This window comes from Ralstonia mojiangensis (assembly GCF_023955645.1).
Taxonomy (GTDB): domain Bacteria; phylum Pseudomonadota; class Gammaproteobacteria; order Burkholderiales; family Burkholderiaceae; genus Ralstonia; species Ralstonia mojiangensis.
In genome coordinates, this window is record NZ_JAMXHU010000005.1 from 401,771 (window position 1) to 458,499 (window position 56,729).

Annotated in this window: 56 protein-coding genes (2 of these 56 running past the window's edge); 22 read left to right on the forward strand and 34 right to left on the reverse strand. The window is 64.4% G+C overall.

Annotated elements, in window-relative coordinates; all coding sequences use genetic code 11:
- The 20 genes from cheY to NG898_RS22345 all read right to left on the reverse strand — a co-directional run.
- Positions 1-274, reverse strand: the 5' portion of a protein-coding gene (gene cheY / locus NG898_RS22250) for a chemotaxis response regulator CheY (RefSeq protein WP_004627759.1). 128 nt of this gene lie to the left of the window's left edge; only the first 274 of its 402 coding nucleotides appear in the window; its start codon is at positions 272-274; its stop codon lies off the left edge, out of view.
- Positions 275-423: 149 nt separating this feature from the next.
- Positions 424-1,551, reverse strand: a complete 1,128-nt coding sequence (locus NG898_RS22255) for a protein-glutamate methylesterase/protein-glutamine glutaminase (RefSeq protein ID WP_252694467.1) — start codon at positions 1,549-1,551, stop codon at positions 424-426.
- A gap of 24 nt (positions 1,552-1,575) precedes the next feature.
- The gene (gene cheD, locus NG898_RS22260) at positions 1,576-2,193 is read right to left on the reverse strand and encodes a chemoreceptor glutamine deamidase CheD (RefSeq protein ID WP_175537135.1); all 618 of its coding nucleotides are present in this window, start codon (positions 2,191-2,193) and stop codon (positions 1,576-1,578) included.
- Positions 2,194-2,282: 89 nt separating this feature from the next.
- Positions 2,283-3,164: a CheR family methyltransferase gene (locus NG898_RS22265; RefSeq protein WP_024978415.1), complete on the reverse strand. Its 882-nt coding sequence runs from the start codon at positions 3,162-3,164 to the stop codon at positions 2,283-2,285.
- 103 nt (positions 3,165-3,267) lie between these two features.
- Entirely contained in the window at positions 3,268-5,166 is a 1,899-nt protein-coding gene (locus NG898_RS22270) for a methyl-accepting chemotaxis protein (protein WP_252694468.1), read from the reverse strand.
- Positions 5,167-5,392: 226 nt separating this feature from the next.
- The gene (locus NG898_RS22275; RefSeq protein WP_252694469.1) at positions 5,393-7,237 is read right to left on the reverse strand and encodes a methyl-accepting chemotaxis protein; all 1,845 of its coding nucleotides are present in this window, start codon (positions 7,235-7,237) and stop codon (positions 5,393-5,395) included.
- Between the two features lie 124 nt (positions 7,238-7,361).
- Positions 7,362-7,853, reverse strand: coding sequence for a chemotaxis protein CheW (locus NG898_RS22280; protein WP_092972203.1), 492 nt, complete (start codon positions 7,851-7,853; stop codon positions 7,362-7,364).
- A 79-nt stretch (positions 7,854-7,932) separates the two neighbouring features.
- Positions 7,933-10,107, reverse strand: coding sequence for a chemotaxis protein CheA (gene cheA, locus NG898_RS22285; protein WP_252694470.1), 2,175 nt, complete (start codon positions 10,105-10,107; stop codon positions 7,933-7,935).
- 18 nt (positions 10,108-10,125) lie between these two features.
- A complete protein-coding gene (locus tag NG898_RS22290) occupies positions 10,126-10,539 on the reverse strand; it encodes a response regulator (RefSeq protein WP_092972205.1) in 414 nt (137 codons plus the stop codon).
- A gap of 25 nt (positions 10,540-10,564) precedes the next feature.
- Positions 10,565-11,512, reverse strand: coding sequence for a flagellar motor protein MotB (gene motB, locus NG898_RS22295; protein WP_252694471.1), 948 nt, complete (start codon positions 11,510-11,512; stop codon positions 10,565-10,567).
- Positions 11,513-11,709: 197 nt separating this feature from the next.
- Complete coding sequence (motA, locus tag NG898_RS22300) at positions 11,710-12,570, reverse strand: flagellar motor stator protein MotA (RefSeq protein WP_021192846.1); 861 nt, start codon at positions 12,568-12,570, stop codon at positions 11,710-11,712.
- 528 nt (positions 12,571-13,098) lie between these two features.
- The gene (gene flhC / locus NG898_RS22305) at positions 13,099-13,659 is read right to left on the reverse strand and encodes a flagellar transcriptional regulator FlhC (protein ID WP_092972206.1); all 561 of its coding nucleotides are present in this window, start codon (positions 13,657-13,659) and stop codon (positions 13,099-13,101) included.
- A gap of 76 nt (positions 13,660-13,735) precedes the next feature.
- Positions 13,736-14,053: a flagellar transcriptional regulator FlhD gene (gene flhD / locus NG898_RS22310; RefSeq protein ID WP_004627783.1), complete on the reverse strand. Its 318-nt coding sequence runs from the start codon at positions 14,051-14,053 to the stop codon at positions 13,736-13,738.
- 849 nt (positions 14,054-14,902) lie between these two features.
- Positions 14,903-15,799 (reverse strand): SMP-30/gluconolactonase/LRE family protein, encoded by an 897-nt coding sequence (locus NG898_RS22315; protein ID WP_252694472.1) that lies wholly within the window; start codon positions 15,797-15,799, stop codon positions 14,903-14,905.
- Positions 15,796-16,650, reverse strand: coding sequence for a citryl-CoA lyase (locus tag NG898_RS22320; RefSeq protein ID WP_252694473.1), 855 nt, complete (start codon positions 16,648-16,650; stop codon positions 15,796-15,798). Before NG898_RS22320 ends, NG898_RS22315 begins: the two co-directional genes overlap by 4 nt.
- 2 nt (positions 16,651-16,652) lie before the next feature.
- Positions 16,653-17,840: a CaiB/BaiF CoA transferase family protein gene (locus NG898_RS22325; RefSeq protein ID WP_252694474.1), complete on the reverse strand. Its 1,188-nt coding sequence runs from the start codon at positions 17,838-17,840 to the stop codon at positions 16,653-16,655.
- Between the two features lie 71 nt (positions 17,841-17,911).
- Positions 17,912-18,703, reverse strand: coding sequence for an IclR family transcriptional regulator (locus NG898_RS22330; protein WP_282562328.1), 792 nt, complete (start codon positions 18,701-18,703; stop codon positions 17,912-17,914).
- 20 nt (positions 18,704-18,723) lie between these two features.
- Positions 18,724-19,728: an ABC transporter substrate-binding protein gene (locus tag NG898_RS22335; RefSeq protein WP_252694476.1), complete on the reverse strand. Its 1,005-nt coding sequence runs from the start codon at positions 19,726-19,728 to the stop codon at positions 18,724-18,726.
- Positions 19,729-19,753: 25 nt separating this feature from the next.
- Entirely contained in the window at positions 19,754-20,584 is an 831-nt protein-coding gene (locus tag NG898_RS22340; protein ID WP_252694477.1) for an ABC transporter permease, read from the reverse strand.
- Positions 20,568-21,389 (reverse strand): ABC transporter ATP-binding protein, encoded by an 822-nt coding sequence (locus NG898_RS22345; RefSeq protein ID WP_252694478.1) that lies wholly within the window; start codon positions 21,387-21,389, stop codon positions 20,568-20,570. The genes NG898_RS22340 and NG898_RS22345 overlap by 17 nt, the downstream gene beginning before the upstream one ends.
- Positions 21,390-21,649: 260 nt before the next feature.
- Between NG898_RS22345 and NG898_RS22350 the strand changes: the two genes are divergently transcribed.
- Together NG898_RS22350 and NG898_RS22355 are read left to right on the forward strand one after the other, a co-directional pair.
- A complete protein-coding gene (locus NG898_RS22350) occupies positions 21,650-22,162 on the forward strand; it encodes a FlxA-like family protein (RefSeq protein ID WP_313903627.1) in 513 nt (170 codons plus the stop codon).
- Between the two features lie 157 nt (positions 22,163-22,319).
- A complete protein-coding gene (locus NG898_RS22355; protein WP_252694480.1) occupies positions 22,320-23,933 on the forward strand; it encodes a COG3904 family protein in 1,614 nt (537 codons plus the stop codon).
- Between the two features lie 21 nt (positions 23,934-23,954).
- Here NG898_RS22355 and NG898_RS22360 read toward each other — a convergent pair whose 3' ends face one another.
- Positions 23,955-24,662 (reverse strand): GNAT family N-acetyltransferase, encoded by a 708-nt coding sequence (locus NG898_RS22360; RefSeq protein WP_252694481.1) that lies wholly within the window; start codon positions 24,660-24,662, stop codon positions 23,955-23,957.
- 396 nt (positions 24,663-25,058) lie between these two features.
- Here NG898_RS22360 and NG898_RS22365 point away from each other — a divergent pair, with 396 nt between their 5' ends.
- Entirely contained in the window at positions 25,059-25,634 is a 576-nt protein-coding gene (locus tag NG898_RS22365) for a hypothetical protein (RefSeq protein WP_252694482.1), read from the forward strand.
- Between the two features lie 418 nt (positions 25,635-26,052).
- Here NG898_RS22365 and NG898_RS22370 read toward each other — a convergent pair whose 3' ends face one another.
- The gene (locus tag NG898_RS22370; RefSeq protein ID WP_252694483.1) at positions 26,053-26,607 is read right to left on the reverse strand and encodes an NADPH-dependent FMN reductase; all 555 of its coding nucleotides are present in this window, start codon (positions 26,605-26,607) and stop codon (positions 26,053-26,055) included.
- Positions 26,608-26,649: 42 nt separating this feature from the next.
- A complete protein-coding gene (locus NG898_RS22375; RefSeq protein WP_081785357.1) occupies positions 26,650-27,867 on the reverse strand; it encodes a cation:proton antiporter domain-containing protein in 1,218 nt (405 codons plus the stop codon).
- A 244-nt stretch (positions 27,868-28,111) separates the two neighbouring features.
- Here NG898_RS22375 and NG898_RS22380 point away from each other — a divergent pair, with 244 nt between their 5' ends.
- From NG898_RS22380 to NG898_RS22430, 11 genes are all read left to right on the forward strand, one after another.
- The gene (locus NG898_RS22380; protein WP_252694484.1) at positions 28,112-28,873 is read left to right on the forward strand and encodes a CoA transferase subunit A; all 762 of its coding nucleotides are present in this window, start codon (positions 28,112-28,114) and stop codon (positions 28,871-28,873) included.
- 28 nt (positions 28,874-28,901) lie between these two features.
- Positions 28,902-29,576 carry a 3-oxoacid CoA-transferase subunit B gene (locus NG898_RS22385; RefSeq protein WP_252694485.1) on the forward strand — a complete coding sequence of 225 codons (675 nt, stop codon included), beginning with the start codon at positions 28,902-28,904 and terminating at the stop codon, positions 29,574-29,576.
- A 9-nt stretch (positions 29,577-29,585) separates the two neighbouring features.
- Positions 29,586-30,221 carry a 2-hydroxychromene-2-carboxylate isomerase gene (locus NG898_RS22390; protein ID WP_252694486.1) on the forward strand — a complete coding sequence of 212 codons (636 nt, stop codon included), beginning with the start codon at positions 29,586-29,588 and terminating at the stop codon, positions 30,219-30,221.
- The gene (locus NG898_RS22395) at positions 30,214-30,918 is read left to right on the forward strand and encodes a Crp/Fnr family transcriptional regulator (protein WP_252694487.1); all 705 of its coding nucleotides are present in this window, start codon (positions 30,214-30,216) and stop codon (positions 30,916-30,918) included. Before NG898_RS22390 ends, NG898_RS22395 begins: the two co-directional genes overlap by 8 nt.
- A gap of 147 nt (positions 30,919-31,065) precedes the next feature.
- The gene (locus NG898_RS22400) at positions 31,066-32,064 is read left to right on the forward strand and encodes a 3-oxoacyl-[acyl-carrier-protein] synthase III C-terminal domain-containing protein (protein ID WP_315862503.1); all 999 of its coding nucleotides are present in this window, start codon (positions 31,066-31,068) and stop codon (positions 32,062-32,064) included.
- On the forward strand, positions 32,061-33,074 hold the full coding sequence (locus NG898_RS22405; RefSeq protein WP_252694488.1) for an NAD-dependent epimerase/dehydratase family protein: 1,014 nt from the start codon (positions 32,061-32,063) through the stop codon (positions 33,072-33,074). The genes NG898_RS22400 and NG898_RS22405 overlap by 4 nt, the downstream gene beginning before the upstream one ends.
- Positions 33,052-33,858, forward strand: a complete 807-nt coding sequence (locus tag NG898_RS22410) for an MBL fold metallo-hydrolase (protein ID WP_252694489.1) — start codon at positions 33,052-33,054, stop codon at positions 33,856-33,858. Before NG898_RS22405 ends, NG898_RS22410 begins: the two co-directional genes overlap by 23 nt.
- Positions 33,855-35,165 carry a F390 synthetase-related protein gene (locus tag NG898_RS22415; RefSeq protein WP_252694490.1) on the forward strand — a complete coding sequence of 437 codons (1,311 nt, stop codon included), beginning with the start codon at positions 33,855-33,857 and terminating at the stop codon, positions 35,163-35,165. The genes NG898_RS22410 and NG898_RS22415 overlap by 4 nt, the downstream gene beginning before the upstream one ends.
- Positions 35,162-35,785 carry a phosphatase PAP2 family protein gene (locus NG898_RS22420; RefSeq protein WP_252694491.1) on the forward strand — a complete coding sequence of 208 codons (624 nt, stop codon included), beginning with the start codon at positions 35,162-35,164 and terminating at the stop codon, positions 35,783-35,785. The genes NG898_RS22415 and NG898_RS22420 overlap by 4 nt, the downstream gene beginning before the upstream one ends.
- Positions 35,782-36,912, forward strand: a complete 1,131-nt coding sequence (locus NG898_RS22425) for a sterol desaturase family protein (RefSeq protein ID WP_252694492.1) — start codon at positions 35,782-35,784, stop codon at positions 36,910-36,912. Before NG898_RS22420 ends, NG898_RS22425 begins: the two co-directional genes overlap by 4 nt.
- Complete coding sequence (locus tag NG898_RS22430) at positions 36,896-37,987, forward strand: acyl-CoA desaturase (RefSeq protein WP_252694493.1); 1,092 nt, start codon at positions 36,896-36,898, stop codon at positions 37,985-37,987. The genes NG898_RS22425 and NG898_RS22430 overlap by 17 nt, the downstream gene beginning before the upstream one ends.
- 22 nt (positions 37,988-38,009) lie before the next feature.
- On the opposite strand, the gene NG898_RS22435 is transcribed toward NG898_RS22430, so the two are convergent.
- Both NG898_RS22435 and NG898_RS22440 read right to left on the reverse strand, forming a co-directional pair.
- On the reverse strand, positions 38,010-38,792 hold the full coding sequence (locus NG898_RS22435) for an alpha/beta fold hydrolase (protein WP_420803714.1): 783 nt from the start codon (positions 38,790-38,792) through the stop codon (positions 38,010-38,012).
- A 60-nt stretch (positions 38,793-38,852) separates the two neighbouring features.
- Positions 38,853-39,104 (reverse strand): hydroxyquinol 1,2-dioxygenase, encoded by a 252-nt coding sequence (locus tag NG898_RS22440; protein WP_252694494.1) that lies wholly within the window; start codon positions 39,102-39,104, stop codon positions 38,853-38,855.
- A gap of 329 nt (positions 39,105-39,433) precedes the next feature.
- Between NG898_RS22440 and NG898_RS22445 the strand changes: the two genes are divergently transcribed.
- Both NG898_RS22445 and NG898_RS22450 read left to right on the forward strand, forming a co-directional pair.
- A complete protein-coding gene (locus tag NG898_RS22445) occupies positions 39,434-39,832 on the forward strand; it encodes a cupin domain-containing protein (protein ID WP_252694495.1) in 399 nt (132 codons plus the stop codon).
- 35 nt (positions 39,833-39,867) lie between these two features.
- Entirely contained in the window at positions 39,868-40,914 is a 1,047-nt protein-coding gene (locus tag NG898_RS22450) for an alpha/beta fold hydrolase (protein ID WP_252694496.1), read from the forward strand.
- Between the two features lie 27 nt (positions 40,915-40,941).
- Here the strand turns inward: NG898_RS22450 and NG898_RS22455 are convergent, their stop codons facing one another.
- From NG898_RS22455 to NG898_RS22480, 6 genes are all read right to left on the reverse strand, one after another.
- Entirely contained in the window at positions 40,942-41,895 is a 954-nt protein-coding gene (locus NG898_RS22455) for an AEC family transporter (protein ID WP_252694497.1), read from the reverse strand.
- Between the two features lie 146 nt (positions 41,896-42,041).
- Positions 42,042-42,926: a LysR family transcriptional regulator gene (locus NG898_RS22460; RefSeq protein WP_232039964.1), complete on the reverse strand. Its 885-nt coding sequence runs from the start codon at positions 42,924-42,926 to the stop codon at positions 42,042-42,044.
- Between the two features lie 87 nt (positions 42,927-43,013).
- Positions 43,014-43,751, reverse strand: a complete 738-nt coding sequence (locus tag NG898_RS22465) for an aspartate/glutamate racemase family protein (protein ID WP_092972234.1) — start codon at positions 43,749-43,751, stop codon at positions 43,014-43,016.
- 30 nt (positions 43,752-43,781) lie between these two features.
- Positions 43,782-45,197: a dihydropyrimidinase gene (gene hydA, locus NG898_RS22470; protein ID WP_252694498.1), complete on the reverse strand. Its 1,416-nt coding sequence runs from the start codon at positions 45,195-45,197 to the stop codon at positions 43,782-43,784.
- A 21-nt stretch (positions 45,198-45,218) separates the two neighbouring features.
- Positions 45,219-45,947, reverse strand: coding sequence for a maleate cis-trans isomerase family protein (locus tag NG898_RS22475; protein WP_024978375.1), 729 nt, complete (start codon positions 45,945-45,947; stop codon positions 45,219-45,221).
- Positions 45,948-46,110: 163 nt separating this feature from the next.
- A complete protein-coding gene (locus NG898_RS22480; RefSeq protein WP_252694499.1) occupies positions 46,111-47,418 on the reverse strand; it encodes an MFS transporter in 1,308 nt (435 codons plus the stop codon).
- A 217-nt stretch (positions 47,419-47,635) separates the two neighbouring features.
- Here NG898_RS22480 and NG898_RS22485 point away from each other — a divergent pair, with 217 nt between their 5' ends.
- Both NG898_RS22485 and NG898_RS22490 read left to right on the forward strand, forming a co-directional pair.
- A complete protein-coding gene (locus NG898_RS22485; RefSeq protein WP_252694500.1) occupies positions 47,636-48,418 on the forward strand; it encodes a GntR family transcriptional regulator in 783 nt (260 codons plus the stop codon).
- Positions 48,415-49,263: a fumarylacetoacetate hydrolase family protein gene (locus tag NG898_RS22490; RefSeq protein ID WP_252694501.1), complete on the forward strand. Its 849-nt coding sequence runs from the start codon at positions 48,415-48,417 to the stop codon at positions 49,261-49,263. Before NG898_RS22485 ends, NG898_RS22490 begins: the two co-directional genes overlap by 4 nt.
- A gap of 22 nt (positions 49,264-49,285) precedes the next feature.
- Here NG898_RS22490 and NG898_RS22495 read toward each other — a convergent pair whose 3' ends face one another.
- Genes NG898_RS22495 through nirK form a run of 3 tightly spaced genes read right to left on the reverse strand, consistent with a single transcriptional unit; the run spans position 49,286 to position 52,174 of the window.
- Positions 49,286-49,870, reverse strand: coding sequence for an SCO family protein (locus NG898_RS22495; protein ID WP_252694502.1), 585 nt, complete (start codon positions 49,868-49,870; stop codon positions 49,286-49,288).
- Complete coding sequence (locus NG898_RS22500) at positions 49,867-50,658, reverse strand: formylglycine-generating enzyme family protein (protein WP_392397943.1); 792 nt, start codon at positions 50,656-50,658, stop codon at positions 49,867-49,869. Before NG898_RS22500 ends, NG898_RS22495 begins: the two co-directional genes overlap by 4 nt.
- Before the next feature lie 16 nt (positions 50,659-50,674).
- Complete coding sequence (gene nirK / locus NG898_RS22505) at positions 50,675-52,174, reverse strand: copper-containing nitrite reductase (RefSeq protein WP_252694503.1); 1,500 nt, start codon at positions 52,172-52,174, stop codon at positions 50,675-50,677.
- Positions 52,175-52,446: 272 nt separating this feature from the next.
- On the opposite strand from nirK, the gene NG898_RS22510 reads away from it, so the two are divergent.
- The 4 genes from NG898_RS22510 to NG898_RS22525 form a co-directional block, all read left to right on the forward strand.
- Positions 52,447-52,737, forward strand: coding sequence for a DUF2249 domain-containing protein (locus NG898_RS22510; RefSeq protein WP_004627827.1), 291 nt, complete (start codon positions 52,447-52,449; stop codon positions 52,735-52,737).
- A gap of 32 nt (positions 52,738-52,769) precedes the next feature.
- Positions 52,770-55,046 carry a nitric-oxide reductase large subunit gene (locus NG898_RS22515; protein WP_252694504.1) on the forward strand — a complete coding sequence of 759 codons (2,277 nt, stop codon included), beginning with the start codon at positions 52,770-52,772 and terminating at the stop codon, positions 55,044-55,046.
- 146 nt (positions 55,047-55,192) lie between these two features.
- Entirely contained in the window at positions 55,193-55,915 is a 723-nt protein-coding gene (locus tag NG898_RS22520; protein WP_024978366.1) for a GntR family transcriptional regulator, read from the forward strand.
- Positions 55,916-55,967: 52 nt separating this feature from the next.
- Positions 55,968-56,729: the 5' portion of an ABC transporter ATP-binding protein gene (locus NG898_RS22525; protein WP_232039974.1), read on the forward strand. It continues 33 nt past the right edge of the window; the window shows 762 of its 795 coding nt (coding positions 1-762); the start codon lies at positions 55,968-55,970; the stop codon falls past the right edge of the window.

Sequence of the window (56,729 nt, forward strand, 5' to 3'; positions counted from 1 at the left end):
CCTCGGCCGTCACCATCAGCACCGGCAGCTTGCTGATGGCGGTGTTGGCGTCAGCACGGATGCTCTGCAGCATCTGCAGGCCATCCATGTTCGGCATGTTCCAGTCCGAGATCACGAAATCGAACCGGCCTTCCTTGACCTTGGCCAGGCCGGCGGCGCCGTCTTCGGCCTCGTCGACGTTGGCAAAACCGAGTTCCTTGAGCAGGTTACGCACGATCCGGCGCATCGTCGGGAAATCGTCGACGACGAGGAATCGGTACTGGCTCTTGTCCATGGACACAATCTCCGCAAACTAACTGAATTGGGGGGTTTCGGGCTTCCTTGGCAATCTTATCGGCGCCTGGGGCCGATTCTTGAGCGCTGGAATAGTTTGGGGCGCCTGACTGCTGCGCCCCGCAACCAATGTACCCGCAAAGTGCAGCGTTAAACCCGCGTCACGCGGCCATGGGCCGACAGCTTGGCCAGCACATGCGGGCCGATCTGCGACAGCGGCAGGACTTCATGCACGCCGCCGTGGGCCACGGCTTCCTTGGGCATGCCGTAGACCACGCACGACGCCTCGTCCTGGGCGACGTTGTAGGCACCCGCGTTGCGCATTTCCAGCATGCCGACCGCGCCATCCTTGCCCATGCCGGTGAGGATGACGCCCAGGGCGTTGGCCCCGGCGTTGCGCGCGGCGGAGCGGAACAGCACATCCACCGCAGGGCGATGTCGGTTGACCGGCGGGCCCTGATCCAGCTCAGTGACATAGTTGGCGCCGCTGCGGCCCAGCGACAGGTGCATGTCGCCCGGGGCAATGTAGGCGTGGCCGGGCAGCACACGCTCGCCGTGCGCGGCTTCTTTCACGCGGATGCGGCACAGGCCGTCCAGCCGCTTGGCGAACGACGTGGTGAAACCCGCCGGCATGTGCTGCACGATCAGGATGCCGGGGCAATCGGGTGGCATTTCCAGCAGGAAATCCTTGATGGCCTCGGTGCCGCCGGTGGAAGCGCCCACGATGATGAGCTTTTCCGTCGACGAGAAATGGGTACGCGCAGGCGCCGGGGTTGCCGGTGCGTGCTCCGCGCGAACGTGTGCGCCGGGTGCCGGTGCGGTTGCCGAGCCCGCCACCGCAACCGGAGCGGCAGCGCGCGGACGCAGCTTTGCCCGGGCCGCCGCGCGGATCTTGTCGGCAATCTGATCGGCGTATTCGTTCATGCCGTCGCGCATGCCCAGCTTGGGCTTGGCGACAAAATCCACCGCGCCCAGCTCCAGTGCGCGCAGCGTAGCTTCAGAACCGCGCTCGGTCAGCGAAGAGATCATGACCACCGGCGTCGGGCGCAGGCGCATGAGCTTTTCCAGGAAGTCGAGGCCGTCCATCTTCGGCATTTCGACGTCCAGCGTGAGCACGTCCGGATTGGTCTGCTTGATGAGGTCGCGCGCGATGATCGGATCGGGCGCCACACCCACCACTTCCATGTCCGGCTGGCTGTTGATGATCTCCTTCAGGATGCTGCGGATCAGTGCGGAATCGTCGATGCACAGCACCTGAATCTTGCGTTTGTCGTTCATGTTCGGGGAGCAAGTTTTCAGGGATTAGGTGAAGAGTTGCAGGCGCGAGGCTGGCTTCGTCGTGATGGACTTCGACAGCTTGCTGGCGTATTGCGCCTCGCTGTCCAGCTCGGCCGCCGAGTTCTGGGAGCGCAGCTTGCGCACCATGATCTGGCCGGTGGACGGTACGAAATACACCTTGCGCGGGTGCACGTCAAAGAGATCTTTGGCGGCCACCGTCAGGCCTTCGTTGCGCAGGAATTCGAGGACGAACTTGCCGTTGCGCTCGCCCACGTCAAGCGTGCTCATGCCGGCCAGCACGGCCGCGCCGCCAAATACCTTGATCTCAAGGCGCTCGCGCTTGGCGCCTGCCTTGTAGAGCTGGTTGAGCAGCACTTCCATGGCGTGCGTGCCGTAGCGCATGGAGGGCGAGAGGATCGATTCCCCCTCGTTGCGCGAAGGCAGCATGAAGTGGTTCATGCCGCCAATGCCGAGGGTCTTGTCGCGCACGCAAGCGGAGACGCACGAGCCGAGCACCGTGACCAGCATCAGGTCTTCGGTGGTGACGGAATACTCGCCGGGCAGCACTTTCATGGCGCGGCGGCCGAAGGTGGTGTCGTAGTACGCGTGGGTGCTGGCGGCCGATTGCGCGAGCGTGGCCATGGCGCCAGCGCTCATGCCGCTGTTCATGCCGCTATCGCTTCGCACGGTGTCCGTGGCCGATTGCGGCGTCGCGCGTTTGCCGAATTCGATCATCGTGCCCCCATCTTGGCCCGCAGTTCGGGCGCGATTTCGTACACGGTCTTGCCGCGCAGCGACCACGCCTTGGTGACCTGCAGAAAGCTCTCCGAATGGCCGGCAAACAGCAGGCCATCGGGTTTCATCACGTCGATGAAGTGCTCAAGAATCTTGGCCTGCGTGGGCTTGTCGAAGTAGATCATCACGTTGCGGCAGAAGATCACGTCGAATTTCTGCTGCAGCGGCCAATCGCGGTCGAGCAGGTTGATCTGGCGGAAGTCGATCATGGCCTGCAGCTCGGGCCGCACGCGGGCGTAGCCCTCCTGCTTGCCGGTGCCGCGCAGAAAATACTTCTTCAGGCGCTCGGGCGACAGGGCCGCGACCCGCTCCATCGGATAAATGCCGGCACGCGCACGGGCCAGCGCGTTGGTATCCACATCAGAGGCAACCACGCTCACCTGGCTGGGCGACATCGAACCAAAGGCTTCGGCCAGCGTGATGGCGATCGAGTATGGCTCTTCGCCCGTCGACGATGCCGAGCACCACACGGTGAACGGCGTGCGCTTGGCCTTGGCGTGCTCGTGCAGGATGGGGAAGTGATGCTGCTCGCGGAAGAACGCGGTCAGGTTGGTGGTCAGGGCGTTGGTAAAGGCTTCCCACTCATCAGGCAGGTGGCCTTTTTCCAGCGCATCCAGGTAATCGCGGAACGAGCCGAGGTTGACCACGCGCAGGCGGCGGGCCAAGCGGCTGTAGACCATTTCACTCTTGCGATCGGACAGCGAAATACCGACGCGGCGGTAGATCAGGTCGCGGATGCGGCCGAAATCTTCGGCGGTGAATGAAAACTCGCGCGACGCGAGCGTCGGTGAAACTGGCGCCAAGTTTTGTGCTGCCATGGATAACTAACCCCGTGTTTGGCGAGTCTTGATGCCCGCTTTCAGTCGTTGGCGGGCACCGTTACCGCAGGCCGCGCCAAGTTTGCTGTTGGCGAGGCTGGCGTCAGAAGGTGCTCCAATCATCTTCATCGGCAGAACCCGAGGCCAGCTTGAGGGTCGGGGCGGCCACGGCCTCGGAAACGGCTGCCGCAGCCACGACGGCAGCCAGCGGTGCAACCGCCGCATGTGCCTCCAGAGGCGCTTTTTCTGCTTGCGCGACAGCGGGAGCCTGCTCCGGGGCAGCCTCCGGGGACACGGCCGGCTTGGCAGCTTTACGCGACGCCAAGGCGCGCGCCACGGAAGGCACCACTTCGGCCTTTTCCGGGCGGACTTCGCTGCGGACAGCCGGTGCCGAAACAGCAGGCGGCGGCGCCACGGCCAGCTCGGCCGAAGCATCGGTGCGGAACGTCGCCACGGCATTGCGCAGCAGTTGCGCCTGCTCTTCCAGCGACAGGGCGGCAGCGGCGGCCTGCTCCACCAGCGCGGCGTTCTGCTGCGTGACCTCGTCCATCTGGTTCACGGCCTGGTTGACCTGTTCGATACCGGAGCTTTGCTCGTCCGACGCGGCGGAAATCTCGCCCATGATGTCGGTCACCCGGCGCACGGCCACCACCACCTCTTCGATTACCGAGCCAGCTTCAGCCACCAGGGCCGATCCGTTGCGCACACGGCCCACCGAATCGCCGATCAGCTCCTTGATCTCCTTGGCCGCCGTGGCCGAGCGTTGCGCCAGGCTGCGCACCTCGCCCGCCACCACGGCAAAGCCGCGGCCCTGCTCGCCTGCGCGGGCAGCTTCCACTGCGGCATTCAGCGCCAGGATGTTGGTCTGGAAGGCAATGCCCTCGATCACGCCGATGATGTCGGCGATCTTCTTGCTGCTGGCGTTGATGCCGGCCATGGTTTCCACCACGCGGCCTACCACTTCACCGCCCTTGACGGCAATGTCCGACGCGCTGCCCGCCAGTTGGCTGGCCTGGCGCGCGTTGTCCGCGTTCTGCTTCACGATGCTGGTGAGTTCTTCCATGCTGGAGGCGGTCTCCTCCAGCGACGATGCCTGCTCTTCCGTGCGCTGTGACAGGTCGGCATTGCCGGCAGCGATCTGCTTGGTGGCGCTGGCGATGGAGTCAGCCGAACTCTTGATATTGGTGATCGTGCCGGTCAGTTGCTGCTGCATCTGCGCCATGGCGACGAGCATGCTGTCATGGTCGCCGGGGCGGGTCTGCACGTGCACGGCCAGGTCGCCGGCGGCAATGCGGCGGGCAATCTCGGCGGCGTACGAGGGCTCGCCACCCAGCTGGCGCGACAGCCTGCGGGCAATGACCAGACCCAGCACGATGCCGAGCAGCGCACCCGCGCAGGCCATCACCATCATCACAAGACGCGAGCGGTGTGCGTCGTCACGGGCTTTGACGGTGGATGCGGCGGAGACTTCCTCCACCCGCTTGACCATCTTGTCGAGCGTCTTTTCAAACGCAGCGGTGTCGTCCAGCAGGCCGACATTTTCAGCCGTGACGCGGCTGTCGAACTGGGTCGGGTCCAGGCCCTGCTTGTCCATCAACGCCACGAAGTCGGTCATGCGCTTGCCCCAGACAGGGTAGATCGCATCGACTTCGCGGATCATCTTCTTGCCTTCGTCCGAGGTGAACAGCGGGCGCACGTTCTCCACACCGTCTTTCAGGTGCTGCATGCTGTCGGCAATCTGCGTACTGAGCGTCTTGCGCTCGGTGAGCGTGGTGGCAATCAGCAGCGCCGTCTGCGCACGGCTGGCATGCGCCAGGCTGTTGGCCGCGCTGCCCATCTGCGTGATGGCGCGCATCTGCTTTTGCGCCAGCTCTTCGCTCGCTTTGGTCAACTGCGTGATCGTGTAGATGCCCAACCCGCCAATGGCCGCACCCATGGCAGCCACGATCAGGAAACCACCGGTGAGTACCGTGGACACCGGCAAACGCTTGATCCAACCCATGTTGTCTACCTCTTCCTGTTTTTTTATATGCCCCCTAACCGCTATCGGCCTGCGGGGGACGGCTCTTTAGAACCGCCATGGGGTCATGCCACTTCAGAGGGGGGTCACCCCGGCTTCAGCAGGCATTAGCCCAGGCAAAAAAAAACCTGCCCCGGAGGGCAGGCTGCACACCACAAACACACACGAGAGAGCTTTCGCGAGCAGCGAAGATCCCGTGCATACATGGTCAAAAGGTCTCCCAGTCGCTATCGTCGCCGCCTGCGGCAACGAGCTTGGGTACGGGCAACTTGGGCGCTGACGCAGCCGCTTTGGTCACGGCAGCGGCGGCGGTGCGCTCGCGTTGTTGTTCTTTGGCGGAGGCCGGGGCTGCGGTTGCAGCGGCGGTCTTCGCGGTGGGTTCAGGGGTGGTGCGTGCTGCCGCCTTCGGCTTGGCTGCACGGTGCGGCACGGCCTTGGCTTTGGGCGCCGGCCTGGCAGGCACGCGTGCGGCCACCGGCACCGTAGGCACTGCGTTTGCCTGTGCAGCGCCTGGCGTCCGGAACACCGCCACAGCCTGACGCAGCCCGCCGGCCTGCTCCTGCAGGGACATGGCGGCGGCAGCGGCTTGCTCCACCAGCGCGGCGTTCTGCTGCGTACCTTCGTCCATCTGCGTGACGGCCTGGTTGATCTGCTCGATGCCCGCGCTTTGTTCGTCCGACGCCGAGCTGATTTCGCCCATGATGTCAGTCACGCGCTTCACGGCAACGACCACCTCGTCGATCACGCTGCCCGCTTCCGCCACCAGCGTGGAGCCGTTTTCAACACGGCCAACCGAATCGCTGATGAGTTCCTTGATCTCCTTGGCCGCCGTGGCCGAGCGTTGCGCCAGGCTGCGCACCTCGCCCGCCACCACGGCAAAGCCGCGGCCCTGCTCGCCTGCGCGGGCAGCTTCCACTGCGGCATTCAGGGCGAGGATGTTGGTCTGGAAGGCAATGCCTTCGATCACGCCGATGATGTCGGCGATCTTCTTGCTGCTGTCGTTGATGCCGGCCATGGTGTCCACCACGCGGCCCACCACTTCACCACCCTTGACGGCGATGTCCGAGGCGTTGCCCGCCAGCGTGCTGGCCTGACGCGCGTTGTCGGCGTTCTGGCGCACGATGCTCGTCAGCTCTTCCACGCTCGACGCGGTTTCTTCCAGCGCCGAAGCCTGCTGCTCCGTGCGTTGCGAAAGGTCGGCATTGCCGGCGGCAATCTGCTGCGTCGCGCTGGCAATCGAGTCGGAGCCCGAACGCACCTGCCCCACCATCTTCTGCAGGCTTTCCTGCATGCGTTGCAGTGCCTGCAGGAGGCGGCCGGTTTCGTCGGCGCGGTCCACCTGAATGGTGTGCGTGAGGTCGCCCTGCGTGATGTGCTCGGCCTGCTCAATGGCGCGCATCAGCGGCACTGTGATCGAGCGGCGAAGTGCCCACGTCAGGAGCCCGCCCATCAGAATGCCGCCCAGCAGCAGGCCGGCGGTGAGCGCGGTGAGATTGTGGTGCTCGGCCTGGCTGGCTTCGTAGCCGGCTTTGGCCGCGTCCATCTGCAGGCGGTTGAGTGCCGTGACCTTGTCGCCCAGGGGGCGATACAGCGCGGGCATGACGTCCATGACCGTCTTGTTGATGCGCGCTTCGTCGTGCGCTTGCACGGCTTGCATCAACACCTGCGCGCCGTCACGCAGGAAGATGTCGCGCAGGCCCTGGGCCTCGTCGGCCAGCTTGCGTTCATCTGCCGTGGTGGGCAGCGCGCGGTAGCGCTTCCAGGCGGCGTCGGACTTGTCGAGGAACATCTTGGCGCGCTCGATCGTCTTTTCCATGCCGGGCGCGTTGGGCGCCATGGCTGCGCGATCGAGCACGATGCGGAAGCTCAGGAGGTTGGAATCGGATTCGGCCAATGCCACGGTACCCGCCAGTTGCACGGCATAGCCGTCCTGCACGCGGGTGTTGGCGTGTCGCATGCCGATCAGGCCCGTCACGCCCACGATAACGGCGAGCACACCAATGCCCGCCATCATCAGCCCCAAACGGAGCCGGATGGTCATTTTGCTGAACATGCTTCCCTCCCCTAACGGCGCCGCACCAATTGTTACGGTGTCTTGTCGCCCGCCGGGCCCCTTCGGCCCGGCCTCAATTGCTGTGGACACGTACGCCGTGCCCCCAGCCGGATTCATGTCGCGATCAGGCGGCTTCCGCTTCGTCGCACAGTGCCATGTCGGCCGACATCAGCAGGCGCTCGATGTCCACCAGGATCAGCATGCGCTCGTCGATCGAACCCAGGCCACGGATGTATTCCGTGTCCAGCGCGCCCGAGAACTCCGGCGCCGGCTTGATCTGCTGGCTTTGCAGCGTCAGCACGTCCGACACGCCATCCACCACGATGCCGACCACACGGTCCATCAGGTTCAGGATGATGACGACGGTGTACTGGTTGTACTCGACGCGATCGAGCTGGAACTTGATGCGCAGATCAACGATCGGGACGATGATGCCGCGCAGGTTGATCACGCCCTTGATGAAATCGGGTGCATTGGCAATGCGCGTGACGGTCTCGTAGCCGCGGATCTCCTGCACCTTCAGGATGTCGATGCCGTACTCTTCTTGACCCAGCGTGAAGGCCAGGTACTCCTCCCCGCCGGTGTCTTCGCCGATCGCGTGTTCCTTGACTTCCATTGCGGCTCCCCTCGGCCCGTTGGGCCACTAGATTGAATTCGTTGTGGTGGTGGATCCCACCCTGCCCGGGCGTGAACGCTTATGCCGCGGCCATCGCCTCGGTCGAGAAACGACCACCCTGTGCTGCGCCCACCTCGTGCTTTTCGGCAGTAACGGCACGCATCCCGTTTTCTGAATGGCCCGCGCGCGTCTCGCGCATCAATGCCGATACGTCGACGATCAGTGCCACGCTGCCGTCACCCAGGATGGTCGCGCCCGAAATGCCGGGCACGCGGCGGTAGTTGGTCTCGAGGTTCTTGACCACCACCTGTTGCTGGCCGACCAGCTCGTCGATCTGCAGCGCAATCTTCTTGCCTTCCGAATCCAGGATCACGACGATGCCTTCCGACGGATCGGGCAGCGACGGCGTGATGCGGAAGCGTTCGTACATCGGCACCAGCGTCAGGTATTCGTTGCGCACCTTGAGCAGGCGACCGCCGCCCGGCACAGCCTTGATGTCTTCCGGACGCGGTTGCAGCGATTCAGCCACGCACGACAGCGGGAGGATGAACACCTCTTCGCCAGTCTTGACCGACATGCCGTCCAGAATCGCCAGCGTAAGCGGCAGCACGATGCGGATCGTGGTGCCCTTGCCCTTCTGCGACTGGATTTCGACGTAGCCACCCATCGACTGGATGTTCTGCTTGACCACGTCCATGCCGACGCCGCGGCCGGACACGTCCGTCACCTGGTCGGCCGTGGAGAAGCCCGGCGCGAAGATGAGCTGGTTGATCTCGTCGTCGGTCATGTTGTCCGACACGGGCAGACCGCGCTCGCGCGCCTTCTTGAGAATCTTGTCGCGGTTCAGGCCCTGACCGTCGTCGCTCACTTCGATAACGATGTTGCCGCCCTGGTGGGCAGCGGAAAGCAGCAGCTGGCCGGTGGCGTCCTTGCCGGCGGCCACGCGGGCTTCGGGCAGTTCGATACCGTGGTCAAGGCTGTTGCGCACCAGGTGCGTGAGCGGATCGATGATCCGTTCGATCAGGCCCTTGTCCAGTTCGGTCGACTTGCCGAACGTCGACAGTTCGACCTGCTTACCCAGCTTGTGCGCCAGGTCGCGCACCAGGCGTGGGAAGCGGTTGAACACGTAATCCATCGGCATCATGCGGATGGACATGGCGGCCTCTTGCAGGTCGCGCGCATTACGCGTGAGCTGCGACAGGCCGGCAAACAGGCGCTCGTTGAGTACCGGGTCGAAGGCCTGCGCGGTTTGCGCCAGCATGGCCTGCGTGATGACGAGTTCGCCTACCAGGTTGATGAGCTGGTCGACCTTTTCCACGCCCACGCGGATCGACGTTTCGGCGGCCACGGCTGGCTTGTGGTCAGCAGCGGCCGGGCGTGCCAGCGCCGGGGCGGCCGCAGCGGCGACCGCCTGAGCCGGCGCAGCTTCGTTGGCAGCGGGGGCGTGCACTTCCGTCTGCGCGGCTGCGGGCGTCGGTGCAGCAACAACCGGCGCACTGGCTTCGGTCAGGGCCGGCGCCGCGCCACCCACGTGCGGCGTGATGACGATCTGATCCGCATCGATGATGAAGCAGCTCACCGCGATGATGTCGTCGGCGGTGCAGGTGGTCTGCAGCACGATGTCGCTGTTGCGGCCGGTGCGCACGTGGCGCAGCACGGTGCCCAGATGCTTGAGCTCGGTAACGATCAGCTCGCAGTCTTCGTTCGAGACGTTGATGAGTTTGATGTCCAGGCCGCCTTCGATGTCGCCCACGGCGTCGGCCGCAGGCGCTTCGACCACCACCGGTTCCGGTTCAGGTGCAACCACCGGTTCGGGCGTCACCACGGGTGCCGCAGCCGGCGGCGCGGCAGCAACGGGGGCGCCATCCTCGGCGGTCAGGCTGTTGAGCTTGGCCACCATGTATTCGAGCGTGGCCGTATCGATTGGGTGCTCTTGCCGATAGGCATCAAGTTGGCTTTTCAACACGTCTTTCGTTTCCAGGAAGGCATCCACCATGTTTTCGCGCAGCTGCAGGGTACCGGTGCGAGCGCGGTCCAGAATCGATTCCGCCACATGCGTGAGTTCCGTCATGTGCGTGAAACCGAAAGTCGCAGCACCACCCTTGATGGAGTGCGCGCAGCGGAAGATGGCGTTCAGATCGTCAGAAGAAGGGTTGGCGACATCGAGGTTGAGCAGCAGCCGCTCCATGTCGACGAGCAGCTCTTCCGCCTCTTCGAAGAAGGCGCCGAAAAACTGGCTAAGGTCGAGGTTCATATCTGTCGTCTCGGTCGTTTAATGCGTCGATGCAGACCCATGGGTCTGCGCGTGCCATTCGAGCAACTGCATCACCGAATCCGTCAGCCCGTCCGGGTCGAACGGCTTGGGCAGGAAGCCCGTCGCGCCGGCAGCGCGTGCCTGGTCGCGAATCGTGCTGTCAGCCTCGGTGGTCAGCATGAGGATCGGGGTGTCGGCGTAGGCCGGCAGCGTGCGCAGCGCACGAATGAGGGTCAGGCCGTCCATCGACGGCATCACCTGGTCGGTAATCACAAGGTGGTGGCTGCCCTGCGCAAGCGTGCGCGCGGCTTCCAGCGCGGCGGTGCCGTCGCCGGCTTCCGTCACGGCAAAGCCGCACTCGCGCAGGCACGCTGCAATCATGCGGCGGATCGATGTTGAGTCGTCCACCACCAGGATGTGTTTCTCGCTCATTGACTGTTTCTCCCCTCGGCGCTCTTTATGGCTTGGCCGCGCTCACCGCATCCGCCACACCTGTGGCACGTGCAGCGGCGTCGGTCAGCGTGTCTTTGCCGTCGTTGCGCAGGTCGGCCACCGGCTCGACCCCACCCGAGCGCACGGCCTCGGCAGCGCGCGCGTTGAGCACGACGATGCTGATGCGGCGGTTGATCGGGTTGTACACATTCGTCTTATCCAGCGGCACCGAGGCTTCCAGGCCGACCACGCGGCTGACCTTCTCGGGCTTCATGCCGCCGGCCACCAGCTCGCGTCGCGATGCGTTGGCGCGGTCGGCCGAGAGTTCCCAGTTGCTGTAGCCGTGCTGCGTGGCGTACTGCGTGGCGTCGGTGTGGCCGGACAGGCTGATCGGGTTGGGCACGTCGTTCAGCGCCGAGCCCAGCTCGCGCAGGATGGTGCGCATGTACGGCTGCACCTCGGCGCTGGCGTTGGCGAACATCGGGCGGTTCTGCTGGTCGACGATCTGGATGCGCAGGCCTTCGGTGGTCATGTCGATCAGCAACTGGTGCTTGAACTGGCTCATCACCGGGTTCGTCTCGACCATCTCCGCAATCTTCTGCTTGAGCTTGTTCAGCGCCGCATCGTCCGACTCATCGCGGATGTTGCGCTGGCGCTGCACCGTCGGGCTGGGGCTCGGGTTCGGCTGCGGCATGCTCTGCTTAACGGACGGGCTGCCCTGCAGGATGCTGGACTGGTCGCCCGAACCGGCGCCACCGAACAGCGCCACTTTCAGCGGCGTGCGGAAATACGTTTCGACCGACGACAGCTCGGCCTTGGTGACCGAGCTGAGCAGCCACATCAGCAGGAAGAACGCCATCATGGCGGTCACGAAATCGGCGTAGGCGATCTTCCACGCGCCACCGTGGTGGCCGTGTCCGCCTTTCTTGTTGCGCCGAATGACAATGAAGGTCGGCGTGCTGGACTTGCTCATGGTCCGCTCCCGGTTTGTACTGTGTGGTTAGTGGCGCAGCTCGTTGGCTGTGCTCTTGTGGTCGTAAATATCGTTTTGAACCCGCTCAGGATCCGTAGCGAGCAGGCCCGAGGTTGGCGCGAGAAGCGCAGCCGTACACGGGTACGGTGAGCATCGCAGGGCCAAGATCGGGGCGCGCAGTAGGATCATGAGTGGGTTCAGGCTGTCTTGGCGCCACGGACGTGGTCTTCCAGCTCGGCAAAGGACGGGCGCTCGGTCGAGAACAGCACCTTGCGGCCGAATTCCACGGCGATGGCCGGGGCGTAGCCGTTCATGCTGGCCAGCAGCGTCACCTTGATGCACTGGAACAACTTGGTCGATTCTTCGGCGCGCTGCTCCAGCAGCGAACCCAGCGGCCCGATGAAGCCGTACGCCAGCAAAATGCCGAGGAACGTACCGACCAGCGCCGAGGCGATCAGCTTGCCCAGCTCTGCCGGCGGCAGGCCGACCGAGCCCATGGTGTGCACCACGCCCATCACGGCGGCCACGATGCCGAAGGCCGGCATGGCGTCGCCAACTTTGGTGATGATGCGAGCGGGTTGTTCGGCTTCGTGGTGGTGGGTGTCGATTTCCTGGTCCATCAGCGCTTCGATCTGGAACGGATTCAGGTTGCCGCCCACCATCAGGCGCAGGTAGTCGCAAATGAAGTCCAGCGCATGGTGATCTGCCTGGATGGCGGGGTAATTGGCGAACAGCGCGCTTTCGTGCGGGGATTCGATGTCGGCTTCGATCGACATCATCCCTTCGCGGCGGATCTTGGACAGCACCACGTACAGCAGCGCCATCACTTCCATATAGAGGGCCTTGGTGTACTTCGAACCCTTGAACAGGCCGGGCAACGCCTTGACGGTGGCGTTGATGGCCTTTTTGTCGTTGCCGACCACGAAGGCGCCAATGCCGGCGCCGAAGATAATCAGCAGTTCGGTCGGCTGAAACAAGGGCCCGAGGTGTCCTCCGGCCAGCATGTAGCCGCCGAACACCGACGCGAGAATCACGATGTAACCGATGGCAACTAACACGGGGCGAACTCCTGAATGGGCGATCCTTCGATCAATACAAGAGGGAATAACGGCATCCCCCCGGTTAACTGAAGGCTTGAGCGCCTGGTTTTGCTGCTGCGCGGCGCTTGGAAAACCCAGCCGCCGCGCCCTTCTCCATCAAGAACGGCAACAAAACGGGCGGCTTGAGCACCACCTGGCCCAAAGAGGGCTTCCCCCTAGGCCGATCCAAAGAAAAAGGGACGGAAATCGCTTTCCGCCCCTACTTTTCGCCCTTCTTCCTTCTTCTTTTTACGCGCGGCGGCAAAAAAATGCCGGTCCGCAGTTGCCTGCGACCGGCCTACCCCCTTCCCCTTTTGTCCTGCCTGAGCCCCTGTGCTTTTCCTGCTCTGTGTTCCTTGCTCTTTTGTTCTTTGTATTGTTATGTGCCGATCTGGCCGGCTATTCCCGTATTTCCCGTACTGCTACCCGTATTTCCCGTCCGCCCTTTTTGTCCATCCCCCGGCGGTTCTGCAAGTCCCGTGTTCCCGTATTCCTGCAATGCCGTTATCAGGCGTCGACCGTCTTTTCTGCGATCGCATCAACCGGAGCAGCGACGCGCTTTTTCTTTCCTGCGCGTGACGGCGGCTGGCACACACCGCACACAAAATCGTGGTGCAGGTCGTCTGCGTGGGCCACAAAATGGCCGGTGCAGCGCTTGCACTTCACGGTGTGCAGCATCTTCCCCTCGAAGAACTTGAGCATCATCCACGCGCGGGTGATCGAGAGCACCTCTTCCTGTTCGTGGACGTGAATATGTTCCTGGTACAGCTTGTAGGCCGAGATCAGGCGGCGCACACCAGTGCTGCGGCTGTTCTCGCCCAGAAAACGATAGATGTTCAGGAAGATCGACGAATGGATGTTCGGCGACCACGTCAGGAACCAGTCTGCCGAGAAGGGCAGCATGCCCTTGGGCGGCGATTCCCCACGGATTTCCTTGTACAGCTTGACCAGCCGCTCACGACTGAGCGTGGTTTCTTGTTCCAGCAATTGCAGGCGCGCACCGAGCGAAATCAATTCCGCTGCGAGGTGGATCTGCTGAACTTCGTTCATGACGCTGGTGTGACGCATGGCACTGCTCCCGCTACGCTTGCTACTCATCCAAAGTGCAATCTCTGAACCCGGCGAAAAGGCCGCCGCAAATGGCTCAGCTGATCTGCTCAACCGCCTGACGTGCCAGCAGGATCGACATTTGCGATTGCTGCAGGCCCTTGTCACGGTGCGGCTGGGTCACCAGACCCAGGATGGCGTGATCGTCGAAGCGGAAGCGGCACAGCATCATGTTAGTGCTGGCCAGCTTGACGATCTGCGCGGGCGACATCGTCAGCAGGATGTCAGCCAGTTCTTCAGAGATGCCGAGGCGAAACAGTGCGGCATCCCGATCCTTGGCCAGCATCTGCTGGGCAAGCATCAAGTAGGTGAGATTCAGTTCGCTGATCTCGGAAACAATGTCTTGCGTGTCCATGTATGTCCCGTCGTGTGCAGTAAAAGTACAACCTGCATCCGATCTCGCATGGTGATGTCCGGTTGGCGCTATTTTTTTGCGCCTACCCTCGCCGGGCGGTTCACCAATCCCCACAGATCGGATGTTCCTGCAGTCGGCGCCGTTGCCGGCACTTCCTGCTCCTTCTTACTCACGTCGCTAAAGACATGGCGAAGTTGTTTTCTGTTGAACACATTGTGGGTTTACGTCCGGGGTAAGTAAAGAAGGGGGGACCCCTACGTCGGAGGGGTGAGGTAGTCCGTTCTCTTGTAGGCAATTTTCCTACAAATCTGTTAATAAACGTTGCAAATGAAGCCTTTGCCGACGCAACAGCCCTGGGTGGACGATGCGCTAAAGCGGGTGTTTGACACGTATTTACCCCAATGAACGGCGAAAGATAGCAATTAAATTGCCTAAAGTTGTCAGAAATCGACAAAGAAGACGTCGCACTTCTGCGACTGTGAGCATCGGATGCCGGGTTAACCGCTTGTAGGACACTTCTGACCCACTCCTACACGCCGTGTAGGACAGTTCCGACCGGCTTTCGGCCGGTTTTGTAGGATCGCTCCTACAGTCGAATGGCGATTTTGTAGGACAGCTCCTACCAGTTTGTTTATCTAAAGCAGACACGTCTTACTAATAGATACAAAAATGGAGAGGAAGACCCACTTGCCTGGGCGGGAAAGGACGGACCATGCACTTCCTTTGGTGCGGCGCCGCAAAAAGTGCCGCATGGTCGTCTGCAGAAAGAAAAAACGCGGGAATTCTGATGATCTGGCAGCCGCCGCTCTTGTAGGACAGCTGTAGGACAACGTGAGCTGCGCTACATCGTCAGTCGTGGTGCGGCGGGGTCCAGCGGGCGCGCAATACGGTGCCCGTGGCAGATTCGGTGATGACGAGCGATTGCCCGTCTGGCGTGAGTGCAACGTTGGTGGTGGTGCGCCCCCGGCACGACGCGATGCGCGCCAGCGGTTCACCATGCGGCGAAACGACAAACACCGCGCCCAGCGAGGCATGCGCGACGAACAGGTGGCCGGCTGCGTCCATCGCCATGCCGTCGGGGCCGCTGGTGCCGTAAAACTGCGCGAAGCGGCCAACCTTGCTCGTGCTGCCGTCAGCAAGCAGCGGCAAACGCCAGACGGCGTTGTCGCGCGTCATGGCGACGAACAGCGTGGATTCGTCTGGTGTCAGCACCAGACCGTTCGGGCTTGGTCCGTTGGCGAGCAGGCAATCGAGCCGGCCATCCGTGCGCAGGCGATACACGCGGCCGGTCGGGTCATGCAGGCCGGTCTGGCCTTGGTCGGTGAAATACACATCGCCGTTGCGGGCGATGATCAGATCGTTCGGGCCTTTGAAGCGCTCGCTGTTGCGACGAGTCAGGAACGGCGTGACCACGCCCGTCGCGGGGTCCAGCGACAGCAACCCATTCTTATAGTCCGCAATCAGCAGCGTGCCGTCGTGGCGCAGCGCCAGGCCGTTCGGTTCGCCGTCGTATTCCGCCACCACATCCCAATCGCCCTGCGCTGAGACGCGCAAGATGCGGCCATGCGGAATATCCACCAGCCACAGATTGCCGTGCGCATCCCAGCATGGGCCTTCCAGAAAGCAATCGACCGGCGCGCCGCCTTTGTTCGCGCGGGACCATTCGGTCGGCACCGGGCGACGTAACGCGCTTGGCATCTCCGCAAAGACGGTGGTTTCGATGATGGGCCAGTTGAAATACGTCATGGCGCGGCGGCCGATTCAGGTTGGGTCAGATGCCGCGTGGCGTGGCCGGTATAGCGATACGGCAGTTGGCGCGGCATTGGGCCCTTGTTGCGCTCGCTGCGGCCGCTTTGCTCCCAGGCATGCGCCAGGATGCCGACGGCCCGTGAGAGACAGAACACGCCGCGCGCCAGCGGCGCCGCAAAACCCAGTTCCGCATAGATGACGGCCGTGGCGCCGTCGATATTCATCGGGATCGGCTTGCCCTTGCGGCCCGAGAGCAGCGCTTCAATGGCGCGGCCGATGGCGGCATAGCGCCCGCCGACCACGCCGTCCTGCGCAGCCTCGTCCACGAGCGCAAGCAGGCGCCCCGCGCGTGGGTCGACCGGGTGGAAGCGATGCCCGAAGCCCGGCAGGTATTTGCCATGCGCCGCAATGAACGCATCCACACCGGCCGCCGTTGCAGCCTCCAGTGAGGCCCCGTCAAACATGCGCGCCTCGATATCGTGGAACAGCTCGACGGCCTGCTGCCCCGCCCCGCCGTGCACGTCGTCCAGCGCGTTCAACGCAGACGCCATCGCACCGTTGAGCGGCAGACCACAGCTCGTCGCCATCTTCGCGATCGCAATGGATGGCGCATGCGGGCCGTGATCGACCGACGCCACCAGCGCCGCTTCCAGCAAGGCCGCCTGCCGCTTGGCCGGCAGTTCGCCGCGCAGCATCAGCCAGATCATTTCGGCAAAACCAATCTGGCCGATCAGCTCCTGGATCGGGTAGCCGCGCACATGGATGCGGCCCGGTTCGATGTCGATGATGTCGGTGCGCCAGTAATCGGCAGCGAGGCCGGCGGCGTCCTGTGTCGGTGCGGTCGTCATGATCAGATGGCGCCTTCAGCGCGCAAGGCTGCGATTTGGTCGTGGCGGTAGCCGAGCCTGGCGAGCCAGTCATCGGTATGAGCGGAGAGCGACGGAGCGGGAGTCTGCGGGCACGGGTCTTCGCCCGAGAGGCGGAAGCCCGCGCGCGTCACGTGCTGCCCCGCTTCCGGGAACGAGGTGACGAAGCTGCGTCCTGTCACCTGCTCGTGCGCCAGCACGCCAGGCACGTCAAGCACCAGCCCGGCCGGCACGCCGGCTTCGATCAGCAGCGGTTCCCATTCGGCAGCCGAGCGCGCGGCCAACGCCGCTTCCAGCGCGTCGTTGAGCTGCTGGCGATGTTCCTTGCGTGCATGGCGCTCGGCAAAACGGGCGTCGGTGGCAAGATCCGGATGACCGACCACGCGGCACAGCGCGGCAAATTGCTTGTCTTCGTTGGCAGCGATATTGATCAGCCCATCGCCCGTGCGGAACGTGCCCGAGGGTGCCGCCGTGAAATTCTGGTTGCCCATCGGGTGCGGCGTCACACCGGCATTCAAATAGTTGGAGACGACCCAGCCCATGGTGGCGAGCGTCGATTCCAGCATCGACACATCCACCATGCAGCCCTGCCCCGTGCGTTGCGCGCCGAGCAGGCAGGCGGTGACGGCCAGCGCCGCCGTAATGCCGCCCACCGTGTCGCTGATCGGGTAACCCACGCGCAGCGGCGCGGATTCGTCATCGCCCGTGACGCTCATCACGCCGGAAATGCCCTGGATGATCTGGTCGTAAGCGGGTCTGCTGCTGAGCGGGCCATCTTTGCCGAAGCCCGAGATGGCGCAATAGACGAGACGCGGGTTGACCTCGCGCAGCACGTCGTAGCCTAGTTCGAGGCGGTCCATCACGCCGGGGCGGTAGTTTTCGATCAGGGCATCGGCCTGCGCCACCAGTTTGAGCAGAATCGCCCGCCCTTCCGGGTGCTTCAGGTTGACGGTGACGGACTGCTTGCCCGCATTGACGGCGACGAACGAGGCGCCCATCTTGCGGCGCGCCTGCTCCGGATCAGCGCCTAGACGGCGCGCGAGATCGCCATTGCCGGGCACTTCCACCTTGATGACTTCAGCGCCGAGCAAGCCCAGCTGATAGCCGCAGAACGGCCCGGCCAGCACGTTCGACAAGTCGAGCACGCGCAAACCCGCGAGAGGCAAAGCCATGAAAACAACTCCTGCTACACAATCGGCTCCGCCCCTCGCCCCGCTCAGGAGGTTGGGCGTCTTGGCGGAGCCTAGGTTTTCTGGATGAGCTGAGCGGCGAGACGCAGCGGCGCGGGGTCGCCACCCAGCGTGGACGTGATTTGCGCGGCGTGCTCCAGCACCGGCACGCGCCACGATTGCAGCAATGCCCCGTCGATGCGCGAGGCCGGACCGGCAAGGCACAGCGCACCCCGCAGCGCCTGCTGCACGCCAAACACCGGCACCGACAGGCCCACCGTTTCCCGATCGCGCTCGCCGATCGACACGTAGTAGTGATCGCGCCGGATCGCGTCGTACGTGGCGCCTTGCATGCCCGAAAACGCGCACAGCACGCGCCCGCCCGAACCGCGCTCCAACGGCAGCACATCGCCCTCGCGCACGTGATCGCGGATCGAATGGTTCGAATCCACGCGGTGCAGGCACACACGCACATCGCGCTCGCGGATGTAAAGCGACACCGCCTCGCCCGTGGCTTCAGCCAGCGCGCGCATGTGCGGCAGCACCACGTCGCCCAGACGCATGCTGCGCTGGTAGAGCGCGCCGAGCATCAACGGCGCGGCGCCGATCTGGTAACGGCCGTCTTCCAGGCGAAACAGCATGCGGTGCTGGATGAGCGAGCCGGCAAGCCGCAGGATCGTGCTCTTGTAGAGCCCGGTGCGCGCGGCCAGCTCGGCCAGCGTCAGCGCGTAATCGCCGGGGCGGAACGCAAACAGGATCGAGAACGCGCGGTCCAGCGCAGCCACGCCCGACTGCCCCGGCGTGGCGGCATCGCCTTCATTGGCGGCGGCGGTCTCGTTCTGTGTGGTTTGGCGCTCTGCGGTCATGGCGTGTTGGGCGAGACGGTTCACTTCACCGTCTTCAATGCTTGGTCGACGAAGCGGTTAGTGTACGTTTTACTCAGGTCGATCTTGGCGTTGCGGATCTTTTCGTCGTAGCTGGAGAGCACCGTCAGGGCCACCTTGGCATCGGCATCCGTCATCAGGCCGTCCTTGGAAAAGATCGGCTTGGAGTGGCGCAGCGCATCGACAAACACGTCGCGCCCGCCCACCTGCTGCTCCTTGGGCATCTTGTCGGCAATGGCCTCGGGCGTGCTGGCATCGATCCACTTGAGCGTGCGGATGAAGGCGTTCACCAGGCGCTGTACCGTCTCCGGATTTTTCGTCATGAAGTCGCGCGTGACGTACAGCGTGGCCGTCGGGTAGCGGCCGCCAAACACGGCGTTGGAGCCGGCATCGGTGCGCGTATCCACCAGAAACTTGGCGGCGCGGCGCTTCTCCAGCAGGCTCGCCACGGGGTCGAAATTGACGAGCGCGTCGATCTCCTTGCGATCAAGCGCCACCATGCCCGGCGCGCCCGACCCCACGGCGATGTACGACACGTCGTTGACCTGCAGACCGTTCTTGATGGCGTAGTAACGTGCAAACAGGTCGGTGGACGAACCCGGCGCCGTGATGCCGATCTTCTTGCCCTTCAGATCCTTGCCGCTCTTGATATCCAGGTCGGGCCGCACCGCCAGCACAATGCCGGGCGTGGTGTTGAGCAACGCCACCGACACAATGTCCTTGCCCTGCGCCTGGATGTGGATGGTGTGGTCATAGAAGCCCACCACCGCATCGGTCGAACCGGCAATCAGGGCCTGCAGCGCCTTGCTGCCGCCAGCCTGGAAGTTCTCCACCTTCACGTTGAGCCCTTCCTTCTGGAAGTTGCCCAGCGACTGCGTGAGCGGCACCGGCATGTAGTTCAGGATCATCGAGCCGACCGACAGGCTCACATCCTTCTTTTCTGGCTCGGCGGCGTTGGCTGCCGAACAGACCCCCGCACACAACAGGGCCGAAATCCATCGCTTCATGGTTGTCTCCATCATTGTTATTGGGTCAGGCATTGGTTTCGGGATCGGCCTTCGGGCGCCACACGAGCAACTTGCCTTCGAGCGCGTCAACGCTGCGGTCCAGCGCAATCACGAATGCGGACAGCACGACGATCCCCGAGAACACGCCGGTGGCATCGAACACGCCTTCGGCCTGCGCAATCAGGTGGCCCAGGCCGGCTGACGAACCGAGGTACTCGGCCACGATCGCGCCCATCACGGCCATGCCGACGGAGGCGCGCAGGCTGGAGAGAATCCAGCTCGTGGCGGACGGTACATACACGTGGCGCAGCAGGCTGATGCGGCTGGCCTTGAGCAGTCGCGCATTGGCCAGGATGACGGGGTTGACCTCGCGCACGCCCTGGTACGTATTGAAGAAGGTAATGAACAGCACCATCGTTGCGCCCAGTGCCACCTTGGAGGTCAGCCCCAGCCCGAACCACATCACGAAGATGGGCGCGAGCAGGATGCGCGGGATCGCGTTGAAGACTTTGATGAACGGGTCGAGCACCTCCGCCGCGAGCCTGGACAAGCCAAGCCACAACCCCAGGCTGATGCCGAGCAGCGTGCCGATGCCGAACGAGAGAATCGTCTCGGCCAGCGTGATGGCGAGGTGCGTGTAGATATCGCCGCCGGTGAACCATTCCCAGATGCGCGCGACGATGGACGACGGCATCGAGAAATAGAACGGGTCCACCACGCCCGCGCGGCCCAGGCCCTCCCACGAGCCGAACATCAACACCACCACGGCCAGTTGGAACAGGCGGATCTTGGTCTTGTGCGCGAGACCGGCGCGCGGCGTGCCAACGGCGGGCATCGTATTAGTGCTGGACGGCATGGCTCTTCTCCACCTCGGTGCCGAGGATCGACCAGATCTCGCGATACAGGCGGATGAACGCGTCGGACATGTTGATTTCAGACACGTTGCGCGGGCGCGGCAGCGTGATTTCCACATCGCCAACCGGATGGCTGGCAGGCCCGGCGGACATGACGACCACGCGGTCGGCCAGGGCGATGGCTTCTTCCAGGTCGTGCGTGATGAACAGCAGCGATTTGCGGTCTTCCTGCCAGAGCCGCAGCAACTCGCTCTGCATGAGATGGCGCGTGTGCACGTCCAGCGCCGAGAACGGTTCGTCCATCAGCACGATCTTGGGCGAGAGGATCAGCGTCTGCGCCATGCTGATGCGCTTCTTCTGCCCGCCCGAGAGCTGATGCGGATAACGCGCCTCGAAGCCGGCCAGGCCGACCTTCTTCATCCACGGACGGGCGCGCTCGCGGGCCTCGTCCACCGGCACGCCCTGGAACACCAACCCCAGGGCGACGTTGTCCAGCGCCGTCTTCCAGGGCAGCAGCGAGTCCTGCTGCATCATGAAACCGGCATTGCCGTTGAGGCCGGTCAGCGGTTCGCCAAACACGGTGACAGTGCCTCCAGCCGGCTTGAGCAGCCCGGTCACGGCGTTGAGCAACGTGCTCTTGCCGCAACCCGTCGGGCCCACCACAGCCACGAATTCGCCTTCCCCAATCGACAGGTCAACGCCTTGCACCGCCGTGAAGCTGCCGAACCGCACCGAAACCTGATTGAGCTGCACCGCCGGCAACCCGGCGTGGAGTCGGCCACTGGCGGCCGGAAGGGAAGAAAGCATGGGCGTCTCCTTGAACGCGCCTGATTCGATGCGTTCTGTTTGATGGAATTTAGTTCTATTTTATAGACCATCAACATTGGAGTTAACGGGCGTAAACCCGTAAACAGCGGGTCACCGTCCGAAATTTCTTGGCATCATGCCAAGGCAACACCTTATTTTGTTCTTTCTGAAGAAATTATGTTCTTATAGACAGAACGATAAGAAACGTACATTTGGGAGAATTGTTGGTACGAACGCTAAAGTTTTCCGCCCGCCATCCGATGAAGGGCGTACTGATCAGCGAGACGGCCATGCAACTTTCTTCCCCTTCCGTATCTACCGCGACCGCCGGCGCATCGGGCAGCGGGAGCAGTTCGGCCGGCGACATCGAGCGCCTGCAGCGCCAGCTCAAGAACCTGCAGAAGTCGATGCAGGATCTGCCCGCGCAGAATCTGCCGCCGGACCAGGCCCGCGAGCAGGCACAGCTGCTCAGCCAGCAGATTCAGATCGTGCAGGCGCAAATCGCTCGCCTTCAGGCGCAGAACGGTTTGGAGCAAGCGCAAACCCGGTTAGAAAACCGGCACAACGCATCCAAAAACGCTTCGGGCACAGGCAATACCGACGCAGCGGCCAAGGCCCGTACGACGGACAAGGTGACCGGCTCGTCCACGGCGAGCGATGCCCGCCAGCACACCCGCCAAGCAACGCAGGCACAGTCCGCGCAGTCAGCCCATCCCGCCAGCGCTGAGGCCATCACGCCGGCCAAGCCACCGCTGGTTTCGGTCAGGGCCTGACCGGCGGCAACGCGGCGGCCGCCTTACCTTGATGGCGCCCACCGCCGATGCCTGACCACCTCCTTCCTCACCCCCTCCCTTCGGGGGGACGCCAGCGTGCGGTGCCGACAGCGACAATCGCCGCGCCGCCGTCCTGTGTGCGGCATCGAGAACACGCATGACCTCCGCCGCCAGCGACGCCCTGCCCCCGACCGCCCCCGCCGACCCGCATCCGGCGCGCACGCCTTCGCGCAATTTCTTTGCACGCCACTGGCGCGGTGATTACAGCCTCGCCCGCTCGTATTGGTTGCATACCGCGCTGATGCAATTTGGCGTGGTGGCGCTCAGCGCCGGTGTCACGCATGCGCTGGCACATAACGCACCGGCGCGCGCGGCATCAGCGGCGCTGCTCGTGATTTACGTGATGGGATTGACCCTGTGGATCTGGGCGGTGGTGGGCACCTGGCGCTCCGCCGACCGCGAGCAAGCGCGTAATCGGCTTGCCGGCATGTCAAACCTGTGGCCGCTGATCGCCAAGGTGATGATCGTGCTGGGCGCTGTCGGCACCAGCTCGCGCGTGATCAACGATGGGCCGCGCCTGGGCGCGCATCTGCGCACCGCGCTGGGTGAGCAAGCGGCGTCGCCGTTTACGGTGATGCCGCAACGCGATGGGCGCGCCATCCTCTTCAACGGCGGCATGAACGACGGCGCCGCCGATGCGCTGGAAGCCGCGCTGCGCAAGGCGCCAAACGCCGTAGCCGTGGTGCTGCGCTCCGAAGGCGGGTGGCTACGCGAAGGGACGCTGGTGGCAGATGTCATCCGCCGCCACCATCTGCGCACATATGTCGAGCGCACCTGCGCATCAGCTTGCACGATCGCCTTCCTCGCAGGCGCTGACCGCGCCGCCGCACCGGCTGCACGCATCGGCTTCCACCGCCCGCGCGCGGTTGGCGCCGATCACGACCAGACCCCCGGCGCCACCGACAGCGAACTCTGGCGTGCATATGCAGACGCCGGCCTGCCCGATGCCTTCGTGCGCCGCGTGCAGGACACACCGTTCGACCAGATGTGGTTTCCCACCACACAAGAGCTGCTGACGGGCCACGTCGTCACGCGCGCATCGCCCGGTGGCGAATACGCAACCATGGCCACGCAGTTGAATACCCGCGAAGCTTTGGCGGCGGAACTGCGCAGCGCCCCGCTGTATGCAACGCTGGAACGCAAGTACCCCGCGCACTTCAGCCGCCTGATCGACACGCTGTGGCCAGAACTGCAGCGCAACGTTACGGATGCGCGGGCGGTGACGCTGCTGCGCGAGCAGACGGGCAAGCTGTACCGCGCGCTGATTCCGACTGCACCCAACGCGCTGCTCTTTGCCAACGCGCAACTCACGCTTGAACAGGCCCAGGCACTGCAGCGCATGAGCCCGGAAGCCTGCGTGGCCTATCTGGACGGCACGTCCGGGGCAAGCGCCGCAGCCGCACGATTGCCGCGCACCCTCGTCACCCGCGAGCAGGCCTTGTTCTCAGACCTGATGCAGGCAGCCGACCCAGACCACGCACCGGTTGTCACACGCGCACAAACCCTGCCGGTGCTGCAATTGGCCGTTGCCGCCCTTCCGCTCAATGAACAGCGCGTGCTGACCGTGCCCGCACTACGCCACTCCGCGCCGCCCGCCGAACGCTGCCAGGCGCTGATCGGCTTCTCCCGCTCGATCCTGGCCCTGCCGGAAACCGAACGCGCGCTGGCGTTGCGCGGCATGTATGCCGATACATCCGCGCCCGATTCGTAGCAAGACGCTTCAGGCTGAACTTCAGGCTGACCGCAACGCGGCCAGCGACGCCCGCTGGCGCCCTTCTTCGTCAAAGTTGTCGGGCGACAGCCATTGCTCGAATGCGGCTCGCACCTGCGGCCAATCCGCATCGATGATGGAGAACCACGCGGTATCGCGGCTGCGGCCCTTGTAGACCACCGCCTGGCGGAAGATGCCTTCGAACTGGAAGCCCAGCCGTTGCGCAGTCTGCCGCGATGGCGCGTTCAGGCTGTCGCACTTCCACTCGTAGCGCCGGTAGCCGAGGTCTTCAAAGACGTGCTTCATCAGCAGGAATTGCGCTTCGGTCGATGCCGGTGTCCGTTGCAGCAACGGCGAGAACGTCACCGCCCCAACCTCCACCACGCCGTGATCGGGCGTGATGCGCATCAACGCCAGCGTGCCGACCGGGCGATCCGTGCGCGCGTCGATCACCGCGTATTGCAGCGGATCGCGCTTCGCCGCAATGCGCTCGATATAGGCGCGGTGTGCCGCCCTATCGGCAAACGGGCCTTCCACCATGTATGTCCAGACGCGGTCGTCCTGCGCCTGGCTGAACGTATCGAACAGCGCGTCGGCGTGGCGCGCAGCGTCAAGCGGCTCCAGCCGGCAGTAGCGACCGGCGACCGGCGCGTGCGGCGGCAGCGGCCGGGCCGTCCAGCCGGACAGCGGCGCACCAATGGGTTGCTGATAAGCGTTGAGCGTGGGCATGCGTGAAACCTGAGTCGAGAACAACAAGGAGCCTTCACCCTACAGAACTTCGTGGCTCCATGAAAAGAGCCATGGAAACGCACTGCGATGGAGCCACACCAACACCCCAACCCCGGATTAATCCGTTCGATACCCCGCTACGCGCCGATAGCGCAGGTCCGTGCAAATCGATATGTTGGCGACGGGGGAAGACGGCGTCACGAATAGGCGCGGGCATAGGCATTGCTGTGCTGGGGTATGCACGCGCCCTCGGAATCGTCCGCCATCTTTTCTGCCAGGAGCCCGCGAGTGGCGCCGTTCATTACAGAGTGGTACCGCCGCTGGAGCCGCGGCGTCCGATACGCAGGCGCGGCCGCATGGCTTGTTTTGGCCGGCATGGCACCTTGGTGCCCGGCCTTGGCGGCGCCCAGGTTCGCCTACCCCATCACGCAGCGCATTGACGCCGGCGCGAGTCTCGCCCTTCCACGCACGTGGGGCCCATTGCGGCTGAACACCGATACGCCCATTCCTTCTGTTGCGGAGACCATCAATTCGCCCTTTGGCCCATCTCGATTGGTATTTGCGCAGCAGACCGTCGCGCCGGAGAGCTTCGCGCTGGTGACGGTACGCAAATCCGATTTCGACAAAGGCACGCCCGATTACCTGGAAAGCCTGCGCTCGCGCGATCTGGCAATTCTGCTCAACCACATGGAATCGCGCGTGCATGGCGATCGCCCAGCCTGGGCTGCCCGCCTGTTGCGCGGCAAGGCACCTACGCAGCAGGTGCTGGCCGGGCGCCGGGTAATTTACTGGGAAGGCGAATGGAGCACTTCAACGGCGCGAACGGTCGTCGTTCGCGGGTATGCGTTCTTCGGCAACGGCGCGGTCTACCTGCTTCGCATATTCGGCACCGCCGGGCACAACAGCCCCGCTGAGTTTGCCGAAGAGGCACGTTTTGCCGATTTGGTCGCTGCGACCTTTCGCACAAAGTAGGCGTTGGAGCCGTCGACGGGCAAATTGTTGCGACGCAACAACACGTGTGACACGCGTGCCGGCCCTGGCACGCAAGCGCTGGCCTGTCCACGCAAGCTCTGAAATTTGTTGTTACTCTTGGAACAGTCTGTTCACTCGTACTTGTATTGTTCTTCCGCATTGCAACACCTACACTTCGTGAAAGTTGTTCAGACATCGATTGCCTGGACAAGCAATGCAAGTGTTGTAAGGAGAACAATGATGAAATGGTTGGATATTGGCGCCGTCATGGCCGCCTGGATTGCGAGCTGCGTTGCAGCAGGCTGGCTCATCAGCGCCGCCGCCTTCCTGGCTTAACGCCCTCAATTGCCCTAAAAGGCAAAACGGCCGAGCGGGACCCCTCCCCGCCCGGCCATGAATACCCCGGTTGATCGATCCGTCAGGCTGGTTTCTGACCTGCCCACTGAACGAATTGGTCGACAAACCCCTGCAAGAACTGGCGCGTCCGCGCATCTGCCACCCCGCCCTGGGCATCAAAGGGCTCCCCCGCAAAGTGGAAGAACACCTCCGGTAACGGCAAGACCTTCACGCCGACCGCCGCGAGCACATTGCGCAATTGCGCCTGCGACAGCGCCGTCCCGATGGCGCCCGGCGATGCGCCCGCAATGCCCGCCGGTTTACCGGCCCACACGCTTTGGCCGTACGGCCGCGAACCCCAGTCAATCGCATTCTTCAGCACGCCCGGTATGCCGCGGTTGTATTCCGGCGTGACGAACAGCAGCGCATCCACGGCCCCCACCGCGGTCTTGAAGCGCTGTACCGGCTCGGGCAGATTGGCATCCAGATCCTGGTTATAGAGCGGCAGCTCGCCAATCTCGATGAACTGGGCCGTCGCGTCCGACGGCAGCAAGCCTGCCAGCGCCTGCGCCAACTGGCGGTTGAACGACGCCTTGCGCAGGCTGCCGACGATCACTCCGATAGTCAGATTGCTCATGAACACTCCTTGCGTGCAAAACAGTTCGGGTGGCGCTGACGCTCAATCCGCCGTCGCCGGCTCCGGGGCCACCTCGCGTTTGAGACGGTTGATCAGGGCGAACATCAGGGGGTTCAGCAGAATCGAGAGGATCGCCGCCGACAACAACAGCCCCCGCGCCCGGTCGGGCAGGATTTCCAGGCTGATCCCCAGCCCGATCAGGATGAACGAAAACTCGCCGATCTGCGCGAGGCTGGCAGAAATCGTGAGCGCCGTGCGGTTGCCGTGACCAAACGCGCGCACCACCGCAAACGCTGCCAGTGACTTGCCTACCACCACAATCAGCACCGTGCCGAGCACCGCCCAGGGGTCTTCAATCAGCACCCTCGGGTCGAACAACATGCCCACCGACACGAAGAACAGCACCGCAAATGCGTCACGCAAGGGCAGCGATTCTTCCGCCGCGCGCTGGCTGAATTCGGACTCGGCCAGCACCATGCCCGCAAAGAACGCGCCGAGCGCGAACGACACGCCAAACAGCACCGTCGCGCCGTAAGCGACGCCCAGCGCGGTGGCCAGCACGCCCAGGCGGAACAACTCACGGCTGCCCGTCATGACTATGCGTTCCAGCATCCACGGGATCACGCGGCGGCCCACCACCAGCATGAGCGCGGCAAACGCCACCACCTTCGAGAGCGTGACGGCCAGCACCTTGACGATGTCCCACGTGCTGACCGCCGTGCTGCCGGCGCCCCCCAGCGCCCCGGCCAAGGCCGGCAGCAGCACGAGCGTCACCACCATCACGAGGTCTTCCACGATCAGCCAGCCGACGGCGATATGGCCCTCGTGCGAGTTGTCGATGCCGCGATCCTCCAGCGCCTTGAGCAGCACCACCGTGCTCGCCACCGACAGTGCCAGCCCGAACACCAGCCCCGGGCCCCAATCCCACCCGAGCAGCCAGGCCAGGCCCATGCCCATGAGCGTGGCCAGCGCAATCTGCCCGATGGCACCCGGAATGGCGATGGCCTTGACCGCCAGCAACTCCTTCATCGAGAAGTGCAGCCCCACGCCAAACATCAGGAGGATCACGCCCAGTTCGGCCAGTTGCGGTGCGAGGCTTTGATCGGCCACGAAACCGGGCGTGAACGGCCCGGCCACCACGCCCGCCATCAGATAGCCGACCAGCGGCGGCAGCCGCAGGCGCTGGGCGATGGTGCCGAAGATGAAGGCCAGCACGATGCCACCGATGATGGTGGAGATAAGCGGGGTGTCTACGTGCATGCGGTCCTGGATTGGAATGGGGCCGGGTTCAAAGACGGAGGGGCGGAAACGCTAGGCGGGGCCGGGCCGGCCCTTGTGCGACAACCGCGGCGCGGATTTGTTCACGTTGCGTCACAACTATAAGGATTGCCCTTTGCGAAACCTTACGAAGCAAATGTCATGCAGAAGACATCGCGCCAAAAACACCGCTCCTACACTGCGCCGCAGACCCGCTCCCCCAAGGCGGCCACCAAGGAGACAACGCATGCGCTACGCCAACAAGGTCCTTTCCGTGGACGAGGCCATCGCCCACGTCCGCAGCGGCAGCCGCCTGATGCTGGGCGAATTCGTGGGCGCCGGCGAGCCGGCCTGCTGCATCGAGGCGCTGCTCGCCAGCGGCATCGGGCAACTCACGCTCATCACCAACACGCCGGGGCTGCGCGGCGGCTTTCTCAAGGCACGGTTGTTCAGCTCCGGCCAACTGGCCGAGTTCATCGGCACGCACGTCGGCACGACGGACGAATCGACGCAGGCTTACCTGACCGACGCTGTGCGCGTGGCCGAGTTCTTTCCGATGGGCACCTGGGCCGAGAAAGTGCGCGCGGGTGCGCTGGGCCTGGGCGGCGCGCTCGTGCCGGTGGGCGTGGGCATCCTGGACCAGCCCGGGATGTTTCCCAAGCGGGGGGCGCCCAAGCCGACGATCACCGTCGATGGCACGACATGCTTCGTCGAGCCGCCTCTGCGCGCTGACGTGTCGATCATCAAAGGCTGGCGCGCCGATACCTTCGGCAACGTGGAGTTTCGCGGCACGGCACTGCAGAACCAGCGCGACATCGCCATGGCCGGCGACTACACCATCGTCGAGGTGAACGAGATCGTGGAGGTGGGCACGATTCCGCCCGAGCGCGTCGGCTGCCCGGGTGTGTTCGTCAATGCGGTGGTGCAAGGGCTGTCGCTGGACGACCAGCACGCGCTTTACAGGCACCACTGGACGAAGCTTGGCCGCCTGCCCGCTGCCGATGCGTGATCGTCAGACCCACAACGAGGAGACCGCCATGCAAGCCCTGCCCGAAACGCCCAAGCAACGCATCGCCGCCCGCTGCGCGCAAGAACTACGCGCGGGCGAAGTCGTCAACCTTGGCCTGGGCATCCCCACACTCACGGCCAACTACCTGGACGCCAATGCCGGCGTCATCTTCCATACCGAAAACGGCGCCTTCGGTTTTGGCGGACGCCCGCCGCTGGACGCCATCGACAGCGACTTCACCAACGCCGGTTGCGAGCCCATCACCCTGCTGCCCGGCGCGGCGCTCATGGACCTCGCCACGTCGCTGGGCGCAATGCGCAACGGCTACATCGACGTGACGATCCTCGGCGCGTTGCAAGTGGATGCGCTGGGCAACCTCGCCAACTGGGCGTGCGATCGCAACGGCAAATGGTGGCCTGGCATTGGCGGGGCGATGGACCTCTGCTACGGCACGCGCAAGGTGATTGCCGCGCTGGCGCACACCGATAAGCACGGCAACTCCAAGATCCTGCCGCGCTGCACGCTGCCGCTCACAGGCCAAGGCTGCGTGAAGGTCATCGTCACCGAACATGCCGTGTTTGACGTAACCGATGCGGGGCTGGTGCTGCGTGAAATCCTCTCGCATGCGACACTCGACGACATTCGCGCCATGACGGCAGCGCCCTTCACGCTGGCGCCGCTGCTGCAGATGCGCGCCGCCTGAGGAGACTGCATGCCCGCCACCGTCGATTGGTTCTTCGATGTCATCTCGCCGTTTGCCTACCTGCAGCTCGAACAGTTCGATGCGCTGCAGCAGGCAAACGACATCGTCATCCGCCCGCGCCCGCTGGTGCTTGGCGCAATCCTGCATCACTGGGGGCAAAAGGGCCCCGCCGAAATCACCCCCAAGCGCGTGTTCACGTACCGGCATGCGCTGTTTCGCGCGCAGCAGCTCGGCATTCCGTTTCGCATGCCGCCCGCGCACCCGTTCAACCCGATCAAGGCGCTGCGGCTGACGATCGCGATGGGCGGCTCGCTCGATGCCGTGCGGGCGGTGTTCCGGCATATCTGGCGCGACGGCAACGATGTGGCATCGCCGGAGGGTTTTGCCGCGCTGTGCGAAGCGGTCGGCTTTGCGGAAGGCGCAACGGCTGTCGACCAGCCCGCCGTGAAAGACGCGCTGCGTGCGCACACCGATGCGGCTATCGCGCTCGGCGTGTTTGGGGTGCCCACGCTGGTGCACAACGGCGAGCTGTTCTGGGGTGAAGACGCCACCGAGATGTTTCTGCAAAGCCTGCGCGCCGACTGGCTCTCCACGCCCGAAGTGCAACGCGTGAGCACGTTGCCGGTGGGCATTCAACGTGGCTGAACACGACACAAACTCGCGCCCCGGCATCAGCCGCGCACGGCTGGCGCATATTGCGGCGTGGTCGATTGAGCTGCCACCGGATGAAGCGGACCGCGCGTGCGCTGGCATCGTCGAGAAAACCTATGCGCGCGGCGCCTGCATCTGCCCGAAGAACACGTTGCTGGAAAGCTGGACGGGCGTGGTCACGGGTCTCATCAAGATCGGCACGGTGTCGCCCGAGGGGCGCAGCGTCACGTTTACGGGCGTGCCGGCCGGCGGCTGGTTTGGCGAGGGCACGGTCCTCAAGAATGAGCCGCGCCGCTACGACATCGTTGCGCTGCGCGACACGCGCATGGCCTTCATGGACCGAGCCACCTTCATGTGGCTGGTGGAAAACAGCGTGGCGTTCAACCGCTTCCTGGTGAAGCAGCTCAACGAACGGCTCGGGCATTTCATGGCGCTGCTGGAATACGACCGGCTGCTTGATGTGACGCCGCGCCTGGCGCGTTGCATTGCGTCGCTGTTCAACCCGGTGCTCTACCCGGGCGCGGGCGACCACCTGGAAATCACGCAGGAAGAACTTGGCTTGCTCTCTGGCATGACACGGCAAGTGGCCAACCAATCGCTCAAGGCCCTGGAGAAAGACGGCGTGGTGCGGTTGGAATACGGCGGCGTGACGGTCGTCGACCTCGATCGGCTGCGCAGCTACGGCGCCTGAAGACGCCGTCTTTATTAACGAATCTTCATCCGGCGCAGCGGGCCGCACCCGCTAGAATCGCGGCACAACAAGACAAGATCGTTACGCTGCGGCATGCGCCCCACGCGGCCGCAGCCGGAAGAGGGAACAGGGCAACGCACACCGTGCGTGCCTGCATCTATGCTGCCGATTCATCTGCTTTCCACCGGCAAGGCATTGCCGGAACACCAAGTCACGTCCGCCGAGCTGGATGCCCGCCTGGGCCATCGGGCGGGGTACGTGCGCAAGAAGTCCGGTATCGACGTTCGCCACCATGCCACGCTTGCGGAGCACCAATCGGAGCTTGCCGGCGCTGCCGTGCGCGATGCGCTGCGCCGCGCAAACGTTCCCGCCGCATCCATCGACCTGTTGATTTCCGCCTCGGGCGTGCAGGAGCAGGCGCTGCCCAACACGGCCACGCGCATCCTGGAGCCCGCAGGGTTGCCGGCCGGCACGCCCGCGTTTGACGTCAACGCCAGTTGCCTGAGCTTCCTGACGGCGCTGCACGTGGCAAGCAGCCTGCTGACCACTGGCGCGTACAAACGCATTGCCGTGGTGGCGTCCGACCTGGCCTCGCGCGGCATCGACTGGGACGATGCCGAGACCGCGTTGATCTTCGGCGATGGCGCGGCGGCAGTCATCGTTGAGGCGGCATCTGCGGTGTCCAGCAAAGGCATCCACGCGTACCGCATGGAGACCTACCCCGCCGGCAAGGCCTATTGCGAAATCCCTGCAGGCGGCACGCGTCGCAACCCGCGCACCGGCGCGCAACCCACCGATTACCTCTTCCACATGGACGGCAAGCGCGTGTTCAAGCTCGCCTCGCAACTGATGGACGGCTTCCTCGATCGTCTGTTCGCGGGCAGCAATTACACGCTGCGCGACATGCACGTCGTCGTGCCGCACCAGGCGAGCCACCTTGGGATGCAGCATTTGCGCAAGCGGCTGGGCGTGCCAGAAGCCAGCGTGATCGACATCTACGCGCAGCACGGCAACCAGGTGGCCGCATCGATTCCCACCGCGCTGCATGAAGCGGTGACGCGCCAACGCATCGAGCCTGGCAAGCCGGTCTTGCTGGTTGGCACGGCAGCCGGCCTGACGCTCGGCGGCATGGTGCTGACACTATGACCACGCTTGTGACGGGGGCCACGGGCGGGCTCGGCCGCAACGCGGTCGATGCACTGCTGGCACAAGGCGCAGGCGTACGCGCGACGGGGCGCGATGCCGCGCAGCGCGAGGCCTTTATCGCACGCGGTGCGGACTATGTACCGGCCGACCTCGCACGCCTGACGCCGAGCACGCTCGATGCGCTGCTTGATGGTGTCGACACGGTGTGGCATTGCGCGGCGTTGTCATCTCCTTGGGGTGCGTACGACGCCTTCTACGCGGCCAATGTGCGCGCAACGACCGCTCTGACCGAAGGTGCCGTCAAGCGCGGTGTTCGCCGCTTCGTGCACATCTCCACGCCGTCGATCTACTTCGACTACCAGCATCACGCCGAACTGCCCGAGAGCTATCGCCCTGCCCGCTTCGCCAATCATTACGCGGCCACCAAGATGCTGGCAGAAGCGGCCATCCAGCAGCAGGTCGCCACACAGAACCGCACGCACTTCGTCATCCTGCGGCCGCGTGGGCTGTTCGGCCCGCATGACCGCGTGGTGCTGCCGCGCATCCTGCATCTGCTGAAACTGCGCGGCGGCGTGCTGCCGCTGCCCCGTGGCGGCGCAGCGCGCATGGACCTGACCTATCTGGAAAACGTGGTGCACGCCATGCAGTGCGCCACCACGGCGGACGTACCTTCGGGCGCCGCCTACAACATCACCAATCACGCACCGGCCACGCTGCACGATCTGCTCGATCAACTGCTGGGGCAACAGCTCGGCCTGCGCTACCGCATCCGCGCCGTGCCTTATGCGGCCATGGCATTGGCCGCACGCGCCATGGAATCGGCCAGTGCCATCACGCACCGCGAGCCGCTGCTCACGCGCTACAGCGCTGCGGCCCTGCACTACGACATGACGCTCGCCAACGACCGCGCGCGCATCGAACTCGGCTACGTGCCGCCCATCGACATGGCCGAAGGCATCCGCCGCACGGCCCACTGGTTACGCGAACATGGCAACGTTGTCCGTTTTTGAAGCCGGTTACTGCACGCACACCGCGTGCGTGGCACTGCGCGGCGCGGGCTTGCGCACTTGCGCCTTTCCGGCGCGCGCATGGCTGATCGAAGCCGCCGGGCGACGCTGGCTGTGGGACACGGGCTATGCCTCGCATTTTCATGACCACACGCGCAGCGGCTTGTTTGCAATCTATCGCAAGGTCACGCCGGTGTATTTCGATACATCGGAATCCATGGCAGCACAGCTCGCACAACATGGCATGCGCCCCGCTGACCTGGATGGATTGATCGTCTCGCACTTCCACGGTGACCACGTTGCCGGCCTGCGCGACTTTCCGGGCGTGCCGGTCATCTGCTCTGGCGAGGGATGGATGCACCTGCGTGCGCTGCGAGGTGTTTCCGCGTTACGGCGCGCTTTCGTGCCCGGGCTGTTTCCCGAAGATTTTGAAACGCGTACGCGCTTTGTCGAACAGTTCGAGCAAGTCGCGCTGCCGCCAGAGCTGGCACCATTCACATCCGCCTGGGCCTTGCCCGACAGCAACGGCGACGTGCTGCTCGTGCCGCTGCCCGGCCACGCTGCCGGGCACCTCGGCGCCTTCGTGCGCACGCAGGAAGGCTGGGTGCTGCTGGCCGCCGACGCCGCCTGGTCACCGCTGAGCTATCGCGAGTTGCGCGGGCCGTCGGTGCTGGCGTATTCCATCATGGAAGACCGCCATGCCTACTTCGATACTCTGCGCAAGCTGCACGCGCTCGATGCCGGCGGCCACGTGCGCATTCTGCTCACGCACGAGGGCGCATTGTGACAACGTTACATCGCCTGCTGTGGTCTTACTGGCAAACGCGCCGGTTGCGGCTGCCTGATCGCGCCGCGCTGGAAGCGCATCAACAGCGGCAGATTGCCCGCTTCACGCAACACGTGCTGACCCGTAGCCCGTACTTCCGCCCGTTCGCATCGAAACCGATGCACGAATGGCCGTTGATGGACAAGGCCACGATGATGGCCAATTTTGACGCGATGAACACAGCCGGCCTGCGTCTGGCCGACGTGCTGGCGTGTGCGCAACAGGCCGAGCAGTCACGCGATTTCCGTCCTACGGTCAGGGCGTATTCGGTGGGCTTGTCTTCCGGCACATCGGGCGGACGCGGCGTCTTCGTCGTCAGCCCGACCGAGCGCGCGCAGTGGGCCGGCATCCTGCTCGCCAAGCTGCTGCCGCGCGGGTTGTTGCATGGCGAACGCGTCGCGCTGTTCCTGCGCGCCAACAGCAATCTGTACACGGCCGTGCGCAACCCGTGGCTGACGTTTTCGTTCTTCGATCTGTTTGCGCCGTTCGATTCGCACCGCGCGCCGCTGGAGGCATTGCAGCCAACCATCATCGTGGGGCCGGCGCAGGTGCTGCGTGCGCTTGCCATCGAGAAGTTGGCCGGCCGGCTCGACATTGCGCCGGTGCAGGTGCTGTCCGGTGCCGAAGTGCTGGAGCCGATGGACCGCGCGCTGCTTGCGCAGGCCTTCCGCAGCGTCGGCGAGGTCTATCAGGCAACCGAAGGTTTCCTGGGTGCGACCTGCCCGCACGGCACGCTGCATCTGAACGAAGCGCACGTGCACATCGAGCCGCAATGGCTGGACGCGCGCCGCTTCGTTCCCGTCATCACAGATTTCACCCGCAGCACGCAGCCCATCGTGCGCTACCGGCTGGATGACATCCTCATCCGCCGCGACCCGGCGCTTGGCGCTTGCCCGTGCGGCAATCCGGCCATGGCCATCGAGCGCATCGAAGGCCGCTGCGACGACACACTCGTCCTGCCCGCGCTGGGCGGCGGCACTGTCACGCTGTTTGCCGACGTGTGTTCGCGGGCGCTGGCACAGGCGCTGCCGCTCCACGCGGACTATCGCCTGGTGCAGACCGATGCGAACACGCTCGCGTTGTCCATTCAACCAGCCGACGCCGACATTGCACGCGCGTGCCGGGCGCACCTGGCCGATGTCTTCGCCTGCCAGGGGGTCGATGCATCGCGCGTGACGTGGCACGCCACGCCCGAGCGCATCGCCACCGATTTCACCACCAAGCGCCGCCGCATCGTCCGGCTCGCGGCGCCGAGAGCGGCACGATGAGTCCGCTCGCCACGCGCCTGCGTCATATGGCCTTGGGCTGGTGTTCGGTGGGCCTCGTCTATGGCCTCTGCGGAGCGCTGCAAGGCGTTGGCACGATCATGCCCGAGACTGCACTGGACCGCGCCATTCCGTTCAGCACGTCAGGCATCTGGCTGTACGTGTCGTTCTTCGCGCTGATTCCGTTGGCGTATTTGCTGGCCGACATGTCTCGCCTGCCCTGGCTGGAACGCACCATGCAGATGAGCGCGCTGGTGAGTGGTGCGGTGTTCCTGCTGTGGCCGACCACGCTGCACTATCCGCCGCTGGCCGATGCATCGCTGCCGGCCAGCGTGCAACGCATGCTGATCGCCGTGGATTCGAGCCAGAACTGCCTGCCCTCGCTGCACGGGGCGCTTACGCTGCTCTCGGTGTGGGCGCTGGCCGATTCGCGCAGGCCGATGCGCACGGCGCTCGCCGCAGCCTGGGGGCTGGGCATCCTGTACGCCACGATCCAGACGCGCCGGCACGTCGCACTTGACCTGTCGGCAGGCGTGGCCGTGGGCGTGCTGTGCGGTGCGGCTGTCCGTCTATGGTTGGCGCGGCGGGCGTCAACGCTCTCTATCGAACCGGTGTCCACATGAATGCCTTTGCCCTGCCGCTTGCATTGATGCTCGGCTGCGTGCTGCTGGAACTGGCTGCGCTCAAGTGGTGGCGCGGTCAGCCGCTGCCGTGGCGCGACGTCATCCTCAACCTCAACTCCGGCCACGTGCTGATGTGGCTGTGCCGCGGCGTGGAAGTCTCGGGCTTCACGTGGCTATATGCCCATGCCAGCCTGCATTGGGTGGATGGCTGGCATCCGGTTGCGGGCTGGGCCTTCGCGTTTGTCGCTTGGGATCTCGGCTTCTACTGGCTGCACCGCATGCACCACAAGCTCGGCTTTCTGTGGGCGATCCACGCCGTGCATCACGAGGGCGAGCATTTCAACCTGTCGCTGGGCGTGCGCAACGCGTGGCTGTCGTCGCTGACATCGCTGCCGTTCTTCATGCCGCTGGCGCTGTTGGGCGTCACGCCGGAGATGTTCGTAGCGGTGTCGGGCCTGCATTACTCGGTGCAGTTCTACAACCACTGCGGCTTGGTCGGCCGCTCGGGGGTGCTGGACCGCTTCATGGTCACGCCTGCCAACCATCGCGTACATCACGGCTGCAACCCGGAATACATCGACCGGAACTTCGGCGGCACGCTGCTCCTGTGGGACAAGCTGTTCGGCACGTATCAGCGCGCGCTGCCCGACGTGCCGATCCGCTACGGCGTGCACAAGCCCACCCACAGCGACAACCCGTTCTGGGCCAACGTGGTGCCCGCATTGCAATGGCTGGGGTTACGCACGCCACAGTTGCAACGCGATACGCGCGCCACGCCCGCCGGCTGGATCGCCACCGGAGGTGTGCTGCTGTTCGGCGTGGTGATCGACTACGTACGCACCGATGGCCTGTGGCCCGGGCATTGGCAAGCGGTTTGGTTCGCGCTCATCCTGCTGCTCACGCTGGCGCTGGGCGGCTTGTCGGATGGGCGCGCCTGGGGCCGCTGGCTGTGGCCGCTGCTGGCGCTTGCACTGCCCGTGTTGATGATCGGCGCATGCGGCGCGGGCGATGCGTTGTCCGACACGTTGGCCGTTGCACTCGGGTTGCATGGCCTGGTCTGTGGGCTGTGGCACGTGCTGCGTGCCGAATCGCCGCTTTCTTCATCGCCGCATGCCGAATCTCGCTAAGCTCCGCTACGCTTCACCGCGCTCGTCGTCGCTGGCGGAGGATTTGCGCCAAGCCGCGCACGAACATCTGCAAGCAAACGGCGATCACCGCTTTGCCGATGCGAAGCTCGTCGCCAAGGGCGCCTTCCTTGTCGTAGTTTCTGCACTGCTGTATGGGGTGATGGTGACAGCCAAGAGCACGATAATTTTCGTGCTCGCCTATGTGGCCTTTCCGTTCATCGCAATGCTGCTGGCGATGAACGTGCTGCACGACGGCGCACATCGCGCACTCTCTCCGTGGCCATGGCTGGATCATCTCATGACACGCGTGACCGCCATCCCGCTCGGCATCGAACCGGCCTATTGGGCGGTGCGCCATGTGCACTATCACCACGCGCATGCCAACGTGGAGCACTACGACCTGGACACCGCCGCCAACCGCTTCCTGCGGCAGACGCCTTTTCAGCCGTGGTATCCGCAGTTTCGCTACCAGCATCGCTACTGGCCGCTGATTGCCGCGCTGTCGTTGCCGTACATCAACTGGATCTACGACTGGTCGGACCGCCTCGGCCTCACGCCGCTGACCACAGACCGCGTGTTACCCGGCTTGCGCGGGTGGGCGACGTTCCTGTCTGCCAAGACCTTGCACTTGCTTATTGCCGTGGCGGTGCCGGCCTGGGTGGCGCATCTGCTTGGTCTCGGCTGGGGCTGGGTGGCGTTCGGCTACTTCGCGGGGCAGATGCTGGCCTCGTGCGTGCTGGTGGCGCTGATTCTCGGCACGCACTGGGCAGACGTGACGTTCTATCTGCCGCCCGAATCGGGCCAGTTGCCCCACACGTGGCACGAGCATGCATTCCATACCGCCTGCGATTGGCAACCGCAACCGGCGTGGATCGGCTATTGGCTTGGCGGCTTGAACTGGCACCTGACGCATCACCTCTTCCCGACGTATAGCCACCGGCACTATCCGGCGCTGGCAGCACGTGTGGCGGAGGTGGCGCGCACCCATGCGCTCGACTACCGCGCGCTCACCTACGGGGAGTTGCTGACCGCGCAGCAGACCTTCCTGCGCGCCATGGGCCAACGCCCGAACTGACACGCAGGCAACACGCGCGGCCTCAGTTGCGCGCCTCGGCCGCGTGCACCGCATCGAGAATCACCTTGGCCATATCCTGCGGCCGCGACTGCTGCGGGACGTGGCTCGTCGGCAGCGTCGTCACCTTGGCGCCAATCTTCCTGGCCATGGCACGCTCCAGATCCGGTTGAATCATCCGGTCGTGCGCGCTGACGATGAACCACGACGGCTTGCTCTGCCACGCCGCCACCGTGGTGCGCTCGGCAAATGCCGTCGCCTTGATGGGCCCTTGCGTGGCGGCCATCACGCGCGCCTGAGCAGCGGGCACATCCTGGGCAAAGTCGCTCGCCAGCGCTGCAGCGGGCAGTGAGAGATAACCGTTGGCGTCAGCGACGAGCTTGCCGATGCCCGGCGCAGGCGCGTAGTCCTTGCCCACCTCTTCCGTCGACTGGCCGACGTCCGGCGCAAACGCCGCCACATACACGAGGCCGGCAACCTTGCTGTCCGCACCGGCTTCGGTGATGACCGTGCCGCCCCATGAATGCCCCACCAGCACGACCTTGCCCCGCTGGTTGCCGATGGCGCGGCGCGTGGCGGCCACGTCATCGGCCAGTGAGTTCAGTCCGTTCTGCACTGCCTGCACCTTCACGCCCTTGGCCTGCAGCAGCGGAATCACCTTGGCCCAGTCGGACCCATCGGCAAAGGCGCCGTGCACGATCACGACGGAAGGTTGATCGGCATCGGCTGCCGTGGCGGCCAACAGGGGCGCACTGGCGGTCATGCCAAGTGCCAGCGCTGCGATGGAGACGGCTTTGCGGTTGAACATGTCGGGTCCTTGTTATCTGTTCGGTTCTCAGTGGGATGAGGTGTCCGCGAGGCTGCCGCTTCAGGCGTGTGCACCGTCGTAGTAAGGGTTCGCGCTGCGGGCGCCATCGGTGTAGATGTCGGTGGCGCGGGCGCCGTCTGTATAGACATCGGACGAACGCGCGCCCTCGGTGTAGGTGTCCACCGCGCTTTGCACGGCGCGGGCGCCTTCGGTGTACGGGTCGCGTGCACCGACGGATGAAGCGGCTTGCGCGCCGGCGGCGGCCACAGCGAGAGCAACAACAGCGAGGGTCTTGGGGAGATTGCGGGTCATGATCGTTTTCCTTTGAACGGTTGGTTTGGGATTGCGCGGCCTGCCGGTGCTTTGCGTTGCGTTGGCCCGGCGTCTTGGCCACGGAATGCATTTAAGTCGCCTGACGTATCCGGCACGTAGCGATGTGCTGCCCGTTTTGTCTGGGCATGTACCGGAGCTGCCGCCGGATACAAACGCATACAAAACCCCGTCCATCGATGCCCGTTGCTACAAAGCAATACAAATCGGCGGCATCGTGAAACCGACCGGATACATCGCAGGCGCCCAATGCTGGAAACGAGGTGAGCAAGACCCGGCCTCGTCATCCATCCTTGATCACTGGAGCCCTCATGCAACCGACCCGATTGACCGCAACGTTGCTCGTACTGGCAGGCGCCCTGGGCGCGCACAACGCATTTGCGCAAGCCGCAGGCCTGCATCGGACCGATCTCGTCCACCACGACCTGAGCGTGCCAAGCCGCGAAACCCTGCAAGTGCGCGTGGATTTTGATGAGCGTGCATTCGCCCCCGCGCATGTCCACCCCGGCGAGGAAATCGCCCACGTCCTGCAAGGCACGATCGAATACCGGCTGGATGGTCAGCCCCCCGTGACGCTGCAGACCGGCGATTCGTTGTTCATTCCGGCCGGCGTTGCGCACTCAGCAAGAAACGTTGGCAGCGGCAAGGCATCGGAACTGGCCACGTATGTCGTGAAGTCCGGTGAGCCGCTGGTCAAGCTCGTTCACTAATCCCCTGCCCCATCCACCCAAAAGAGAGAACTCCCATGTCGAACCCCGTCAACCTTCGCCGTCGCCGCCTTCTGGGCACCACCATCGCCAGCATTGGCGTGCTCGATCTCGGGCTGGCCGAACTTGTGCATGCACAACCGGCACCGTCCCCCAATGCAAGCGCGCTGCTGGCTGGCCAAGCCAACCCGTTCGGCACGCTGCAGCAGATCGATGCCGGCGTGCTCAACATCGGCTACGCAGACCTTGGACCGAAGAACGGCCCCGTGATGATCCTGCTGCACGGCTGGCCGTATGACATCTACAGCTATGCAGAGGTGGCGCCCGCGCTGGCGGCGGCAGGCTATCGCGTGCTGGTGCCGTATCTGCGCGGCTATGGATCGACGCGCATCCGCTCCGCAGACACGCCGCGCAACGGGCAGCAGGCCGCGCTGGCCGCCGACATCATCGCGTTCATGGACGCATTGAAGATCAAGCAGGCGCACTTTGGCGGATATGACTGGGGCGCGCGCACGGCGGACATCATCGCGGCGCTGTGGCCGGAGCGCTGCAAGACGCTGGTATCTGTCAGCGGCTACCTGATCGGCAGCCAGGAGGCGAACCGCAAGCCGTTGCCGCCGGCCGCGGAATTTGCGTGGTGGTACCAGTTCTATTTCACGACGGAGCGTGGCGCGCAGGGTTACGCCGCCAACTGTAAGGAATTCAACCGCCTGATCTGGAAGCTCGCGTCGCCCACGTGGAAGTTTGACGACGCCACGTACGACCGCAGCGCCACCGCATTCGACAACCCCGATCACGTCGCCGTCGTCATCCATAACTATCGATGGCGCCTGGGGCTGGCGCAGGGTGAATCGAAGTACGACGTGCTGGAACAGCGCCTGGCCACCGCGCCTGCCATCACGGTGCCCACCATCACCATGGAGGGCGATGCCAACGGCGCACCGCACCCGGAGCCGTCAGCCTATGCGAAGAAGTTCACGGGCAAGTACCAGCACCGGAACATCGGTGGCGGCATCGGGCACAACCTGCCGCAGGAAGCGCCGAAAGCGTTCGTACAGGCCATGCTGGACGTGGTGCACCTCTGAACCGGCTAGCCTGGCGGCGCTTCTGGCTCACAACGCCGACAGCAACCCTTGGGGTAACCCACGCGTCAGGGCCAGCAGCGTCATCACGGCCGGCATGGCCGCCGCGGCCATCACCGTCTGCGCGGCGGTGATGCCGGCCATGAGCGGCGCGTCACCGCCCAGTTGACGCGCCATGATGTACGACGAGGATGCCGTGGGCAGCGCCTGAAACAGCAGCGCCACGATCAACGCAGCATCGGTCAGGCCGAGCGCGTGGCCAAGAGCGAGCGTCAACACGGGCATGGCCAGGAACTTGATGACCGACGACACCAGCACCGGCTGCGCCCACGAACGCACGCCGCTGAAGTTGAGCGCAGCGCCCACGCACAGCAGACCCAGCGGCATGGACGCCACCCCGAGCGCACGCACCGCCGGCTCGATCGCCGCAGGCATCTGCAACCCCAGCGCCTGCATGGCAATGCCCAGCGAGCAAGCCACCACCGGCGGATTCGTCACGATCTGACGCACGAGCGCACGCCCACTCAGGCGCACCGAGCCATAGCGGGCGAAGACCAGCACGCACAACAGATTGACTGTCGGCACAATCGCCGCGTTGCAAACGGCAGCCAGCGCAATCCCCTTGGCACCGAAGATGCCTGTAGCCAGCGACACGCCTACGTAGTTGTTGAACCGCACCGCCCCCTGAAACACCGAGGTAAACGCGGCACCGTCCAGTTGCATCCACGGCCGGGCCAGCATTAGCGCAACTGCCACCAGCAATGTCGCGCCAATCAACGTCAGCACCAGCGGCAACACGGGCAAAGACTGCATGTGTGCCGTGGCCAGCCCATGCATGAACAACGCCGGTAACAGGACGTAGTAGCAGAGCCGCTCAGCCTGCGGCCAGAAGGTTTCGACGAGGAAGGCGGAGCGCTTGAGCCAATGGCCGAGCGCCACCAGAAGCGCAACCGGCGCGAGAGCGAGCAGGATTGCGGCGGTCATGGCCGTGCTCCTGCATCGTGGCGTGCCCGCAATGCGGGCGAGAGGCGGAGGAACGTGCGGAACGGCATGAGGTGCTCGGCGAAAAACAGGAACACCGTCAAGCTATCACGCAGTCACAGCAGCAATAATTGTTATTTATCTGGCGATCAATGAGAAATTCTCATTGCAGAAGCGACCACGGCATCGGTCAATGCCTGGGTAAAGCGCTGTGCAGTCCGCGATTGGTGTTCAAGCAGCACCACCGCGCGGTGCAATTGCGGTTGGCCAAACGCCAGCCGGGCGATGGGCGGCAATTGCGTCAGCTCGGAGTCGGATATCGCCACCACGGCGGCGCCCAATCCGCTTGCCACCATGCGCACGATCGTGTCCTTGTTGTCGAGCACCATTTCTTCGCGCACCCGCACGCCCAAGCGCCGCAGTTCCGAAGCGATCATGCGGCCGGCCCAGGCCTGCGCATCAAAGCGGATAAACGGCAGCTCGGTCAGCAGCGCACGCGCATCACGCTCGGCGTATTGCGCGGGAGCGAGCAGCCAGAAGCGGTCTTCATAGAGCGTCGACCACACCAGTTCCGCCGGATGCGGCCGCACGGGGTGCGACGTGATTGCGGCGTCCAGTTCGCCATCGGCTACACGCTGTGCAAGCTCGGCCGACATGCCGGCGGCCACGTGCACGCGCAGGCCCGGATGCGCCGTCCGCAGGGCCAGCAGCGCGTTGGGCAGCGGCCCCGATAGCGCGGTCTGGATGGCGCCGATGCGCAACCGCCCGACCAGCGCCCTCTCATCGCTCAGCGCGTCGGGAATGCGGTCATACAGTGCGAGGATCTGTTCGGCCTGGGCGAGCACGATGCGGCCTGCCTCTGTCAGCGCGGGCTCACGCCTTGAGCGGTCGAACAGGCGGACGTTGAACTCCTCTTCCAGCGATTTGACCTGCAGGCTGACAGCCGACTGCGTGAGCCCGATGGCCTCGCCGGCCCGCGCAAACGTGCGGTGGCGGGCAATGGCAACGAGCGTTCTCAAGGCGCGGAGAGACATGGCGGATACGAAGTTCGATCAGGTGCAGATAGCGCATCGTACCTCTGGCCACACCGGCCTGCCCTCCAGGGCAGTGAGACAACCCGCTTACGTCAGCATGGCAGCCAGCGCGGGAGGCAACCCGCGGTTTGGCTTGTGCGGCGGACGCGCAAAGCTGCCTTCCGCTGCGCCGTTCGGGGCAAGCGCAATCAGGCTCTCGCAATGGCGGATGGCGCTGGAGACGCCGTCCACCACCGGCACGGGAATGCGGTCCTTGAGTGTCCGGGCCAGCCCGGCAAGCGGTGCGCCGGCCACGATGATCACGTCGGCGCCGTCTTCACGCACCGCCTGCAGGCTGAGTTCCTCCAGCCGTGCCGCATGGTCCTCCTGCACGCTGCCGATGTCGCGCAGCGGCTGCTGCAACGAGCGCACGCTTGCCAGCCGCGACGACAGCCCATTGGCGGCTACGCACTCGCGGTACCACGCCTGGATACGGTTCGAAATGGCGATGATCGAAAAGCGCTGGCCGAGCAGGCAGGCGCTGGCCAGCGCCGCTTCGGTCATGCCGACCACCGGCACGTTGCACAGCTCCTTGATGCCAGCGAGGCCCGGGTCCCCAAACGCCGCGACAACCACGCCGTCGAATTGACCGTCATGTTCGGCAACGACGCACGCAGTGGCATAGCCGCCCACCAGGGCCTCGAAGCGCGTTTCGATATAGGCCACGCCAAATGGCGCCGTCGCCATCGTGAGCGTAGTGCCGGGTGACACGGAGCGACGCGCCTCGGCATGGATCAACTCCGTCACGCTCTCGGAGATATTGGGATTGACGACCAGAATACGCATGATGAAATTTTGAGAACCCAACCAAAACCGTCAAACCAGCGACGGCGCGCCCGCCGGCAGGAACTGCCCGCGCCCCGGTGCCGGTTCGAGGTACTTGCCGTTTTCGACCAGCATCTCGCCGCGCGAGAAGCAATGCACCGGCCAGCCGGTCACTTCGATGCCTTCATAGGGCGTGTAGTCGACTGCGTGATGCAACGCATCGTTGGTGATGCGCACGCGGCGCTCCGGATCCCACAGCGTGATGTCGGCATCGGCCCCGACGGCGATCGTGCCCTTGCGTGGGTACAAACCGTACAGCCGTGCCGGGCGATACGACGTCAGCTCCACAAACTGATGCAGCGACAGCTTGCCGCGCGCAACGCCATCAAACAGCAGCGGCAACCGCGTCTCGATACCGGGCACGCCGTTGGGAATATGGTCGAACGGTTGCGCCTGACCGCCAAGCTTCTTGCCTTCCGGGTCGTCATAGTTGAACGGCGCATGGTCGGAAGAGAACACGCTGAACACGCCCCCTGCAAGCGCGCGCCATACGGCCGCCTGGTTTTCAGGATCGCGCGGTGGTGGGCTGCAGACGCACTTGGCACCTTCGTAGCCATCGTCACCTTGCAGGCCCATGTCTTCGGCGGTCAGGTAGAGGTATTGCGGGCAGGTCTCGGCCAGGATCTGCAAGCCACGGCTTTGCGCCCAGCGAATCTGCTCGATGGCTTCCTTGCCGGAGACATGCACGATCAGGATCGGCACGTCCACCAGTTCGGCAAAGGTGATGGCACGGTGCGTGGCTTCACGCTCCACGGCAGCCGGGCGTGACAGGCCATGGAAGCGTGGCGAGATGCGGCCTTCGCCGACCAGCTTCTCGGTCAGCCAGGAAATGCAGTCGGCGTTTTCCGCATGCACCATCACGAGGGCGTTGTTCTGCTTGGCCACGTCCAGCACGTCGAGCATTTCGCGGTCGGACAGCTTCAGGTCGTCATAGGTCATGTAGACCTTGAACGAGGTGTAGCCCTGGCGAATCAGCTCCGGCAGTTCGTGCTTCAGCACGTCGGGCGTGGGATCGGCCACGATCAGATGAAAGCCATAATCGGCCACCGCGCGGCCCTCGGCGCGCCGGTGGTAATCGGCCACCGCCGCCTTGAGCGAGCCGCCCTTCTCCTGCGCGGCAAACGGGATCACCGTTGTCGTGCCGCCGCAGATGGCCGCACGCGTGCCGGTGAAGAAGTCGTCAGCCATGCGCATGCCATCGGGCATAGGCTGGTCGAGGTGGCAATGACCGTCGACGCCGCCCGGCAGCGCCAGCAGGCCGCTGGCATCCATCTCTCGCGCACCGCGCGGCAAGCCGTGGCCGAGCACGACGATGCGGCCATCGCGCACACCGATGTCGCAGCTAAAGCGGTCGGACGCGGTCACCACATCCGCATTGCGGATCACCAGGTCGAGTTCCGTGGACATGCTTAGCGCTCCTTCATTCCGTTAAGCGACGTCCGAGAACAGGCGGCCCCACCCGCGCAGTTCGCGCGTGTCGACGCCCGCCAGCCGCAGCGATTTCCACACGACGGTCGAGATGGTGTCGTACACGGGAATGCCCGTTTCCGCTTCCAGCGCTTCAACCAGGTGGGCAGCGCGCAGGTTGGTGCAGAACGTGGTGATGGCGGCCGGCTTTTGCTGCGCAACGTCGCGCACCAGGGTGCGGATGGTGTCTTCTTCCACGTCGGCAAAGCTGTGGTTGACGTGCAAGTCCAGATGGCGCTCAGCCACGCACTTGAAACCGTGGCGCGCGTAGTTCTGCACGATGCGCTGCTGCACGTCATCCAGATACGGCGTAACGAGCGCGAAATCGCGTGCGCCGGTTTTCGCCAGGATCTCGTTGAGCGCCAACACTGACGTGGTGGCCGGAATGCCAGTGGCTTCCGTGATCTGGCGGCACAGCGCCTCGTCTTTCTCAAAGCCGAGCCAGCCGGACGACGTGCCGTTCCAGGCAATCACGTCGACGTGCGCGTCGGCCAGCAACTTGGCGGCGTTCAGGATCTTCTCCAGATCGAACTGCCCAAGCGCCTGGTCGCGCAGCGAAATTTCCGTCACGGTAAAGCGCGAGAAATGCGCGCTCACATTGGGCAGGCCGCTCACCATGGCGCTGGTAATGGGTTCCAGCGCCGTGTTGGACGATGGCGTGAGCATGCCGAGCTTGATGCGTTTTGTCATGGGAGTCTTCTTCGTGGTTTGCGCGCCCCGGTGCTCGCGAGTGTGAGCACCGGGGCCGGCTTGTTATGTTGATGAGTACGGTTGCAGCTTGTCGTCAAGAGTCGGAAGCAAACGCCGCGCCGCGGTGCGCGAGTGGCGTTGGCTTACGTTGGTTCATCGCAGCTCAGACCGGCAGCTTCTTGCTGTAGTCGATCAGCAGCGTCGAGCAGATGAAGAGGCCCGCGCCGGCGGCGGCAAACAGCATCAGCGCCATGTCGTACGAACCGGTCGTCTGCACGATCAGGCCGACGATGATCGGCATGCCGACCCCGGCGAAGTTGCCGCCCAGATTCATCGTGCCGCCCAGGAAACCCACACGCTTGCGCGTTCCCAGGATCGACGGAATGCACCAGAACAGGCCGCACCAGCGCAGGAAGAACAGCGTGGTCGACAACAGTGCCACCACAACGGCCGGCTCCTTGAAGCGCGCCACCGTGTAGATGGCGATCGTGGCCAGTACCGAAGCGATGCCGAACAGCGTGCGCAGCACCCGGGCTCGCGATGCCCCGGTGGCGATCCATTTGTCCGCAATCCAGCCGCCCACCATCTCGCCCACAAAGCCGGAGAAGAACATGGTGAACACGGCGCCGCCCATCTCCTTGATGTCCAGCCCGTGCACCTTCGACAGATAGGTCGGCATCCAGGTCAGGAGACCGTAGAACAATGCGTTGAAGCACATCCAGCCGAAGAACATGCCCCACACCGAGCGGTACTTGAAGAAGTCCAGCACGTTGCCGCTGACAGCGGCGGGCTCGGCAGCCTGGTCGGCCGCGTGCGCCTCTTCAATGTAGGAGGCTTCAGCATCATTGACGGACGGATGCTCGCGCGGGTGGTTGCGGATGTACCACCACGAAAAGAGGCCCGCCACCATCGTCCCGATACCGGCCACCACGAACGACGTGCGCCACGAATCAAATTCGGCGATCAGCCCAGCGATGATGAGCGCGCCCAGTGCCGCGCCCAGCGGCGCGCCGCCGTCGAGCAGCGTGGCACCGCGACCGCGTTCGTTCTGCGTCATCCAGATGGCGTTGAGCTTACCGCCGGCGGGGTAGATGGGCGCCTCGGCCGCACCCAGGCCAAGCCGCGTGACGAGCAGCGGAACCCAACCGGTACACACAGCCGCAATGGATTGGAAGAAACCCCAGCCCAGCGTGGCCCCGGCAATCACCACACGTGGCCCAAAGCGGTCTGCCAGCATGCCGCCCGGAATCTGCATGAGCGCGTACGTCAGAAAGAACGAACTCAGCAGTAAGCCTTGCACCGCCGGGCCGATGTTGAATTCCTTCGCGATCAACGGCATCGCGACTGACAACGATGCGCGGTCGACGTAGTTGATGGAAATCAGCATCAACATCATCAAGAAAATCTTCCAGCGCACAGAGCTCTTCGTCTCCGTTAACGCCATGGCCGGGGCCGGGCTTGCGGTTTCCATTACGCGTGTCTCCTGGTAGCTCCGGAAGTCGTTTCGGAAAACGGGCTTGGGGGCCGGGCTTGACGCCGATCCTCCCCCAACTCCGCCCACCGAAACGACCTCCTGAGTCGATTTGATTGGTTTGTGTTGCGCAACGTGGCCGAGTATAGGATACGTAATCTGTAATTACAATATCCGTAAGTTGTTGATTTTATTGATTACAAAAAGCACAATCTCGGTGTGTGATAGCCTTTTGTGGTGCATCTTCCCCATTCTGGTGACGTCTGTGACCCAACCGCTGCATCAATCCTCTCGCCTGCGAACGCTCGGCATGTCGGCCGAAATTGCCTCGCGCCTGCGCACCCTCATCGAAGAAGGCGAATTGCCGCCCGGCGCCCGCATCGACGAGCGTGCTTTCTGTGAAATGTTTGATGTCTCGAAGACGCCGCTGCGTGAGGCGCTCAAGGTGCTGGTGGCCGAGGGGCTGGTGCTGCATCGGCAGTACATCGGCTACCGCGTCGCCCCGCTCGATCTGGATGAACTGCGCGCCACCTTCGAAACGCTGCATGGGCTGGAATTCACGGCTGGAGAACTGGCGGCGGCGCGGCTGTCCGAGGTGGCTCTGGCGCGCCTGGAACGCAAGCACCAGGCAATGCTTGAAGCGCATGCGGCGGGCAGGCGCACCGAGTACTTCCGCATCAACCAGGAAATTCACCAGCTCATCATTGATGGCACGGCCAACCCAGTGCTGGCCGGCATTTACGCGACGTTGATGAGCAAGGTGCACCGCGCGCGCGGCGCGGCCAACGCCGACACGCTGCGCTGGCAGGAATCGCACGAAGAACACGAAGCCATCATGGCCGCCCTTCGCGAGCCCGGCCGCCCGCGCCTGGCAGAAGTGCTGCGCCTGCACTCGGAGAACACAGCCAAGGAAGTGCTGAGCGTCGTGGCAAGCAGCCTGGCCGAGGCCGGACGCCCGACCCGATCGACCAAGGAAGCCCCCAAGAAAGGCGCGCAATGAAGCTCGTACGCGTGGGGGCGCCCGGCGCAGAGCGCCCGGGCCTGATCGATATGCAAGGCCGCGTGCGCGACCTGTCAGGCGTGGTCAGCGAACTGGGTCCGCAGCAGTTGTCCGATGCCGCGCTCGCACAACTCGCAGGCGTCGACATCGCCGCCTTGCCCGTGCTGCCGGATACCCGTTTTGGTGTGCCGTGGACCGGCATCGGCAAGATCATCGCGATCGGCCTGAACTATGCCGACCATGCCGCCGAAGCCGGCTTGCCGCCTCCTGCTGAGCCCATCCTCTTTCTTAAAGCCAACAGCGCATTGAACGGCCCCAACGATGCCGTCATGCTGCCGCGCGGCTCTGAAAAGACCGACTGGGAGGTTGAACTCGGTGTAGTGATCGGCAAGACGGCGAGCGATGTTTCCCGCGAAGAAGCGCTCTCGCACGTTGCCGGCTATTGCGTGGTGAACGATGTGTCGGAACGCGAGTTCCAGCTTGAGCGCGGCGGCACGTGGGACAAGGGCAAGGGCTGCGACACCTTCTGCCCCGTCGGCCCGTGGCTGGTCACGCGTGACGAAGTGCCCGACCCGCAGGCGCTTGGCCTGTGGCTCGACGTCAATGGCAAACGTGCGCAGCGGGGCAACACGGCGACCATGGTGTTTGGCGTGGCGCATCTGGTGAGCTACGTCAGCCGCTTCATGACGCTGCACCCAGGCGACCTGATTTGCACCGGCACGCCGCCCGGCGTCGGCATGGGAGCCAAGCCCCCGCGCTATCTCAAGGCCGGTGACACCATGCGCCTGGGCATCGACGGCCTTGGCGTGCAGACACAGACGGTCGCCGCCTACACCAAAGCCTAGACAGACATGCGGCGCGGCGCGCTCAGCGCTGTGCCGCCACCAGCTTGCGCATCGCGTCCACCAGCTTCGGATCAACCGCGCCCAGCGTATTGGTGCGCGCGGTGATGCGCCCTTCTGCGTCCAGCAGCAGGATCGTGCTTGAGTGGTTGAAGTCGCCATCTGCCAGGCGCCGGTATTGCACGCCCAGCAGCGCGGCCACCTCGCGCGTGCCGCTGGCGTTTGCGCGGGCGACTTGCCAGCGGTCGTCGGCGCCATGCGCGTTGGCCGTCTTCTTGAGCGACGCAACGGAATCGCGCTCCGGATCGACCGTCACCATCAGCACCCGCACGCCGTCGTGCGCGGGCTTACCGCCCTTGGCCAGCGTCGCGCGAATGGTCTCGAAGATCATCGGGCAGACCATCTGGCACGATGAATAGAACATGCTCACGAGTACCGGCTCGCCGCGCAGGTCTGCCAGATGAAAGACGCGGCCGTTCTGGTCGGTCAACGCCACGTCAGATTGATACAGCGAGCCCGAAGCGACGGGCCCGGCGGCAAGCGCGCCTGCGGCGGCCCCCGCCAGCACACATGCCACGAAGGCACGGCAAAGTTGCTTAAGAAGCGTCATGGACGTTCTCCATTGATGGATCGGGCGCAGCGAAAGCCAAGGCTTCCCGTGGCATCGGCGCCTTCGAGTGAAGACAGCAACGCCACGCGCATCAACACGGCGTAACTGTCGCGGCGGACGATGCTGATGGCACCGGCGCCGCAAAACTTCTGCTTGTCGGGGTCGCCCTGCGTGCGGCTGTCCCCGGCGATGAAGAGTGCGTTGAAATCGTCGACCCATTCCCAGATCAGGCCGTGCAGATCGCGCACGCCATGGACATCCGCTGGACCGCCAACGGGCGGCAACACACGCGTGGCGGGCCGTTCGTACCAGCCAAGAATGCGTTGCGCCCATTGCGGGTCGTCGCGGGCGTCTGCACGTGTGGCGTCGGCCGCAGCGGCGGATTCCCACTCAAGCCAGGTCGGCAGGCGCGCCCCTTCGCTTTCGCAATAGGCACGGGCCGCAAACCAGCTCACGCCAGTCACCGGCGCTTGCGGCGAGGCTTGCGCATCGGCGTGCGTCGCGTCGGCCCAGTCGGCAAGGTAGGCCTTGCCGGCAAAGACCTGCGGCACACGGCCACGCTGCCAGGCCTCGTGACGTTGTACGAAAGTCTGGAACTCGCCGATGGTGACCGGCGTGGTGCGCAACTCAAACGGCTCGATGCGCACCCGCTGCGGCTGCCCCGGTGCGTTCTGGGGCAGCACGCTGTCGAAATCGCCGCCGGGCAACCGCACATAGGTGGCGCCCTGTGCGGCGGCGCCAGCCAGCGCCATCAACATGGCTGCAAGGTGCAAGGTCAGGCGGCCCATGGTCGTGCGGATCCGGTCAATGTTCGGCCACGGCCTTGGCGGGCGCCGGCTGGGCACGCACCTTCTTCACGTCTTCCGCGCTCACGCGGCCACCGGGGTTGTCCCAGCTGTTGAGCACGTAGGTCAGGATGTTGGCGACCTCGTCGTCATTGAGCTGCGTCATCGGCGGCATGACGGAGTCGTATTCCTGCCCGTTGACCTTGATCTTGCCGTTCAGCCCATGCAGCACGATGTTCATGGCGCGCTTCGGATCTGCTGCCAGGAAATCCGACTTGGCCAGCGGCGGGAACACGCCCGGCAACCCGGCGCCATTGCCCTGGTGGCACACCGAGCAGGTACCCGCAAACAGCGCGCGGCCGGCCTGCACCTGATCCTGCACGGTCAGCGTGCCGCTCACCGAGGCCTGCGTCGCCTTGGTGACGGCGGTCATATTGGGAGCAGCACGATCGCCCAGGTACACCGAATCCAGCTCCTTGCCGGAATAGACGAGCTTGTTCTCCGGGCCATCCACCTTGAGGATCGCCATGGCGCCCTTATTGAAGGCTCGGAAGATCGAGTGGTCGACCAGCACATAGCTGCCAGGCACGCGCGCGGTGAACTTCACAACCGCTGCGCCACCCGCCGGGATCAACGTGGTCTGCACGTTCTTCTGCACGTTGGTGCCGCCCTCGTAGCGCACCTGGTCGAAGATGGCACCAATTACGTGGAAGCTGGAGACAAGATTGGGCCCGCCGTTGCCAACGAAGATGCGCACCGTTTCACCCACCTTGGCGTGCAGCGCCTTGTCACCGGTGAGCGCACCTTCGGCACCGTTGAACAACACGTAGCTCGGACGTTCGTCAATGGCCTTTTCCATGTCGAACGGCTGCAGGCCCTTCTCGCGGTACTTGCCAGCCGTGTAGAAATCGCCCTGCATGACGTAGTACTCGTGATCCACCTTGGGCAGGCCTTCGGGCGGCTCAACGAGGATCAGGCCGTACATGCCGTTGGCGATATGCATGCCCACGGGCGCGGTGGCGCAGTGGTAGACGTAGACGCCCTCGTTAAGCGCCTTGAAGGTGAACTGCGATTCGTGGCCCGGTGCGGTGAAGCTCGATGCTGCGCCGCCGCCCGGACCGGTCACGCCGTGCAGGTCGATGTTGTGCGGCATCTTGCTGCTCGGGTGGTTCTTGAGGTGGAACTCCACCGTGTCGCCCTGCCGCACGCGGATGAAACTGCCAGGAACGGTGCCGCCGAACGTCCAGAAGGTGTAGCTGACGCCTTCAGAGATCTGCATTTCCTTCTCGACTACTTCCAGCTCCACGATGACCTTGGCTGGATAGTTCCGGTGGACCGGCGGTGGCACAAGCGGCGGACTCGTGAGGACGGCGTGGATCGGCTCGCCACGTGGCGGGCCAAAGTCACCCGGCAACTTGGCAGTGGCGGCGCGGGCTGCCGTGCCCGCAAGCACTGCGCCCAGCACTACAGAAATCAAGCCCGCGCGCATCAGGCTGCGGACGGTGTGAAGACGGCTCATTTTTTCTCCCGTGTATCGGTCTGGTGTCGTCCGCTCCACGTTAGGCCCCGACTGCCAGTAGGGCTTTGATACAGCGCAAACGAAAACCGGCCCCGACCGGCACATCTGCCCCGCCGCATGCCGGGCAAGCCCAGTCGTGTCGTGATTTGCCGCTTCAAGATACCCATAAAACAAGCATCTGATATACATCAATAACGCCGGAGATTCTGCTCACTAATATAGTTGCATCCTTAATGCATCTTTTTGATGCGACACCCACAGAGGGAATCCCCATGACACAGTCCGCCTCCACCATCCAGCTCGACCTCCGCGTGCTGGCGCCGCGCGAGCGCCATCCGCTGATCTTCTCCGCCTTCGGGGAACTCGGCATCGGCCAGAGCCTGGAGCTGATCAACGATCACGATCCGCGCCCGCTGCAGTCGCAGTTTCAAGTGGAGCGCCCGGGCCAGTTTTCCTGGGACTACCTTGAGCGCGGCCCCGGCACGTGGCGCGTTGCCATCACCAAGGTGGCGTCTGCCGCCAGCGCTGGCCACTGCTGCGGTGGTTGCGGTGGCGGCGCCTGAATTTCCGATTGCATCCTGCAAGGAACCTTGTCATGAAAAACAACCAAAGGCTGTGGCGGTGGCTCGGCCTGATCTTCATCCTGTCGTTCGGGGCATTGGGCTATCTGGGCCGGCAGATCTATCTGGCAGCGCCGCCGATCCCGCATGCCGTCGTCACCTCTGTGGGCGAGGTGCTCTTTACCGGCGAACAAATCCAGCGCGGCCAGGAAGCCTGGCTGGCAGCCGGCGGCCAGCAGCTTGGCACCGTCTGGGGCCACGGCAGCTACGTTGCGCCTGACTGGTCTGCCGATTGGCTTCACCGTGAAGCCACAGCGTTGCAAGCCATTCGCGCGCATCAGCAGTTCGATACCGATGCACCGTTGACGACCGTGCAGCAAGCTGCCGTCGACGCCAGCGTGACGGAGGAAATGCGCCGCAATACGTACGACGCAAATCACGACATCCTGACCGTGTCGCGTGAGCGCGCAGAGGCCATCCGCGGCGTGGCGCAGCACTTCGAGGCCCTGTTCGGCACCGATCCGTCGCTCGCAACGCTGCGTGATCAATACGCCATGGCCACCGGCGTGCTGCCGGAGTCGGCCGATCGCGAAGCCCTGGCTGCGTTCTCCTTCTGGACGTCGTGGGCCGCCGCTGCCGACCGCCCGGGCGAGACCGACATCTCGTACACGAGCAACTGGCCGCATGAACCCCTGGTTGGCAACACCATGACCGGCGGTGCCGCCATGTGGTCGATGGTCAGCATCGTGCTGCTGCTCGGCGGTATTGCCGCCATGCTGTGGCTGCACGGCAGCAGCAAGCACGAAGAGGAGGCTGCGCCGCTGCCGGCCGATCCGTTCCTCAACGTGGTTGCCACGCCGTCGATGAAGGCCACGCGCAAGTACTTCTTTGCCGTGATCGGCCTGATGCTGGTGCAGATCGGCATGGGCGCCATCACCGCTCACTATGCGGTGGAAGGTGAATCGTTCTTCGGGATTCCGCTGGCGCAGGTGCTGCCGTATGTGATCAGCCGCACCGTGCACACGCAGCTTGGCGTGCTGTGGATTGCCACGGCGTGGCTGGCCACGGGCCTGTACATTGCGCCGCTGCTGTCGGGGCGTGAACCGAAGTTCCAGAAGCTCGGCGTTGATGTGCTGTTCTGGGCGCTGATCTTTATCGTGGTGGGTTCCATCGCCACCGGTTGGCTTGGCACGCTGCAACATCGCGGTGCGGACTTCGGCTTCTGGGTCGGTAACCAGGGGCTGGAATACACCAGCATGGGTCGCGTGTGGCAAATCTTGCTGTTCGTCGGCCTGCTGTTCTGGGTCGTGCTGCTGGGCCGCGCGCTGTGGCCGGCTCTGAAGACGCCGTCGGAATCGCGCGGGCTGATCGCCATGGTGTTCCTGTCGGCCACATGCATCGGCGGGTTCTATTCGACGTCGCTGGTGTGGGGCCAACACACGCACTATTCGATGATCGAATACTGGCGCTGGTGGCTCGTCCACCTGTGGGTCGAGGGCTTCTTTGAAGTGTTCGCCACCGCCGTCATCGCGCTCATCTTCACGCGCCTGGGCCTGATTCGCGCCAGCAGCGCCAACCGCGCCATCGTGGCAGAGACGATCGTGTTCCTGTTTGGCGGCATCCTGGGCACGCTGCATCACCTGTACTTCACGGGCACCCCGACCTCGATCATCTCGGTGGGTGCGGTGTTCTCTGCGCTGGAAGTGGTGCCGCTTACGCTGATCGGGCTGGAAGCGCTGCAGAACTATCGCCGCACGCAAGGCACGCCCTGGCTCAACGCCTACAAGTGGCCCGTGCTGTGCTTCGTGGCCGTGGGCTTCTGGAACACCGTCGGCGCGGGTCTGCTCGGCTTCGCCATCAACCCGCCGGCTTCGCTGTACTACGTGCAGGGTCTGAACATGACGGCCGCCCACGGGCACGCTGCGCTGTTCGGGGTGTACGGCATGCTCGGTATCGGCCTGATGCTGTTCTGCCTGCGCGGCCTGTATGCGCGCAGCCTGCATGCCGATCGCCTGCTCAAGCCCGCGTTCTGGGGCCTGAACATCGGCTTGGCAATGATGGTGTTCATGTCGCTGCTGCCGGCCGGTATCTACCAGGCCTGGGCCAGCGTCACCAAGGGCATGTGGTACGCCCGTTCGCCGGAGGTGGTGCACTCGAAAGTGATGGAAACGCTGGTCTGGCTGCGTGTGCCGGGTGACATCGTGTTTGCTATCGGTGCGCTTGTGCTGGCTTGGTATGCGCTGCGGCTGCTGCGCCGTCCGAAGGCACAACAGACCGAGCCGCTGCCGGCTTCGGCTCGCGCCACGCGTTAATTCTTAACCCAGCAGTTCTCTCAAAAACCCGCAGGGCCCGTGTCGATTCGACCGGGCCCTGCGGGTTTTCCTGTAATGCCGGCCGCTCCCAAGCTCCCTACAATGACGAGTCATATAGATGAATAGTTGACCACTTCCGATACCCCATGCCCGCCGATCTCCGCCTGCCCCGCTATCAGCAATTGCGCGACGATCTGGCCGCGCAGATCGCCCAGCAGCATTGGCGCCCGGGCGACGCCATCCCGACCGAAGCCGAGCTTGCCAAGACGTACAACGTGGCAGTCGGCACCGTCCGCAAAGCGGTCGACGTATTGGTGGCCGAAGGGCTGCTCGAACGCTTCCAGGGCCGTGGCACCTTCGTGCGGCGTGCCAGCTTTGCCAGTTCCTTGTTTCGCTTTTTCCGCTTCCAGAGTGAAAGCGGCGAGCGACGCATTCCTGAGAGCCGCATCCTCAAGCGCGACGTGCTCGATGCGCCGTCGGCACCGGCTGCGGGCCTGCAGATAGAAACCGGCTCACCGGTCATTCGACTGACTCGGCTGCGCCTGCTGGATGGCGCGCCAATGCTCGCTGAAGAAATCTGGTTGCCGTACGACCGTTTTGCGCCGCTCGCCACGCTGGAACTCGACGCGTTTGGCGACCTGCTGTATCCGCTGTACGAATCCCACTGCGGCCAGATCATTGCGAGCGCCGAAGAAACGCTCACCGCCGAGGCCGTCAACGCAACGTATGCGCGGCTCTTGCGCATCCAGCCCGGCGATCCGGTGATGGTGATCGAACGCGTTGCGCGCGGCTACGACCGGGTGCCGCTCGAATGGCGGCGCTCGCGCGGCGCGGCGGCGCACTTCCGGTACCACGTGGATATTCGGTAACGCCCCACACGCTGCCACCCATACCGACAAAACACACACAGGAGACAACATCATGCAGGCCAACTCATCGACGGCCCCACCGCTGCTGGACGTGCGCGGCGTCACGCTGCAGTACAAGACACGCCAGCATCTGGTGACGGCCACCTACCGCGTCGACTTTCAGGTCTACCCCGGCGAGCGCTACATCCTGCTGGGCCCATCGGGCTGCGGTAAATCGACCTTGCTCAAAGCCATCGGCGGCTACCTCACGCCCACCGAGGGCGAGATCCGCCTGAAGGGCCAGCCCGTGACCAAGCCTGGCCCGGATCGCATGATGGTGTTCCAGGAGTTCGACCAGCTCCTGCCGTGGAAGACCGTGAAAGAGAACGTGCTGTTCCCGCTGCTCTCCACGGGCAAGCTGGGCGCGCGTGAAGCCGAAGAACGCGCGCTGCACTACATCAACAAAGTCAACCTCACCAAGTTTGCCGACCATCACCCGCACATGCTGTCGGGCGGGATGAAGCAACGCGTGGCCATTGCGCGCGGCATGGCGATGGAGCCCGACGTGCTGCTGATGGACGAGCCCTTCGCCGCGCTCGACGCACTTACGCGCCGCAAGATGCAAGACGAGTTGCTGCAGCTGTGGGATGAAACGCGCTTCACCGTGCTGTTTGTCACGCACTCGATTCCGGAGGCGATCCGCTGCGGCAGCCGCATCCTGATTCTCTCGCCGCATCCCGGCCAGGTGCGTGCCGAACTACCGAGCCTCGCGCGCGGTGATGATGACCCTGAGCGCTTTAAGGCCCTCGAAGCCGAGATCCACGACATGCTGTTC

Coding starts and splice junctions, on each gene's coding strand:
- NG898_RS22445 (WP_252694495.1), top strand. CDS start 39,434: ATGCAACCGACCCGATTGACCGCAACGTTGCTCGTACTGGCAGGCGCC.
- NG898_RS22420 (WP_252694491.1), top strand. CDS start 35,162: ATGAGTCCGCTCGCCACGCGCCTGCGTCATATGGCCTTGGGCTGGTGT.
- NG898_RS22330 (WP_282562328.1), bottom strand. CDS start 18,703: ATGACCGCAGAGCGCCAAACCACACAGAACGAGACCGCCGCCGCCAAT.
- nirK (WP_252694503.1), bottom strand. CDS start 52,174: ATGAGCCGTCTTCACACCGTCCGCAGCCTGATGCGCGCGGGCTTGATT.
- NG898_RS22405 (WP_252694488.1), top strand. CDS start 32,061: ATGACCACGCTTGTGACGGGGGCCACGGGCGGGCTCGGCCGCAACGCG.
- NG898_RS22275 (WP_252694469.1), bottom strand. CDS start 7,237: ATGTTCAGCAAAATGACCATCCGGCTCCGTTTGGGGCTGATGATGGCG.
- NG898_RS22345 (WP_252694478.1), bottom strand. CDS start 21,389: ATGCTTTCTTCCCTTCCGGCCGCCAGTGGCCGACTCCACGCCGGGTTG.
- flhC (WP_092972206.1), bottom strand. CDS start 13,659: ATGCGTCACACCAGCGTCATGAACGAAGTTCAGCAGATCCACCTCGCA.
- NG898_RS22455 (WP_252694497.1), bottom strand. CDS start 41,895: ATGACCGCCGCAATCCTGCTCGCTCTCGCGCCGGTTGCGCTTCTGGTG.
- NG898_RS22340 (WP_252694477.1), bottom strand. CDS start 20,584: ATGCCGTCCAGCACTAATACGATGCCCGCCGTTGGCACGCCGCGCGCC.
- NG898_RS22280 (WP_092972203.1), bottom strand. CDS start 7,853: ATGGAAGTCAAGGAACACGCGATCGGCGAAGACACCGGCGGGGAGGAG.
- NG898_RS22495 (WP_252694502.1), bottom strand. CDS start 49,870: ATGACGCTTCTTAAGCAACTTTGCCGTGCCTTCGTGGCATGTGTGCTG.
- NG898_RS22355 (WP_252694480.1), top strand. CDS start 22,320: ATGACCTCCGCCGCCAGCGACGCCCTGCCCCCGACCGCCCCCGCCGAC.
- NG898_RS22475 (WP_024978375.1), bottom strand. CDS start 45,947: ATGACAAAACGCATCAAGCTCGGCATGCTCACGCCATCGTCCAACACG.
- NG898_RS22425 (WP_252694492.1), top strand. CDS start 35,782: ATGAATGCCTTTGCCCTGCCGCTTGCATTGATGCTCGGCTGCGTGCTG.
- NG898_RS22290 (WP_092972205.1), bottom strand. CDS start 10,539: ATGAGCGAGAAACACATCCTGGTGGTGGACGACTCAACATCGATCCGC.
- motB (WP_252694471.1), bottom strand. CDS start 11,512: ATGAGCAAGTCCAGCACGCCGACCTTCATTGTCATTCGGCGCAACAAG.
- NG898_RS22335 (WP_252694476.1), bottom strand. CDS start 19,728: ATGAAGCGATGGATTTCGGCCCTGTTGTGTGCGGGGGTCTGTTCGGCA.
- NG898_RS22350 (WP_313903627.1), top strand. CDS start 21,650: ATGAAGGGCGTACTGATCAGCGAGACGGCCATGCAACTTTCTTCCCCT.
- NG898_RS22370 (WP_252694483.1), bottom strand. CDS start 26,607: ATGAGCAATCTGACTATCGGAGTGATCGTCGGCAGCCTGCGCAAGGCG.
- NG898_RS22435 (WP_420803714.1), bottom strand. CDS start 38,792: ATGTTCAACCGCAAAGCCGTCTCCATCGCAGCGCTGGCACTTGGCATG.
- NG898_RS22385 (WP_252694485.1), top strand. CDS start 28,902: ATGCAAGCCCTGCCCGAAACGCCCAAGCAACGCATCGCCGCCCGCTGC.
- NG898_RS22410 (WP_252694489.1), top strand. CDS start 33,052: ATGGCAACGTTGTCCGTTTTTGAAGCCGGTTACTGCACGCACACCGCG.
- NG898_RS22265 (WP_024978415.1), bottom strand. CDS start 3,164: ATGGCAGCACAAAACTTGGCGCCAGTTTCACCGACGCTCGCGTCGCGC.
- NG898_RS22490 (WP_252694501.1), top strand. CDS start 48,415: ATGAAGCTCGTACGCGTGGGGGCGCCCGGCGCAGAGCGCCCGGGCCTG.
- NG898_RS22450 (WP_252694496.1), top strand. CDS start 39,868: ATGTCGAACCCCGTCAACCTTCGCCGTCGCCGCCTTCTGGGCACCACC.
- NG898_RS22315 (WP_252694472.1), bottom strand. CDS start 15,799: ATGACGTATTTCAACTGGCCCATCATCGAAACCACCGTCTTTGCGGAG.
- NG898_RS22520 (WP_024978366.1), top strand. CDS start 55,193: ATGCCCGCCGATCTCCGCCTGCCCCGCTATCAGCAATTGCGCGACGAT.
- NG898_RS22255 (WP_252694467.1), bottom strand. CDS start 1,551: ATGAACGACAAACGCAAGATTCAGGTGCTGTGCATCGACGATTCCGCA.
- NG898_RS22390 (WP_252694486.1), top strand. CDS start 29,586: ATGCCCGCCACCGTCGATTGGTTCTTCGATGTCATCTCGCCGTTTGCC.
- cheD (WP_175537135.1), bottom strand. CDS start 2,193: ATGGCCACGCTCGCGCAATCGGCCGCCAGCACCCACGCGTACTACGAC.
- flhD (WP_004627783.1), bottom strand. CDS start 14,053: ATGGACACGCAAGACATTGTTTCCGAGATCAGCGAACTGAATCTCACC.
- NG898_RS22320 (WP_252694473.1), bottom strand. CDS start 16,650: ATGACGACCGCACCGACACAGGACGCCGCCGGCCTCGCTGCCGATTAC.
- NG898_RS22270 (WP_252694468.1), bottom strand. CDS start 5,166: ATGGGTTGGATCAAGCGTTTGCCGGTGTCCACGGTACTCACCGGTGGT.
- cheA (WP_252694470.1), bottom strand. CDS start 10,107: ATGAACCTCGACCTTAGCCAGTTTTTCGGCGCCTTCTTCGAAGAGGCG.
- NG898_RS22375 (WP_081785357.1), bottom strand. CDS start 27,867: ATGCACGTAGACACCCCGCTTATCTCCACCATCATCGGTGGCATCGTG.
- NG898_RS22430 (WP_252694493.1), top strand. CDS start 36,896: ATGCCGAATCTCGCTAAGCTCCGCTACGCTTCACCGCGCTCGTCGTCG.
- NG898_RS22440 (WP_252694494.1), bottom strand. CDS start 39,104: ATGACCCGCAATCTCCCCAAGACCCTCGCTGTTGTTGCTCTCGCTGTG.
- NG898_RS22380 (WP_252694484.1), top strand. CDS start 28,112: ATGCGCTACGCCAACAAGGTCCTTTCCGTGGACGAGGCCATCGCCCAC.
- NG898_RS22515 (WP_252694504.1), top strand. CDS start 52,770: ATGAAAAACAACCAAAGGCTGTGGCGGTGGCTCGGCCTGATCTTCATC.
- NG898_RS22360 (WP_252694481.1), bottom strand. CDS start 24,662: ATGCCCACGCTCAACGCTTATCAGCAACCCATTGGTGCGCCGCTGTCC.
- NG898_RS22480 (WP_252694499.1), bottom strand. CDS start 47,418: ATGGAAACCGCAAGCCCGGCCCCGGCCATGGCGTTAACGGAGACGAAG.
- hydA (WP_252694498.1), bottom strand. CDS start 45,197: ATGTCCACGGAACTCGACCTGGTGATCCGCAATGCGGATGTGGTGACC.
- NG898_RS22460 (WP_232039964.1), bottom strand. CDS start 42,926: ATGTCTCTCCGCGCCTTGAGAACGCTCGTTGCCATTGCCCGCCACCGC.
- NG898_RS22510 (WP_004627827.1), top strand. CDS start 52,447: ATGACACAGTCCGCCTCCACCATCCAGCTCGACCTCCGCGTGCTGGCG.
- NG898_RS22500 (WP_392397943.1), bottom strand. CDS start 50,658: ATGGGCCGCCTGACCTTGCACCTTGCAGCCATGTTGATGGCGCTGGCT.
- NG898_RS22465 (WP_092972234.1), bottom strand. CDS start 43,751: ATGCGTATTCTGGTCGTCAATCCCAATATCTCCGAGAGCGTGACGGAG.
- NG898_RS22325 (WP_252694474.1), bottom strand. CDS start 17,840: ATGGCTTTGCCTCTCGCGGGTTTGCGCGTGCTCGACTTGTCGAACGTG.